General features: G+C 40.4%; 45 protein-coding genes and 1 pseudogene (1 of these 46 running past the window's edge). 19 read left to right on the top strand and 27 right to left on the bottom strand.

From position 1 onward, the window contains the following. The 3 genes in view from FTV14_RS05790 to FTV14_RS05780 are tightly spaced (at most 10 nt apart) and all read left to right on the top strand, a layout consistent with a single transcriptional unit that may run on beyond the window. Window positions 1-422: the end of a MacA family efflux pump subunit gene (locus FTV14_RS05790; protein ID WP_180053519.1), read on the top strand. Its footprint begins 952 nt before the window's first position; only the last 422 of its 1,374 coding nucleotides appear in the window; its start codon lies beyond the left edge, outside the window; it ends in the stop codon at window positions 420-422. Window positions 423-424: 2 nt separating this feature from the next. Continuing rightward, window positions 425-2,401: a MacB family efflux pump subunit gene (locus FTV14_RS05785; protein ID WP_180053518.1), complete on the top strand. Its 1,977-nt coding sequence runs from the start codon at window positions 425-427 to the stop codon at window positions 2,399-2,401. 10 nt (window positions 2,402-2,411) lie between these two features. Then, complete coding sequence (locus FTV14_RS05780) at window positions 2,412-3,824, top strand: efflux transporter outer membrane subunit (RefSeq protein WP_180053517.1); 1,413 nt, start codon at window positions 2,412-2,414, stop codon at window positions 3,822-3,824. Window positions 3,825-3,880: 56 nt separating this feature from the next. Here the strand turns inward: FTV14_RS05780 and FTV14_RS05775 are convergent, their stop codons facing one another. Together FTV14_RS05775 and FTV14_RS05770 are read right to left on the bottom strand one after the other, a co-directional pair. Further along, on the bottom strand, window positions 3,881-5,695 hold the full coding sequence (locus tag FTV14_RS05775; RefSeq protein WP_180053516.1) for a tetratricopeptide repeat protein: 1,815 nt from the start codon (window positions 5,693-5,695) through the stop codon (window positions 3,881-3,883). 102 nt (window positions 5,696-5,797) lie between these two features. Next, a complete protein-coding gene (locus tag FTV14_RS05770) occupies window positions 5,798-6,568 on the bottom strand; it encodes a ThiF family adenylyltransferase (protein WP_004782076.1) in 771 nt (256 codons plus the stop codon). 198 nt (window positions 6,569-6,766) lie between these two features. Between FTV14_RS05770 and FTV14_RS05765 the strand changes: the two genes are divergently transcribed. Then, the gene (locus FTV14_RS05765; RefSeq protein ID WP_004782075.1) at window positions 6,767-7,015 is read left to right on the top strand and encodes a hypothetical protein; all 249 of its coding nucleotides are present in this window, start codon (window positions 6,767-6,769) and stop codon (window positions 7,013-7,015) included. A gap of 35 nt (window positions 7,016-7,050) precedes the next feature. Here FTV14_RS05765 and orn read toward each other — a convergent pair whose 3' ends face one another. Continuing rightward, window positions 7,051-7,605, bottom strand: coding sequence for an oligoribonuclease (gene orn, locus FTV14_RS05760; RefSeq protein ID WP_004782074.1), 555 nt, complete (start codon window positions 7,603-7,605; stop codon window positions 7,051-7,053). A gap of 124 nt (window positions 7,606-7,729) precedes the next feature. On the opposite strand from orn, the gene rsgA reads away from it, so the two are divergent. From rsgA to secB, 4 genes are all read left to right on the top strand, one after another. Beyond that, entirely contained in the window at window positions 7,730-8,788 is a 1,059-nt protein-coding gene (gene rsgA, locus FTV14_RS05755) for a ribosome small subunit-dependent GTPase A (protein WP_179992385.1), read from the top strand. A 93-nt stretch (window positions 8,789-8,881) separates the two neighbouring features. Continuing rightward, entirely contained in the window at window positions 8,882-9,289 is a 408-nt protein-coding gene (locus tag FTV14_RS05750; protein WP_005232169.1) for a rhodanese-like domain-containing protein, read from the top strand. A gap of 21 nt (window positions 9,290-9,310) precedes the next feature. Then, the gene (gene grxC / locus FTV14_RS05745) at window positions 9,311-9,565 is read left to right on the top strand and encodes a glutaredoxin 3 (protein ID WP_004782071.1); all 255 of its coding nucleotides are present in this window, start codon (window positions 9,311-9,313) and stop codon (window positions 9,563-9,565) included. Window positions 9,566-9,600: 35 nt separating this feature from the next. Then, complete coding sequence (secB, locus tag FTV14_RS05740; RefSeq protein ID WP_004782070.1) at window positions 9,601-10,059, top strand: protein-export chaperone SecB; 459 nt, start codon at window positions 9,601-9,603, stop codon at window positions 10,057-10,059. 51 nt (window positions 10,060-10,110) lie between these two features. On the opposite strand, the gene FTV14_RS05735 is transcribed toward secB, so the two are convergent. The 10 genes from FTV14_RS05735 to FTV14_RS05690 all read right to left on the bottom strand — a co-directional run bounded on the left by FTV14_RS05735 (window position 10,111) and on the right by FTV14_RS05690 (window position 23,670). Continuing rightward, window positions 10,111-10,509, bottom strand: a complete 399-nt coding sequence (locus tag FTV14_RS05735; protein WP_180053515.1) for a cytochrome b562 — start codon at window positions 10,507-10,509, stop codon at window positions 10,111-10,113. A gap of 189 nt (window positions 10,510-10,698) precedes the next feature. Next, a complete protein-coding gene (locus FTV14_RS05730; RefSeq protein ID WP_004782067.1) occupies window positions 10,699-11,505 on the bottom strand; it encodes an enoyl-ACP reductase in 807 nt (268 codons plus the stop codon). A gap of 128 nt (window positions 11,506-11,633) precedes the next feature. Continuing rightward, entirely contained in the window at window positions 11,634-12,455 is an 822-nt protein-coding gene (locus FTV14_RS05725; RefSeq protein ID WP_180053538.1) for a TatD family hydrolase, read from the bottom strand. Further along, window positions 12,452-13,414, bottom strand: a complete 963-nt coding sequence (locus tag FTV14_RS05720; RefSeq protein WP_180053514.1) for an RsiV family protein — start codon at window positions 13,412-13,414, stop codon at window positions 12,452-12,454. The genes FTV14_RS05725 and FTV14_RS05720 overlap by 4 nt, the downstream gene beginning before the upstream one ends. Before the next feature lie 49 nt (window positions 13,415-13,463). Next, a complete protein-coding gene (locus tag FTV14_RS05715; RefSeq protein WP_180031500.1) occupies window positions 13,464-14,291 on the bottom strand; it encodes a hypothetical protein in 828 nt (275 codons plus the stop codon). Between the two features lie 95 nt (window positions 14,292-14,386). Beyond that, complete coding sequence (locus FTV14_RS05710) at window positions 14,387-15,976, bottom strand: peptide chain release factor 3 (RefSeq protein WP_180053513.1); 1,590 nt, start codon at window positions 15,974-15,976, stop codon at window positions 14,387-14,389. 158 nt (window positions 15,977-16,134) lie between these two features. After that, window positions 16,135-17,139, bottom strand: a complete 1,005-nt coding sequence (locus FTV14_RS05705; RefSeq protein ID WP_180053512.1) for a Fic family protein — start codon at window positions 17,137-17,139, stop codon at window positions 16,135-16,137. A 7-nt stretch (window positions 17,140-17,146) separates the two neighbouring features. Next, window positions 17,147-18,646, bottom strand: coding sequence for a DUF6035 family protein (locus FTV14_RS05700; protein WP_026444247.1), 1,500 nt, complete (start codon window positions 18,644-18,646; stop codon window positions 17,147-17,149). A 48-nt stretch (window positions 18,647-18,694) separates the two neighbouring features. Beyond that, window positions 18,695-21,682 carry a type III restriction-modification system endonuclease gene (locus FTV14_RS05695; RefSeq protein WP_180053511.1) on the bottom strand — a complete coding sequence of 996 codons (2,988 nt, stop codon included), beginning with the start codon at window positions 21,680-21,682 and terminating at the stop codon, window positions 18,695-18,697. A gap of 2 nt (window positions 21,683-21,684) precedes the next feature. Continuing rightward, window positions 21,685-23,670, bottom strand: coding sequence for a site-specific DNA-methyltransferase (locus tag FTV14_RS05690; RefSeq protein WP_180053510.1), 1,986 nt, complete (start codon window positions 23,668-23,670; stop codon window positions 21,685-21,687). Window positions 23,671-23,835: 165 nt separating this feature from the next. On the opposite strand from FTV14_RS05690, the gene FTV14_RS05685 reads away from it, so the two are divergent. Next, on the top strand, window positions 23,836-24,933 hold the full coding sequence (locus FTV14_RS05685; protein WP_171494226.1) for a DUF4297 domain-containing protein: 1,098 nt from the start codon (window positions 23,836-23,838) through the stop codon (window positions 24,931-24,933). Between the two features lie 86 nt (window positions 24,934-25,019). After that, window positions 25,020-26,720, top strand: a complete 1,701-nt coding sequence (locus tag FTV14_RS05680; protein WP_373688478.1) for a hypothetical protein — start codon at window positions 25,020-25,022, stop codon at window positions 26,718-26,720. A 66-nt stretch (window positions 26,721-26,786) separates the two neighbouring features. Here the strand turns inward: FTV14_RS05680 and FTV14_RS05675 are convergent, their stop codons facing one another. The 4 genes from FTV14_RS05675 to FTV14_RS05660 all read right to left on the bottom strand — a co-directional run bounded on the left by FTV14_RS05675 (window position 26,787) and on the right by FTV14_RS05660 (window position 30,484). Then, window positions 26,787-27,728 (bottom strand): hydrolase or metal-binding protein, encoded by a 942-nt coding sequence (locus FTV14_RS05675; protein ID WP_180053509.1) that lies wholly within the window; start codon window positions 27,726-27,728, stop codon window positions 26,787-26,789. A gap of 184 nt (window positions 27,729-27,912) precedes the next feature. Continuing rightward, the gene (locus FTV14_RS05670) at window positions 27,913-28,953 is read right to left on the bottom strand and encodes a YqaJ viral recombinase family protein (RefSeq protein WP_180053508.1); all 1,041 of its coding nucleotides are present in this window, start codon (window positions 28,951-28,953) and stop codon (window positions 27,913-27,915) included. Window positions 28,954-29,107: 154 nt separating this feature from the next. Next, window positions 29,108-30,151 carry a DUF932 domain-containing protein gene (locus FTV14_RS05665; protein WP_180053507.1) on the bottom strand — a complete coding sequence of 348 codons (1,044 nt, stop codon included), beginning with the start codon at window positions 30,149-30,151 and terminating at the stop codon, window positions 29,108-29,110. A gap of 45 nt (window positions 30,152-30,196) precedes the next feature. Beyond that, window positions 30,197-30,484: a hypothetical protein gene (locus tag FTV14_RS05660; protein ID WP_180053506.1), complete on the bottom strand. Its 288-nt coding sequence runs from the start codon at window positions 30,482-30,484 to the stop codon at window positions 30,197-30,199. Window positions 30,485-30,687: 203 nt separating this feature from the next. Here FTV14_RS05660 and FTV14_RS05655 point away from each other — a divergent pair, with 203 nt between their 5' ends. Beyond that, entirely contained in the window at window positions 30,688-31,011 is a 324-nt protein-coding gene (locus tag FTV14_RS05655; RefSeq protein WP_257219760.1) for a hypothetical protein, read from the top strand. Window positions 31,012-31,126: 115 nt separating this feature from the next. Here FTV14_RS05655 and FTV14_RS05650 read toward each other — a convergent pair whose 3' ends face one another. Continuing rightward, window positions 31,127-32,338: a hypothetical protein gene (locus tag FTV14_RS05650; RefSeq protein WP_180053505.1), complete on the bottom strand. Its 1,212-nt coding sequence runs from the start codon at window positions 32,336-32,338 to the stop codon at window positions 31,127-31,129. Window positions 32,339-33,045: 707 nt separating this feature from the next. Between FTV14_RS05650 and FTV14_RS05645 the strand changes: the two genes are divergently transcribed. Next, window positions 33,046-33,696: a hypothetical protein gene (locus FTV14_RS05645; protein WP_373688479.1), complete on the top strand. Its 651-nt coding sequence runs from the start codon at window positions 33,046-33,048 to the stop codon at window positions 33,694-33,696. A 63-nt stretch (window positions 33,697-33,759) separates the two neighbouring features. Here the strand turns inward: FTV14_RS05645 and FTV14_RS05640 are convergent, their stop codons facing one another. From FTV14_RS05640 to FTV14_RS05630, 3 genes are all read right to left on the bottom strand, one after another. Beyond that, window positions 33,760-34,704, bottom strand: a complete 945-nt coding sequence (locus tag FTV14_RS05640; RefSeq protein ID WP_180053503.1) for an inovirus-type Gp2 protein — start codon at window positions 34,702-34,704, stop codon at window positions 33,760-33,762. Window positions 34,705-35,102: 398 nt separating this feature from the next. Continuing rightward, window positions 35,103-37,559, bottom strand: coding sequence for a hypothetical protein (locus FTV14_RS05635; RefSeq protein WP_180053502.1), 2,457 nt, complete (start codon window positions 37,557-37,559; stop codon window positions 35,103-35,105). 343 nt (window positions 37,560-37,902) lie between these two features. Beyond that, on the bottom strand, window positions 37,903-38,793 hold the full coding sequence (locus tag FTV14_RS05630; RefSeq protein ID WP_067666701.1) for a hypothetical protein: 891 nt from the start codon (window positions 38,791-38,793) through the stop codon (window positions 37,903-37,905). 214 nt (window positions 38,794-39,007) lie between these two features. Between FTV14_RS05630 and FTV14_RS05625 the strand changes: the two genes are divergently transcribed. After that, complete coding sequence (locus FTV14_RS05625; RefSeq protein ID WP_000541018.1) at window positions 39,008-39,229, top strand: hypothetical protein; 222 nt, start codon at window positions 39,008-39,010, stop codon at window positions 39,227-39,229. Here FTV14_RS05625 and FTV14_RS05620 read toward each other — a convergent pair. The 4 genes and pseudogenes from FTV14_RS05620 to FTV14_RS05610 form a co-directional block, all read right to left on the bottom strand. Further along, entirely contained in the window at window positions 39,222-40,421 is a 1,200-nt protein-coding gene (locus FTV14_RS05620) for an integrase arm-type DNA-binding domain-containing protein (protein WP_004890115.1), read from the bottom strand. The two genes, FTV14_RS05625 and FTV14_RS05620, sit on opposite strands and share 8 nt — an antisense overlap. A 219-nt stretch (window positions 40,422-40,640) precedes the next feature. Next, window positions 40,641-40,712 (bottom strand): annotated as a pseudogene (locus FTV14_RS16185) (hypothetical protein); the annotation flags it as partial. 287 nt (window positions 40,713-40,999) lie between these two features. Continuing rightward, window positions 41,000-43,057, bottom strand: a complete 2,058-nt coding sequence (locus FTV14_RS05615; protein WP_180053501.1) for an EAL domain-containing protein — start codon at window positions 43,055-43,057, stop codon at window positions 41,000-41,002. Window positions 43,058-43,483: 426 nt separating this feature from the next. Next, window positions 43,484-45,673 (bottom strand): carboxy terminal-processing peptidase, encoded by a 2,190-nt coding sequence (locus FTV14_RS05610; protein WP_166136328.1) that lies wholly within the window; start codon window positions 45,671-45,673, stop codon window positions 43,484-43,486. 199 nt (window positions 45,674-45,872) lie between these two features. Between FTV14_RS05610 and nagZ the strand changes: the two genes are divergently transcribed. Both nagZ and FTV14_RS05600 read left to right on the top strand, forming a co-directional pair. Beyond that, window positions 45,873-46,895 carry a beta-N-acetylhexosaminidase gene (gene nagZ / locus FTV14_RS05605; RefSeq protein ID WP_180053500.1) on the top strand — a complete coding sequence of 341 codons (1,023 nt, stop codon included), beginning with the start codon at window positions 45,873-45,875 and terminating at the stop codon, window positions 46,893-46,895. 123 nt (window positions 46,896-47,018) lie between these two features. Further along, window positions 47,019-47,882 carry a class I SAM-dependent methyltransferase gene (locus tag FTV14_RS05600; RefSeq protein WP_180053499.1) on the top strand — a complete coding sequence of 288 codons (864 nt, stop codon included), beginning with the start codon at window positions 47,019-47,021 and terminating at the stop codon, window positions 47,880-47,882. 30 nt (window positions 47,883-47,912) lie between these two features. Here FTV14_RS05600 and FTV14_RS05595 read toward each other — a convergent pair whose 3' ends face one another. Continuing rightward, on the bottom strand, window positions 47,913-49,250 hold the full coding sequence (locus FTV14_RS05595) for an alpha/beta fold hydrolase (protein ID WP_034703230.1): 1,338 nt from the start codon (window positions 49,248-49,250) through the stop codon (window positions 47,913-47,915). A gap of 324 nt (window positions 49,251-49,574) precedes the next feature. Between FTV14_RS05595 and FTV14_RS05590 the strand changes: the two genes are divergently transcribed. The 3 genes from FTV14_RS05590 to pta all read left to right on the top strand — a co-directional run bounded on the left by FTV14_RS05590 (window position 49,575) and on the right by pta (window position 54,663). Further along, a complete protein-coding gene (locus FTV14_RS05590) occupies window positions 49,575-50,840 on the top strand; it encodes a glutamate-5-semialdehyde dehydrogenase (protein ID WP_180053498.1) in 1,266 nt (421 codons plus the stop codon). A 406-nt stretch (window positions 50,841-51,246) separates the two neighbouring features. Then, window positions 51,247-52,470 (top strand): acetate kinase, encoded by a 1,224-nt coding sequence (locus FTV14_RS05585; RefSeq protein WP_180053497.1) that lies wholly within the window; start codon window positions 51,247-51,249, stop codon window positions 52,468-52,470. A gap of 54 nt (window positions 52,471-52,524) precedes the next feature. After that, complete coding sequence (gene pta, locus FTV14_RS05580) at window positions 52,525-54,663, top strand: phosphate acetyltransferase (RefSeq protein WP_180053496.1); 2,139 nt, start codon at window positions 52,525-52,527, stop codon at window positions 54,661-54,663. Between the two features lie 307 nt (window positions 54,664-54,970). On the opposite strand, the gene FTV14_RS05575 is transcribed toward pta, so the two are convergent. Next, window positions 54,971-55,210: a DUF2171 domain-containing protein gene (locus FTV14_RS05575; protein WP_166136309.1), complete on the bottom strand. Its 240-nt coding sequence runs from the start codon at window positions 55,208-55,210 to the stop codon at window positions 54,971-54,973. Between the two features lie 777 nt (window positions 55,211-55,987). Between FTV14_RS05575 and FTV14_RS05570 the strand changes: the two genes are divergently transcribed. Then, the gene (locus FTV14_RS05570; RefSeq protein WP_005232211.1) at window positions 55,988-57,514 is read left to right on the top strand and encodes a fumarate hydratase; all 1,527 of its coding nucleotides are present in this window, start codon (window positions 55,988-55,990) and stop codon (window positions 57,512-57,514) included. The last annotated feature ends 157 nt before the right edge of the window (window positions 57,515-57,671 follow it).

The following is a 57,671-nucleotide window of genomic DNA, read 5'->3' as shown; positions in this document are numbered from 1 at the left end:
TGACTGTTCCAGCGGCTGCCATTCAAGGTTCAAACCGTCCACAACGTCCGAATCGTGGTGAAGGCTCTCGCGGCGCCGGTGACCCATCTGCACGTGGCGAAGGTCAGGATCAAGCCCGTGGCGATAGTAAACGTCCGGCAGGTGACCGTCCTCCTCGCTTAGAACTTTCTGATGCTGAACGTGCCCTGATTGAACAAGGCAAAGCTCAGCGTGCCATGGTTCGTGTATTGCAGGCAGACGGTACAGCAAAACCAACCCCTGTCCTGATTGGTCTGAATAACCGTGTTACTGCACAAGTGATCAAAGGCTTGAAACGTGGTGATCAAGTTGTGATTGCAGATGGCTCTGATACTTCTAATGACGGTGCTAAACGTGGCGGCAGTGGCCGCGGTCCTGGTGGCGCCGGCCCAATGAGAATGTAAGCATGAATCAACAACAGCAACCTCTACTCGAGGTCAAAAATCTGGTTCGTGAATTCCCTGCGGGTGAAAGCACGGTCCAGATTCTCAAAGGGGTCAATCTGGAGATTTATCCGGGCGAACTGGTCGCTATTGTCGGTCAGTCCGGTTCCGGTAAATCCACCCTGATGAATATTCTCGGCTGTCTGGATAAGCCGACCAAGGGCAGCTATAAAGTTAAAGGCCGTGAAACCCGCGAACTTGAAGCTGATGAACTAGCGCAGTTACGTCGTGAATATTTCGGCTTTATTTTCCAGCGTTATCATCTGCTCAGTGATTTAAGTGCGGCAGGTAACGTCGAAGTTCCTGCAATTTATGCCGGTGCAGATTCAGATACCCGTCACGAACGTGCTGTCAAATTACTGACTGATTTGGGCTTGGGTGAAAAAACCCAGAACCGTCCGAGTCAATTGTCTGGTGGTCAGCAGCAGCGTGTTTCGATTGCCCGTGCCCTGATGAATGGCGGTGACGTGATTCTTGCCGACGAACCAACCGGTGCACTCGACAAGAATAGCGGTATTGAAGTGATGCGGATTCTGCGTGAGCTGAATGCCAAAGGTCATACCATTATTCTGGTCACACATGATCATAACGTGGCAAAAAATGCGACGCGTATTATCGAGATTTCAGACGGGAATATTATTTCAGATAAACCGAATGTGCCTGAAGTTGATGATGGTTTCGAGAAAGAAAATCTGGTTCGAAATGAACAGAAGAAAATCTCGAGCTGGCGTTCCGCGGTAGACCGTCTCGGTGAAGCTTTCCGTATGGCTTTATTGGCCATGAATGCACACCGGATGCGGACCTTCCTGACCATGCTCGGCATCATTATCGGGATCGCGTCGGTGGTCTCGGTCGTTGCGCTCGGTAACGGTTCACAAAAGCAGATTCTGGAGAATATCAGCAGTCTTGGTACTAATACCATTACCGTGTTCCAGGGCCGGGGCTTCGGGGATAATTCACGTTCCTCCCAATCCAAGACGCTAATTCCCGCTGATGCCGATGCACTGGCAGAACAGCCTTATGTGGATGGGGTCAGCCCATCAGTTAACAGCAGTGTCACCGGACGCTTCAAAGAGATTGAAGCATCAACTACCGTCAACGGCGTCAGTGAAGACTTCTTCTATGTCAAAGGTATGACCTTTAAATCAGGTCAGCCATTTGATAAGGAAAGTATCACTGAGCAGGCACAGGATGTGGTGATTGATACCAACACCCAAAATACTTTCTTTGCGGATGGCACCAATCCTGTCGGTCAGGTACTGCTCTTAGGCAGTGTACCGAGCCGGGTGATTGGCGTCATTGATGCGCAAAAAGGCATGATGGGAAATAATGATAGCCTGAATGTCTATCTGCCCTACTCTACGGTCATGAGCCGTATGCTGGGTCAACCGAATGTACGTCAGATCATTGTGCGTATTAAGGATGAATATCCGAGTGCAGCTGCTGAAAATGCCATTTTGAATTTACTGGTCCAACGTCACGGCGCGCAGGATGTATTTACGCAAAACTCCGACAGTATTCGTGAAACCATTCAAGAAACTACTCAGACCATGACGCTTCTGGTTTCGGCTATCGCCGTCATTTCCCTAGTGGTCGGTGGTATTGGTGTGATGAACATTATGCTGGTTTCCGTGACTGAACGTACTCAGGAAATCGGGGTACGGATGGCGGTCGGTGCGCGCCAAAGTGACATTCTGCAGCAATTCCTGATTGAAGCTGTTCTGGTTTGTATTCTGGGCGGTATTTTAGGCGTATTGCTGTCACTCGGTATCGGTCAGCTGATTACCCATTTTGCTGGAGGAACCTTCCAGATGGCATACTCGACCACATCAATTGTCGCGGCCTTTGTCTGCTCAAGCCTGATCGGTATTGTGTTCGGCTTTATCCCGGCACGTAATGCAGCCCGTTTGAATCCAGTCGATGCACTTTCTCGAGAATAAGGAATCTGATATGCATACTCTTACCAAACTTGCCAGTGCCCTGATTCTAGGGAGTTCATTGGTTGGCTGTGCGGCCGTAGTGAAAACGCCGTATGAACAGCCTGCTGTACAGGTGCCTAACAACTTTCAAAACAGTACAGCTGTAAGCCAGCAAATCTATGCTGATATTCTGGCAGATCAATGGTGGACTCTATTTAAAGATCCCCAATTGAATAGTCTGGTAAATGACGTACTGGCAGCCAATAGTGATCTGGCCGTGGCCGGGATTAATTTGCAGCAAGCCCGTATTCAGGCCAGACAAACACAAAGCCAGCAAGGTGTACGTATCAGTGATGCGGGGTTAACCACGCGTAGAAGCTTTGATCTGGAAGATGGCAGCAGTTCATCCGGCTTTGGGGTTAATTTCCCTGGCTTAAGCTATGAACTGGATCTGTTCGGTAAACTGGCCAACCAGACTGAAGCAGCGCGTTGGGAAGCGCTGGCATCTGAAGAAGATCTACAGGCGACTGCACAAAGTCTGATTGGTACGACTGCTCAACTGTACTGGCAGCTGGGTTATCTAAATGAACGTTATAGCGTGGTTCAACAAAACCTGGCGACTGCACAGCGTACCTATGATCTGGTCAATGTCCAGTATCGTGCCGGTGCTGTGTCTGGTTTGGATTTAACTCAGGCTGAACAGGCGATCCAAAGCCAGCAAGCGACCTTAAGTCAGATTGAGCAGCAACGTGTGGAAACACGTACGGCGCTGGCAGTACTCATGAATATGCCTGTGCAACAGCTTTCGATTCAGGAACCGAAACGTTTACCGAATATTGCTTTACCGTCGATTGAAGCTGGCTTGCCTGCTAGCCTTCTCTCCCGCCGTCCTGACTTGAGAGCTACTGAATTGCGTTTGCGTAAAGCCTTGGCCAACAAGGATGCCAATAAAGCCAGTTATTATCCTTCGATCAGCCTGACTGGCAGCCTAAGTACCGGCGTGGGCACCAGTTCATCATTGTCAGATGCACTTAAAAATCCGGTGGCGACCTTAGGTGCTGGACTCAGCCTGCCATTCCTGCAATGGAATGACATGAAGCGTGATTTGCAGGTGAATGAACTGGAATATGAAAAAGCGATTATCCAGTATCGTCAGACCATGTATGAAGCTTTTGCCGATGTAGAGAATGCCTTGTCTAATCGTACTGAACTCACCAAACAGGTTGCGTTACAACAGCGTAACGTTGAACTGGCTGAACGTACTGAACGTTTGACCGAAGTGCGTTATCGTAATGGTGCAGTAGCATTGAAAAATCTGCTGGATGCACAGGAAACTACGCGGAATGCCCGTCTGTCTTTGGTGCAAACCCGACAAAGCCAATACAATGCTTATGTGACCCTGATGCAAGCTTTGGGTGGTAGCCCGATCAAACAACTACCTTAAGCAATATATTTGACTCAAAAAAGACCGCTGTTAGTCAGCGGTTTTTTTATTGAAGTTTACATATGCAGATAAGCATTTACATTGTTGAGCTGTTCAATAGAAGGCTCATGTCCTAACAGACTGCCTTTTTCTAGCCATTGACGGGCAATTGCAATATCACGTTCTACACCAATGCCTTTGGTATATAAGCGCCCCAGATGACTATAAGCATCAGCATTCACCTGCGCAGCCGCTTTACGGTAGCACTGGATTGCCTGATCCAAATTAGCTTCAATACCAATGCCGTGTTCCAAAGCCTTACCTAAAGCATTCAATGCGAGACCATTATGCTGGCTCGCGGCCTGTTGCAGATATTTCAGTCCTAAAGCCGTATCCTGCTCTACCTTCTTGCCCTTTAAATACATCAAGCCTAATTCGGCCTGTGCTTGTGCATCTTCCAATTGAGCTGCCTGATGCAGATAACGTTTGGCCTGTTCCTCATTCACTTCAAAGACTGGATAAAGACCACTATAAGCCTGATACAAATACCAGGCAGCCTTACTTGATCCTTTCGCCACAGCCTGATTCAAATATTGAATTGCCTTTTCTCGAGTCGGCAGCGGATATTCAGGCAAGCTATAAAAACGTCCGACTATATAAATCAGATCAGCTTCAGACTGTGCTACAAGTTGCTCTTGCTGTGCAATTCCCTGAATCATTTGGGTAGCTTTAGCCGTATCTTTGGCTACACCTACTCCGTTTAAATAGCAGAGCGCCAGACCCATCTGACTAAAGCCATGATCAGGATCGCTTTGCAAGGCATGTCGATAGAGTTCAAATGCTTTCTCCGGTTCATGTGCGACCAGATAGGATTCAAAATATAGTGCGGCAATCAGACTCAAGGCCTGAGGATGCTGGGTTTGTGCTGCTTCAGACCAGTAGCGAAATGCCATGGTTTCATTTTTTTGTACATACCAGCCATGAAAATAAGCCAGACCGATCAGGGTTTTGGCCTGTGCATCTTTATGTTCTTTGGACTGCTGTAATAGATGCTTAAACACCCGTTGACGTTGATCAGGATTAATAGTGCCGAGTAACACGCCGGCATAGTAATCATATAAACCACTCTGATCACCCAGATGAATACAGCGTTTAATGAAACTCAAAGCCTGCTGTTGATTTTTGGGCAAGACTTTGCCATTTGCATAGGCTTCGGCAATATCCTGATTGGCCGCCAAGTGATCCTGCTGTGCTGCCAGAAACAGATAATGGATACCCAAACTTAAATCTTGCGCTGCACCATCCGCCAAATAATATTGGGCTAGCTGATACTGTGAATTGGCATGCCCCTGCCCGGCATTTTGAATTAACAATTGCAGACGTTGCTGTTCTGCAGTGTCATGATCAGATTCAGCCAGCTCAGTGATGCGATACTGCGCATCCAGATGACCGCGCGCGACCGCATGCCGATACCAGTACAAGGCTTTTTCAGGATCATTTAATTGGTATTGATGACCATCATAGATCTGGCCTAAATGATAGGCTGCATCCTCACCACCTAAACTATAAGCTTTTTCAAGAAAGCTAATCGCTTTTTCCGTGCTCTGCTCACGGCCCTGTCCGTTTAAGTGCATTAGGGCCATGCCCACATAAGCCTGCGGCAATTCCTGCTGCTGGGCCAGCCCCTGATAAATTTGATAGGCACGTCCATAGTCCGGGTGATGCGGATCCGTACTTAGACGGGTTGCATACTTCAATTGAGCATCAATCTGTTCAATCCATAGATCATGATGCACGGCTTTGGCCTGATCACGTTTCACCGGATCAGGACGTTTCCACATCCAAATTGCTAAAGCCCCAATCCCCAAAACCAGCACTAGCAAAAACCACATAGCTGCTCCAAAACCAAAAGATTGTTTTTGTTATATGTATAAAAATTCATTTTAAACTTAGCATAAAAAAAAGCACAGATCGTGTGCTTTTTTTTGACTCAATCAGGCTTTAAGTCTTTTACTATCGAGCTTTTTCAATACTTCCGATACCGCAACCATGGCGAAGCTAGAGGTCACTACCACTGCAGACCCATAACCACCACAGCGTAAGCCTGCGCTTGCACAAACATCTGCACTCGAGAATGGGTTATCGATAGAGTAGACACAAGTGATGCCAAATTTTTCTTTTGGCTTTTTACAGATGCCTTTAGCACGTAATTGCGCACGTAATTTTGCCAGCATTGGATCCTGTTCGGTTCTGGATAAATCGGCAACACGGATTTTTAAGGGATCCAGTTTACCGCCTGCTCCACCGGATACAATCAATGGAACCTTGTTAAAACGGCAATGCAGCATCAAGGCAAATTTCGCTTTGACGTCATCAATGCAGTCCAGAATGATGTCAGGATTTCCTGACAGAATTTCTTTCACATTTTCTGGCGTCAGATAATCGTCAATCAGATTGATCTTGATGCGTGGATTAATCGAACGGCAGCGTTCTGCCATGATTTCGATTTTTTCACATCCTAGTGTCGCCGTCATAGCTGGTAACTGACGGTTAATATTCGATGCTGCGACCACATCCATATCGACCAGTGTGAGCTCACCAATCCCGGTACGTGCCAATGCTTCGACTGCCCATGAACCAACACCGCCAATTCCGATCACCATCACGTGACTGTTTTCATAATGATGAAAGCTATCGTCACCATAAATTTTGGCTACACCCGCAAAACGGCGGTCATACTCATCATCTTGAAGCAGATCAGTCATAGGTCATCAATAGCAAGAAAAACACCAGAGCATTTTAGCAAAATCATGGACACTTTACTGCCACTAAAATCCAGATACAAAATCAGTTAAAAAAGCATTCTTGTGCCATCGCTAAAACACGTAAAATTGATCAAATTACCATCATAATAATCTTCAAAATATTTCAATTATTATTGTCCTAAAGGGAGCCAGATCAGCATGCTATTTAACGCCCTTTTTGCCCTGCTGGTTTTGCTGTTCCTGCTCTATCTTTACGGTTTAACCTTTAAAAAGCAGAAAAATTATTATCTCAGTATCATGATCCGTATCCTGACTTTAGGATTATTTGCTTTGATTATCTTGGATCAATATGAAACCCAGACCCATCTTGCTCTGGTGCTTCTGACCTGGGTACTGTTTGAAAGCAGTGAAAACTTTTATCACAAGAAACTTTCTGCCAAGCAATAAAAAAGAAGCTTTCGCCTCTTTTTTATTTGCTCGGATTATTTATTCATAATGAAGAAATATTCACGATAATATTTCAGTTCAGCAATCGAATCACGGATATCATCCATCGCTAGATGCGAAGCATTTTTCTTCAGACCACTCATGATTTCAGGGCGCCAGCGTTTTGCCAGCTCTTTTACTGAAGATACGTCTAGATTACGGTAATGGAAATACTGTTCCAGTTCAGGCATTAAACGGTGCAGAAAGCGACGGTCCTGACAGATCGAGTTACCACACATCGGCGATACTTTTGGATTGACCCATTTTTTCAGGAATTCAATCGTTTCACGTTCTGCATCCTGAGCAGTCAATTTACTGCGGCGTACACGCTCAATCAGGCCAGACTGACCATGCTGGCGAGTATTCCACTCGTCCATCGCATTCAGGATACGGTCAGATTGATGCACAGCTAGCACGGGCCCTTCGGCAAGAATATTTAGGTTATCGTCCGTTACAATCGTGGCAACTTCAATAATCTGGTCATTATCTGTATCCAGACCTGTCATTTCCAGGTCAATCCAAATCAGGCGGCTATCCGGGGTGCTGCTCATAAATGTGCAATCTTATTAGGCTATAAAACATTTATAGTAGCAAATTTATTACGTCGATGCTGTAACTGACACCCCGCTTCATGCTATTTTTGCCATCTCGCTCCCATGGTTTTTTAGGATTTGAATGGCTTTAATACGTAAACGTCGTTTAACTGAACAACAACAACGTCGTATTCAAAAACAGCACAAAACGCGTCAGGAAGAGATCGATACCTCTCAAGACCTGGAAGGACTGGTCGTGCAGCATTATGGCCGCCAGCTTGAAGTCCAGGCCTTGTCTGTACCTGAACAGCATCCTGAAAAACCGGTCGTGGCTGAAGGTGAACCTGAGCCATTCTGGAAACCGATTGAACTAGGGAGTGTCTGGCGCTGCCATACCCGAACTAACCTGGAATTGCTGGTAACAGGTGACCGGGTCAAATGGCAGGCTGATCCCAATACCGGACTCGGCATTATTACAGCGATTCATCCGCGCACTTCTTTGCTGACCCGTCCTGACCGTTACCACAAGGTTAAACCGGTTGCCGCCAATATTTCCCTGATTGTGATTGTGTTCGCGCCATTGCCTGAACCAGCACCAGGTTTGATTGACCGTTATCTGGTGGCTTGTGCAGATGCAGAGATTCCAGCACTTTTAGTGCTCAATAAATCAGATTTGCTCAAGGAAAATGATCCGATTCTTGATCTGCTTAAAGAATATAAAGATTTGGGTTATGAAGTCATGCAAACCCAGTCCGATGGCGATCTGACAGAACTATCCGCTCGTCTGAATGAGGAAACTGTAGCGTTTGTCGGTCAGTCTGGTGTAGGTAAAAGCACGCTGATTAATGCGATCGTCCCGGATGCTGCACAGAAAACTAATGTCATTTCTGAAAACTCGGCACTGGGTCAGCATACGACGACCTCCACACGTCTGATTTCCTTTGGCGATGGCGCTGCTCTCATCGACTCACCAGGGATTCGTGAATTTGGTCTCTGGCATCTGACCTTGGATAAAGTCCAAAGTGGTTTTCCGGAAATTGAAAACTTGCTCGGTCACTGCCAGTTCCGTAACTGCACACATAAGCATGAAAAGCAGTGTGCCTTACGTCAGGCAGCATCAACAGGGGAAATTTTGCCGCGCCGACTGGAAAGCTATTTACGTTTAATCGGCGAAATTAACGAAGCGCAGCAAAAAAATTAATTTTCTTAAGGCTTAGCCCTTGAAGCGGTGATTTTGATCACCATATTTATGAGCTATACTCTTGGCAATTTTAAAATTGTAATTAGGTGAATTGTGGAACGTTGGTTCGAGTTTATGGGGAATCACCCCTTCTTGTTTGGAACACTCGCGGTACTCGTGGTTGTCTTCTTCATTATCGAAGGTCAACGTAATGGTCGCAAAATCTCTCCGCAATCGCTGGGAATTTTAGTTAAAGCAAAAAATGCCATGCTGATTGATTTACGTGATGCCAAAGACTTCCGTGAAGGTCACATCAGTGGTAGCCGTAACATTCCATATAGCCAAATTACAAAACACGTTGATGAGTTAAAAGCATCTGATCGCCCGTTGGTGTTCATTTGTAATCTTGGGCAAGTTGCAGGTTCTGCGCTTCAACAGGTAGGTCATGCAGATGCCTACCGTCTGGATGGCGGCATTACAAACTGGAAAGCTCAAGGTTTACCTTTGGTGAAAAGCAAATAATCTGCGAACAGGAGATTGATCATGGCTGAAGTTACTATTTATTCGACGACAGTATGTCCGTATTGTATCCGTGCAAAACAGCTCCTTGAGCGCAAAGGTGTTGCATTCAAAGAAATTAATTTATCGAATGAAGCCCCTGAAGTGCGTCTTGAATTGATGCAACGCACCAATCATCGTACCGTGCCACAGATTTTTATTAATGAACAATTTATCGGCGGTTTTGATCAACTTTATGCCCTAGAGCGTGAAGGCAAACTAGACGAATTATTGGCTTAATTTACTAAAACCTACCTCATATCAAGGATTAAAGAATGAGTGAAGAACAACAAGCTCAACCACAATTGGCATTAGAGCGTATTTACACTAAAGATATTTCTTTTGAAGTTCCTGGGGCACAAGTTTTTACCAAGCAATGGCAACCTGAGTTAAACATCAACCTTTCTTCTTCTGCAGAAAAAATTGATCCGACTCATTTTGAAGTGGCTTTAAAAGTTGTGGTTCAAGCAACCAATGAAGGTGATACAGCGTTTATCGTTGACGTGACTCAAGCAGGGATTTTCCTGATTGATGGCGTGGAAGAAGAGCGTCTGCCATACATTCTTGGTGCTTACTGCCCGAACATTCTGTTCCCGTTCCTTCGTGAAGCGGTGAATGATATGGTCACTAAAGGTAGCTTCCCGCAATTGCTGCTTACTCCAATCAACTTCGATGCTGAATTTGAAGCGAACATGCAACGTGCGCAAGCTGCTGCTGTTGAAGGTCAAGCTTAATCACTTGATCTTGAAGTTAAAAAAGACCGCAATTGCGGTCTTTTTCATGGCTTATTTAAAGGTTTGATGCCCCTGCTTTTTAATCTGATCCATTTTCTCTGTCAATGTTTGTGCTTTGGCTAGCTGATTGGCTGCAACAAGTTGCTCAGCTTGTTTAATCTCTTTCAATAAGTCAGTTAACAATCCCTGATAAGCCGTAATTTTTGCATCTTTGGATTTTAGCTTTTGTAGACCTGAGGGTAAATTTTTCTGGCAGACTTCCACAGATTTTTGCATGCCTTGCAATGCTGCCCGCGCCTCTTTGCTATCCTTGGCAGATTTGAAATTTTTTAAATGATGGTCAAGTTCATGCATATTGTCATGATAGTGATTGTCTGCTGCCATGCCCGACGTGGTGATCCCCACAGTTCCCATCACAAAAATCATGCTGATTAAAAAATTTTTAAACATCCTTAATTGTCCTGTATTGTTTTTATATTAAGCATCTTAGTGGGAAAGTCCTGAAAGATAAATTATTTTGATCCAAATTCTTGTATCCCTTGTCATCAGACTTACATCATTAACAATTAGAGTTAAAAATAAAAAACCCTCAAAAACTTGAGGGTTTTTCTCTGCTGAGAATTAATCTTTTAAAGCGACTTATTCTGCATCCAGCATCAGTTCAGCACTCATACCTACTGTGTTATAACCCGCATCGACATACATGATTTCACCAGTAATCCCATTCGCCCATGGTGAGCACAGGAACAATGCTGCATTACCGACATCTTCAATGGTCACATTGCGTTTTAGTGGAGCCACTTTTTCATTTAGGTCCAGCATTTTACGGAACGATTTAATACCAGACGCTGCTAATGTACGGATTGGACCGGCTGAGATCGCATTGACACGAATACCTTCTGCGCCCAAGCTAGATGCCAGGTAACGTACACCTGCCTCTAAAGAAGCTTTCGCCAGACCCATCACATTGTAGTTTGGCATCACACGCTCAGAACCTTGATAAGTCAGCGTTAACAGGCAGCCTTGACGTGCAGCCAGTAATGGCTTCGCAGCGCGTGCCATCGCGATAAAGCTGTAAGCACTGATGTCATGGGCAATCTTAAAGCCTTCGCGATCCGTCACGTCAGTGAAATCACCATCTAAAGTATGTGCTGGTGCAAAACCGATTGAATGTACGACACCATCCAGACCATCCCAGTGTTTTGCCAGTTCTGCAAATGCATTGTCAATTTCTGCATCTACGGCCACATCACAAGGAAAAACCAATTCAGAACCGAATTGTGCAGCAAAATCATCTACACGTTTTTTCAGCTTTTCATTTGGATAAGTAAAAGCGAGTTCTGCACCTTCACGATGTAATGCCTGAGCAATACCAAAAGCAATTGATAATTTACTTGCAATACCTGCGATCAAGAAGCGCTTACCCGCCAATAGTCCTTGTGCCATGTGAATCTCACTCAAAATAATTTATATGCATGATGCCAAGTCTCAAGCATTTTAGAAATTGCATAATGCACCTTTTTTCACTGGATCATACATTGAAATACGCTTTCCGACCGATGTAGGGTTTTATCTTAGATCGCCAGATGTAAAGCCTGATGGGTGTTTTTCCAGAGCTGCTGTGCCAGTTCATCCTGATCCATATGCAGACTCTTGGCCAAGCCTTGCAAAACATAAGGCAGATTGGCAGGCGTATTGCGAGTCCGCTGTTCTGTCGAATGCTGGCAACATAAGGGCGTCATGTCCGGACAATCGGTTTCAAGTACCAGATGTTCCGGTCCTACCTGCTGTACCACCTGATGCAGTTTTTTGGCATTCGGATTGGTAATTTGCCCTGTTATTCCAAGCTTAAAGCCCAGTTTAATAAAGGCTTTCGCCTCTTCAATCCCGCCACCAAAGGCATGGGCAATACCACCTTGCTTAAACCGATGCTGTTTTAGAATCTGTAAAACATCGGCATGGGATTTACGGATATGCAGTAACACAGGTTTATCAAACTGCTGCGCCAGTTCCAGCTGTGCAGCAAAAAAATCCTTCTGTTTCTGAAAAAGTTCCGGCTGTTTATGCCGCTTATCAAAAGTATCCAAGCCAATTTCACCAATCGCAATACAAGGCTCTGTGTTTAATAACTGCTCCAGATCCTGTAAATGCTCTAGTTGATGCTGCTCAAGATAGAATGGATGCAGGCCGGGTGCCAGATGGCTTTGTGGTGCATTGGCCAACTCATTAATAAAATGATGCGTCTGCAATAAATCCTTAAACCGGCTCTGTAAAAAACCGATTAAGACCAGATGCTCCACCCCTGCTGCTTTGGATGCATAAGCCAGCTGTTCCCGATCATGATCAAAATCGGGAACATCAAAATGGGTATGGGTATCAAATAACGAAACCATCAGCGTGCTTTGGCAGGAGTTGCAGGCTCGGCTTCTGAAGCAGCGTTCTCTGTTTGAGGCAGATTTTCAGGTTTCAAAATGCCATTCAACTGTTCATAAGGAATGACTAGACGTGGCAAACCGACCACATAAGGACCAATCTCATATTCAGCATATTGCAGCGCCAGTCCCTGTTTAGACAGATAGAAATTATCCGTCAGTTTGAATTTCCAGGCCTGTTCATATTCGGCTACATCATTGGCCAGTTTGGATTCCATCACCCAGGTTTTAAAAGCCTCATAAGCTTTGGCTTCGAGCTGAGCCTTTTGTTTAGGCAGAATGATATCGTCCAGCTTAATCAGCTTTTTCTGCTCAAGATCAAAATTGTAGTAGGTTTGAGCAGAAGCGCCATGCGCACCACCCAGATAATGGGTACTGTTTAAGACCACAGTCGCGAGTGGATCACCAGACTGCAGAATTCTCGGTTTGATCATCAGGCTGATACTATGGCTGGCACTGAGTGCTTTCAACTCCTTATCCAGATTCAGGAAAGTCTGCATATGCGGCTGAATCTGCTGTTCAAGCTGCTGTTTTGGAGTTTTGACATTGGCTAATGCGGTTTGCGGTTCGGAAGCAGCGGCTTCTGCTTCACTGGCAGCCGATGCTTTCGCCGGTTCGATTGCATCAATAGACAAAATACCCTGTAGCTGCTGCAGAATCTGCTGATCTATCCATTCATCAATAAATGGCTGATTACTTTTCAATCTCTCGATAGAAATCTCAGGACAGTTTTTTCCTTCACATTCAGGCAAGGCCAGTTTCAGCTTCTCAGTATCACCGCTCAGCTTCAGCACTTCAGGCTGAGCCTGTACCACTTCAGGTGCAGCAGGTTCTTTCGGCTCTCTTTCCTTAGGCTGGCAGGCACTCAGCAAAACTGCTGATGCCAATACTGACAGACATAAAACATTCTTATAATTTGACATGCATTAACCTTTATTCAACATCATCATTTATCCTTGCAGGACCTACCTGTTAGAACATATTCTGATAAATATCCACTTTCAAGACTTGTTGTGTTTGTTCTTTGGTTAAATAGATGTCCAGTTGTTTGGCATCTTTGCTAATTTCCTGACTCCGATAATGTAGACCAATTCCTTCCTGATCAAAGAACCAGTCCGCCTGCCCCCAATACAGTTTTTTTGGAGCTTTCTGCTGGACTTCCGCATTATTGTCCTTTAACCATTTTTGGTAAGCCTGCTGCACAATTTGGTCCATCTGCAACTGCTGTTCAGGATTGATAATATCCAGAGGACTGAGTATTTTTTGCTGCAGCCGGTCAGCCACAAAAAAATAATAGCGTTCATTAACGCGGATATTTTCCTGAGTGCTGTCTACCCCAATTTGCATTAACACAAATTGATTACGCTGATAAGGAATGCGAGTATACAGCGATAACTCATAGGCCTTGTTCAGTTTGAGCTGGGCTTGCCAGGCATCTGATTTTTTTACATAGGCATTAACCGCCTGCTGCAGGCTCATATCCTGCTTTAGGCCAATTTGATCCTGAATCACTTTCGCCTGCTGCTTTTCAATAGACTGGTTTAGCCAGGAATCGGCTGTCTTTAAGGTCTGAATATCCAGATTAATACAGTTTTTGGTCTCACAAAATGGCAAGGCAATATCGGCCGATTTCTCCTGAATATTCAGGTAAGGCAAAAATTTGGCTTTTTCTTCAGGGGTGACTGCTGCAGATTTTTTTTGTTCTGTCGCTGGCTGTTTTTTTTCATTTTTATCACATGCTCCAAGTAACAAACTACAGCCAATGACTGAACCGAGCAGGATTTCCTTACTAAACTTCATGATTTTTTAGAGATATAAGTAATGAGTGGTTTAAATGTAGCACAAAATAAAACAGCTTCCGGAGAAGCTGTTTAACATTTTCCAAGCCTGAAGGCTTAGTGTTCGCGTGTATTACGGAATACGATATCTGGATAACGTTCTTGCATCAGCTGTAAATTCACCCGGCTTGGTGCAAGATAAGTCAAGTGACCACCACCATCTACAGATAACTGGTCATGGGCTTTTTTCTTGAATTCGTTGAATTTCTTCTCATCTGCACAAGACACCCAACGTACTGTATTGATGCTCACTGGCTCATAAATACAGTCCACCTTGTACTCTTCTTTCAGACGATACGCTACCACTTCGAACTGTAGCACACCCACAGCACCAACAATCAGGTCATTGCTGTTTTGTGGCATAAAGACCTGAGTTGCACCTTCTTCAGACAGCTCTTTCAGACCTTTTTGCAGCTGTTTTGACTTCAATGGATCTTTCAGACGGACACGGCGGAACATTTCCGGTGCAAAGTGCGGAATACCAGTAAATTGCAGTTTTTCACCTGAAGTGAAGGTATCACCGATCTGGATGGTACCGTGGTTATGCAGACCAATAATATCGCCCGGCCATGCTTCTTCCAGATGCTGACGGTCACCGGCCAGGAAGGTCAAGGCATCACTAATGCGGATATCTTTATCGATACGCACATGCTTCATTTTCATGCCTTTTTCATACTTACCTGAACAGATTCGCATGAAAGCAATACGGTCACGGTGTTTCGGGTCCATATTGGCCTGAATCTTGAAGATAAAGCCTGTGAAACCTTCTTCATCCGCCTCTACTTTACGGTCTTGAGTTGGATGCGCTTTTGGAGGCGGTGCATATTCGCTAAATGTATCCAGAACATGGTCGACACCGAAGTTCCCCAAAGCAGTACCGAACAGCACTGGAGTTTGACGGCCTGCCAGGAATTCTTCGCGATCTAATGGCTCATTGGCCATTTGTACCAGTTCCAACGATTCTTCAAATGCCGCCCAAGCCAGCTCACCGACTTTTTCACGTAAGTCTGCATGGTCATAGCCATCACGAACTTCGATATCAGTAATCACTGAACCAAAACCGGCTTTATAGACATAGAACTTTTCTTCAAGCAGATTATAGACGCCAGCGAAGTCACGTCCTGTACCGAGTGGCCAGGTAATCGGCACACATTTAATTTTCAGGACATTTTCAATTTCATCCAGCAGCTCTAAAGGCTCACGGATTTCACGGTCCATTTTGTTGACGAAAGAAATGATCGGTGTGTCACGCATACGACACACTTCCATCAATTTAATGGTACGTTCCTCGACACCTTTTGCACCATCAATCACCATCAGCGCCGAGTCTACCGCGGTTAGGGTACGGTAAGTATCTTCCGAGAAATCTTCATGCCCCGGGGTATCCAGCAGGTTAATCATCTTGTCCTTGAACGGGAACTGCATGACGGACGTGGTGATCGAAATCCCACGCTCTTTTTCCATTTCCATCCAGTCAGAAGTGGCTGCACGATCCGATTTACGGCTTTTCACCATACCTGCAACCTGAATGGCCTGACCCCATAACAGCAGTTTTTCTGTCATGGTGGTTTTACCGGCATCGGGGTGGGAAATAATAGCAAAGGTTCTACGAGCCTTTACCTCTCTAGCTAATTGATCTTTAAACATGAGAAAAATCTACAATATGTACACAGTTATGTACACATTTCTAAATATGTACTAAAACTGAAAAAGTGGGAATTCAAAATTGGCGTAATTGTAGCAGATTTGAATAGGATTTTACTGATTGCGGATATGTCTTGATTTATCCACAATTGAAAGTATTGTTATCTTTTTAATCTATATCTTTGCTTCGGACTTTTCGGCTTATCAGGAATGGTGCGTTTAATCAGACCAGCTTCTATTGCAGGATTTAAGTAATTCCTTTGGAATGTTGCTCGATGAGTTAATCCAACCAATTGCATCAATTCAGCTAAAGTATAATCTTCTTGCTTCATTGCCGAAAGTAAACGCTGAACTTGGTCGCTCACTTGTACGTTAACTTGAGCGGTAACATGATCGCTATCTTGAGCGGTATCAGTTGAACTAAGAATGGCATCTAAAATCATGTGTAAGATGAATTCTATAAACGGGGCTGAATCAGTACGATCTGTACTTGCTTGCAAAGCCTCATAGTAGGCTTTTTGATTTTGATAGATCAAACTCTCAACAGGAATATTAGCAAAGATTGGATTCCATCTGCTTAATATTAAAGTTTGCCATAGCCTTCCCATGCGACCATTGCCATCCGCAAATGGATGAATGAATTCAAACTCATAGTGAAATACTGAACTTTGGATAAGAGGATGCACTTCGCTATCATTTAACCAATCAAGTAAGTCAACCATCAGTCGATTAATTTGATTCGCAGGTGGAGCCATATGCACTACTCGATCACCTGACATTACACCGACACCACCATGACGATACTGACCGACTTCATCAATTAAGCCTGTCATTAAAATTTGGTGCGCTTGTAATAGGTCTTTTTCTTGGCTTGGTTGCCACTGCTGAAATGCTTCATAGGCTTTAATGGCATTACGTACTTCCTGAACTTCTTTCGGAGGTGCAATCACAGTCTTACCATTTAGAATCGCCGTGATTTGTTCTGTACTTAACGTATTCCCTTCTATTGCAAGAGAACCTTGAATAGTACGGATACGATTGGCTTTTCTGAGTTTTAAGCTGTCCTGAATTTCCTCTAAAACAGTCAAACGCCCTATATTTTCACTGATCTGAGCAATCAGATGAATGATTTTTGAGGTGATGGTATAAGGCGGTTGGTATTTCATAATAGACCTACTTTGGTAAATTTATTTTTGAATGAAGTTCACAGCTTTCACCCCAAGCAATTAAGCGTCCTTCAAACTCAGGAACTAAAAATTCAATAAATTGATTTAAATCATGTTTATAAATTTTAAACTCTTCTGGCTGTTGAACATATTTTTTATAACGCTCTTTCCATTTACCCGAACTATCTCTCTCGTTTAATAAATCGGGTTTGCCTGTTACTTTTAAAGTAAGCATCAAATGCTTAATGTAAGCTGGATGATGTTCCATCAAGTTATGAGCTACACTCACCATATCATTAATATTGTTACCTACAACGTAACCAAATTTTGCACTTAAAATTGAGTTGACCACTGTTTTATAGGGTGCATGTAAAATGTATTTAGGTGTACTAATACCCATTAGCTCAAGCTCTTTACGGATGGAAAACCACTGAAAGTTGAATTGACTATCGGTAAGGTAATGAGTTTTTATCCATAGTTTAGTAAACTCGACCAATAATTCAGATTTAGTTTTTGATGGAACTTTTGTATCAAGATCAACCTGTTCTAGTGATTCGATATATTTCTGAACTTTTAGTTTATCTTTTTGATTCTTACTCTCTTGTAAATAACTATGACGTAAGCCTAATTTTTGCTTTAGCTTTTGATATTCAGCTTCATAATCAAAAAAGTATATTTGCTTTGTAGCTTCGTTCTGGACTAAGTTTTGGAATTCGACGAACTCAGTATTCCACTGATTAATGATTTGATTATTCTTTATTTCAGGCTTTAAATAATGACACTCTAAAGTAAAAACTTTTGTTTTAATTGATTGAGCGACTGTAGAATCATTCACTACAAAGGCATTTGCATTATTGTTGTAGTAAATATCTTGCATTGACTGCTTCTTCGCTTTTTCTGTTGGTTCAAAATGATTAAAAATCCACAGTAAGCAAGCATTGTTATCTTGATAAAAAATCTTACGATCAATAATCACATTCAAAAAAGTTGTAGAAAGTTGTCCTTCAAAAACAACTAATTGCTTTTTATATAATGAAGATACATCTGGTCTACGCCATTGCTTTAGATCAATACTTTTACGAACTTGCTCAATATGAATATCACTAAAAGCTTCATCTACTTGAAGGCTTTTATATATGTTCTCTTTCAGCAATTTATGTTGTTGAGTTTCTTTCGCAATTTGATACTTTAGAGCAGTTTTTTCTTGCTCTGATAACTGTTTGATATGCTTTACAGGACATTGGAAGTTTGGATTATTTTCCAACTCAGGAATATGTTTAAAAAAAAATGTTGCCGAGGAATTGATCTCCATGTGATCTGTACGTCTGGCAAGGGTCACTGGGGATTGGCACCAAGCGCAAGTAAAATGAGGCTTGTTTTTATCCCGTTTATATCGCTCCCTTATTTGACTACGCCATTGAGTCAGCTCCATTTCAGACTGTTGAAAGAATACATTCACATCAATCCACATATTTTGATCTTTATCAACAATATGAACCAACTTCATGTATCCCCTCAACTTGCTTATTAAGCCAACATTAATATTGCCTTTAATCTAACCTTTACTAGCCTTTTTACCAATAACATTTTTAATAATTTCAACGACTTTCTCACTCTCAAATTGAGTTTTAAAAACAACCTCTACATCATCTCTTACATTTTTAAATAAAAGCTCAGCATGTTTTATCTTACGCTGTTCTTCTTCAGATAGCGTATAACTAGCCTTATCCTTGGTTTCAATTAATAAATTCAAAGTTTTCTTACCACTTTCATACTCAACAATATAGGCAAAGTCTGGAGAATAGGTTCCACCACCTGCTATAGGAATACGAATTGAGTTTTTAGGAATCTTTGTGAATACAGACACTTCAGAAACTTTTTCACAGATATTTTCTTTTTCAAGAGGTGAATCATAAAAGAGTTCATTGAATAAATAATTATCTGCAATATTTAAAGCCTCAGTCATTCGACCTAAATTGGCACTTTCTATCTCAACTAATGGCTCGCCTGTTTCATTGGTGAATACAGTAGGGTGAACCGTATTAGATACATCCGTTAAACCAATCTGATAGCTTTGAAATGACTGTTTAAGTAAATAATCATTAAAACCACTTCGAATAGAGCGAATTGTACTTTGGCTTAGATATTGATTTATATCCAAATGCTTATCTGTACTTTGCAATAACTCAATAAAAACCTGATGTAATGTATTACGATTCACTTTTAAAGAGATAGCTAACTCATGTAAGAATTCACCATAGGTCATGGTTTGAATCGGTAAAACCTCTTCATGAATCGAATGCTCAACCTGCTGTGATGCCAAATTATTTTCAATAATTAAAGTATGCTTTTTGGTGAAACTTCCTGTCTTTTTAAAGCTATCTAAATTCGCCGCAAAATAACCTTTGAGCAAAGCATGAAATTGCTCTTCAGAGTCGATTTTGTATTCCAAAATCACTTTACGGTTAAGAGTTTCCCACATTTCTTTAAGCTCAGCATACTTAGCAAGACGCATAGTTGCTTTCTGCTTTGTATCTCCAGCATTACGTACTTTATTTGCTTTTAGACCTTGAGCAAAGACTAGAGGGAACTCTTGCTTTAACTTCGCCAAACCGCCTTCTTTAAAGTCATTATTACGCTTAATTGCATCAAGACCATCTAGGTGCTCTAGTAAAGCCTCTTCATCGTTGAACTGATTTGAATATTTATCAAGAATTTGAGCAATTAGTTCATTAGTCAGTTTAGTTTCATCAAACTCAACTAATGATTTGCTGTTGATATCTTCCACTAACTCTTTTACAAAATCTTTTTCTGTAAAATCAACATAGTAATGCAACTGAAAGTTTTCTTTTTTAACGCGTTGCATAAACTCATTTACTGGCAAACGTAAGCCACGGCCAACTTCTTGCAGCTTACTAGTTTTACCACCACTAGAGCGCAATTTACAAATCTGGAATACATTCGGATTGTCCCAACCTTCGCGTAATGTCCATTTTGAAAAAATGAAACGACGAGGGTTATCTAAACTGAGTAAGCTTTCTTTATCATGCAGAATTTCTTCAATCTCTTTCTCGATTTTGTCATCTTTTTCAGAGTTATCTTGAGAAAAATAACCCCCATGCGAATGAGAAATAACTTTCAAGGTTTTCTCTAAATATTCTCGATACGCTTCGTGCTTTTCAGTTTTTAAAAGTCGAGTGACATGCTGCTTAATTTCAGCTTCAACAAATAAAGCTAATGTACCTTTTTCTCCTTCTTTACCACGATAACTTTCAATATTATCAATGAAAAAAAGGCTTAACGGTTTAATCCTAGCAGATGGGCGAGTCATTAAACCCTTTTCCATTTCGAAATGATTTGTAATGGCTTTACGTATCATCTTCTCCTGTAATGTTTCATTGTAGGAATATGGATCAATGACATCATTTTTTTTAATCTCTAAACCGTTAGATAACACCACTGTGGTTTTATTTAAGTTATCAATGGTTAAGCTACCAAAATTCTGATCCACCTTACTCAAAGATTCATTTTTAAGTAAATGAACTTTTTCGGTAACTTTCCCTCGTTTGACTTGGAAAATAGCCTCTTCTTTCTTTTTGTTGCTCGTATCAATTTCTACAAGTTTAATTGATGTGTCTTTCGCACCTTCAAATTCTTCAATATAAGCCACCACGCCTTTAACTAAATCTTGGTTAAAAGCATCGACAGCGGTTAATTGATAGATGAGGTTAGAGTAATCTTCATTAAAGGTTGCTCCATAACGAACAATAAACTGCCCACCTAGTTTTTGAATGTTACCCCAAGTCTTTTGCACGGTTGAAAAGCGATGTGGCTCATCAATAATAATCATTGGGGCAATTGAAGCAATTGCGTCAAAAGGCGTGTTAAATTGATCAAATACAGCACGATCATATTTTTTACTAAGTGTATCTGAGTTAATCATACCTGCATTAATTACAAGTACATGGATCGTCTGACCATCATTGGGAGCTTGAACAAAATCTAAAATACTTTGAGGCATCAAATCTTTTTTAGATTTCTTGCTTGACTGACTTTCGACAATATGACACCGAATTGACTTATTCTGGTAATTCGTTTCGAAATGTTCTTGTGACGCTTGAGACTTTAGAAAATTAACTGTACCTGCCTTAATCGGCAGAGTAGGTACAACGACGATAAATTTGAACAGTTTCAGTCGTGCATTTAGTTCAAACATCATCTTGGTATAGGTATAAGTTTTACCTGTACCTGTTTCCATTGAAATATCGAGTACATTGCTTTCAGGTTTAGCTATATGTCCTAAAATTTCATTGTGTTTTTGCACCGCTTCAATAGATTTCGCATAGGCTGATAATCCCAGTTGCTTATCTTTGGGTGCTAATGGATTACTTAGTAAAGCCATTTGCTGATTAGGTTTAGTAAATGTTACCGTTTCCAGCACAGCAAGAATACTATCTACCGCACGTTGTTGATGTGGCAAGTTCCCTTCAAAATGAAACTGTTTTGTTTGCTGTGTTGCAAATAAAGGTAATGTTGCATTCATTATTAGTATCTCACCACAACATCAACAGGAATCGACTTTTTATTATTGTAGTTTTTCATCGCTTCATCGATTTCGCGTTGAGATTTACTATCGAAGTGATGACCCAGAATGACCAATTTAGAAACTTGAAATTCATGTTCATCATCAAGCTTTTGAATCAAGCCTTTTAAGGCATCTGTGTTAAAGCCTTTATTGACCAAATACAAGACATGACCAAAACTATAGGCTAGATAATCGCCAAGACTTACAGTATTGAGATTTTCAGACAATAAAATTTTATCCAAACCTTTCCATGTCGTTAAAATATCTTGCAATTGTGCTTCATCAAAGCCTGTCATAGCAGATGGTATATCTAACTGAGATAGAATGAGTTGCTTTAACTCTCTATAACTAGATGATGGTAAAAAGTTCTCACAGGTTTTAAAGATTTTAAATCCACTTTTGAAATCTTTATTAGGATAATTTTCAGTTAACTTCTTAGATGCCCTAATAATACGTTCTTTAGTTATCTCAAAAATTGATGCAAAATCATTTTTAACTTTTTTATCTTCAATTGAAATAGATTCATTTAATTGCACACAAATAAAGTTCACTGGATTTTGGCTTTTGACATTGTATTCAAGTGTGGCTTGGGCCGATGTTCCACTACCAGCAAAAAAATCTAGAATGTATCCATCTTGATCATCACTAAAATTAAATGCTATCAGTTCCTCTAAAATCTTTATTGTTTTAGGGTTTGTAAATACCTTTTTATACTCAGGGAAGAGATGCTTCAGTTCATTTGCTCCAGCACGACCATCAACTTTCAATACTGAACTAAATTTTTGACGATAATCTTTTACATATACTTTTATCTCAACTAATTTATCCTCAGTGTCACCAAAGATAATTCTTTCCTCTTCGATCATTTTTTTCATTGAAGCTTCAGGAAAGCGGTAACCCATTAATGGTTCTTTACAAGGTTTACCAGTCTTAGGATGAATAATATCATATCTATAGCCTTCTTTACCTGGGTTATGTACGCCTCTTTCTCCAGAGAATATTCCTTTAAAATCTATGAATTTATAGTTTTCTAATGGCCAAAGTTGAAATTTATTTTCCTTAAACCAAGATGAATATTCTTTCTGTAATGCTTTAATATCTTTGTGTTTAGAAATCAACTCTTTTTCTATTTCTAAGAGAACGTCTTTAACATCGGAAATTTTTGATTTCCATTGGTTTGCTATATTTGTTTTATTCTTTGCATAACAAAGTATATATTCATGCTCAATTGCAATATTTGTCGGGTTATTATCCGTAACATTATTCCAAATAATATTTCCTACTAAATTTGCTTCACCAAAAACTTCATCACATAAGATTTTAAGTTGTGCTTGCTCATTATCATCAATCGATATAAAAATAACGCCATCATCTTTTAATAACTGTTTTGCAATGTAAAGACGAGGGTAAATAAAAGTTAGCCAAGCACTATGACTATTTGCATTGCTTTGTGTGAAGTCTAAAATTCGTTTAGCCTCTTCCAAGTCTACACCTGCAAGCTCAGCAAATTGTTCAGGTGTGAAACTACGATCATCTTGATATACAAAACCATCTGACCCTGTGTTATATGGTGGATCGATATAAATCATTTTAATTTTATCTGTATATGCACCTTTCAGATGCTTCAAAACCTCAAGGTTATCGCCCTGAATCAATAAGTTATGACTGTTTTTATTTTGTTCTTGTTGATTATGCTCAATATCTTCCGACAGCATAGTTCTGATCGGTTCATTAGCTAAAACACGTGCATAAGACTTGCCTAACCAATTTAGACTATAGCTTTCACGGCTAACATCAACCCCATCAGCTTGCAACATTTCCTGCAACTTTGAAACAAGAAATTTACCCTGTTTATCAAAGCATTGAGGAAAGTTATTTTTTAAAACAGCCAGTTGCTCACTATTCGCTGTGATTTTTTCAGTGGGTAAGGTCTGTTCGGTTTTCATATAAAATGACAAGGTTCTTAACACAAATTTGCAAATATTCTAACATTTAAGAAGAGAAAATATTTGACTAATTTACAAGCAAAATATTTGAAAATTTTGTAAGATAATTTAAATATATCAATATACTAATGCTTTCCGCACTTATAGAGTAGAGGAAAATTTATTTTGGCAGAAATTAAAACTATAAAAACCGCAAACCCTTTAGCTGTTGTTCAACGAGAAACAGCAGGTGCTAGCACTTATGGGAAATACGAATATCAATATCATTGGGCTTTAGGTCGAGTTTTAGATGAGCATTCAAATTCAACTGACTACGTTGTTTTTATCGAACTGCATGAAGATGTTGTTTATTGTTCATCAATAGATGGATCTAAAGTGCAATTTGAATTCAATCAGGTTAAAAATAAATCTTCTTCAAAATATACAAATAAGAGTCTAACTAAACGTACAAAAAAAGATTCTAATTCAGTATTAGGAAAAATGTTATTAGGTATTAAAGATAAACCTTATCGCGATAAATTAATCAGTTTAAATTTAGTGGCAACTTGTGGATTCTCACTTCAACTTAATGGTGAACCTTTAAATCTTGAGGTCATCAAAATCGGTGATTTACATGAAGAATGTATTAATGACATTCAAGTTGCTATTGATACAGAAATCGGCGATAAAAACTTACCTGATACACTTTCATTTATTACCCCTACTTTACCAGCAAAAGGATTTCAACAATACACAATTGGGCAAATCACAAGTTTAGTTAATAAAATTAAGGCTGGAGCAAATCATAACGCCGAATCTATCTATCGCTTATTAATGGATGAATTACGTATTAAAGGTGCTGTTACATATGACTATAAACTCTGGGATGATCTAATCCAAAAAAAAGGCTTAACAGGCATCACCGTCGAAAACACTATTTCTCAATTTACACAAAGTAATGACCTTCAAGTTCGCGAGAATGAGCTTACTGAAATCCTTAATGAGCTAAATTTCAAACATCATGAAAAAGCAAAAATTAGAAAAGAATTTCATCGTTATCATTCCTCTTCCTTACAAAGAAACCTTGCCGTACTCCAAGACCATGAAATAATGAAAAATATTGTAAATATCAATTATTCAGTTTATGAGGATGAAGGATTAGAAACTTTCATAGACAAAACAATGGAACAACTGCTTAAAAATGACAAGATTACATCAAGTCATGATAATGTAATCAAAGCTGGGCTTTTTTATGAGTTGATTTGTAAAAATGAAGAACACTAAGCCAAACAACGAAAATTTCAAACTTTTGATTAGGAACTTAAGAATTGGACAACATAATAAACTTATCGTTCAAACAACTGACAATCGTGTCAAATTCCCAAAAGTCCGCAAATCAGTTCAACTTCCACCCAAAATTTAATTTGATTACAGGGGATGATAATAGTATTGGCAAATCCACTCTTGCTAAACTACTCCTTTGGACTTTAGGTTGCTCAACCCATCATGATCCCACATGGAAGTCTTTCGATATAAGATCCTTATTAGTTTTTGATATCGGTAATAGTGAATATGCAGTTGGTCGGTATAATGATATTATTTTTATAAAACAACCAAGTAAAGGTTGGCAAAAATTTGAAAAGATCACTGGTGAATATTCAAAATTATTTGCTGAAATTGTTGGCTTTAAAGTTTTATTGCCAAACAAAAAAGATACAACAAAACTTGAAACACCTCCTCCAGCATATTACTTTCTCCCTTTCTACATTGATCAAGAATCAAGCTGGACTCAAACATGGAGCGGCTTTACTAATCTTCAGCAATATCGTAATTGGAAGCCCACGGTGATTAAATATCACACAGGTTATATAAACTCTGAGTACTTTAAAATTCTTGAAGAAATTTCTAAAAACCAATTTGAAAAAAAATCTGTTGAAGAAAAAGTTAGGACTATTGAAACAAGTATTAATATTATTACTGAATACCTACCAACTAGCCCTAAAGTTATTGCATTAACATCTAGCCAGCTAGAAGATCTATATCAAACAGTAAATGAAGACCTTAACGCATTACAGCAACAACAAGAAGATTTTTTCAAAAAAATAAGTGAATTAAATGCTGATAAAATCTATTTCCAAAATCAACTAGATTTAGCTTTAATTGCTTCTCAAGAACTTGAAAAAGATTACCAATTTTCTATTGAAAATATAGAGTTCGAGAATATTTCTTGTCCAATTTGCGGTACAAAACACGATAACTCATTAGTTAATAGGGCATCTATTCTAGCCGATAAAGTTGAAGCTGAACGTCAAATCGAAACTATTAAAAATAAACTGGGCGTACTTAATAAAAATTTATTGAAAAATAATGGAACTTTAAAAGAAATTGAAACTCAAATTCAGTTAATTCATGAAAAATATGATAGCTCACTTTCTGCAAATGAAATTTCTCAACCCAATAAACCAAATATCCTCGAAGAAATTGCTACCAGTACAATACATAATAGAGTTCAAAAAACAATTGAAGATAGTTATATCCAAATAAAAAAATACGACAGCGAAATTCGCTCCTCTAAAAAAGAGCAAACCAAATTATTAACAAAAGAAGAAAAAGATAAACTAAATTCAAATTTCAAATTAAGTTTAAGCAGTTATATTGAAAAACTTGATGCTACAGCGGTAAACCTTTCCAATATATCCTCATCTAGTGATTATAGTAAAATGCATGGGAATGGTGGAGCAGCAGAAAGTACTCGTGGTCTTTTAGCATACTACTATGCTGTTTTAAAACAAATTCATAATGCAGAAAATGAAGTTTTCGCCCCAATCATAATCGACACTCCAAATCAACAAGAACAGGCTGACTTCAACTACTCCAAAATTATTAATTTTATTATTCAGCATACACCTAATTCCGCTCAGCTCTTCATCTGTGCAATGAATCGAGAGGAAATTAAAACTTATAAAAAGCAAGCGAATACTATTTTCCTAACTGAAAACAAGTTGCTTGATACTAAAAAATATAAGGAACTAAAAGACTTATTAAATTTCGAAAGTTATGACTTTGCATAAGGGGAGTAATCCCCCCTTATATTCTATTGAAGTTAATATGAATATTTTTATCGTACTCAAGACACATCAGTTAATTGCCCTCACACTCCCCTGCAATCCTTTCTGTATATCCTGCACAAATCCATCCTCATGATTCGACTTATCTTTTACTTTAGCTCTCGTCATTGTTAAAGGCTGCGCTTGTTCAATATTAGTCTCTTGATTTTCATCCATATAAAACTCCTCTACTAAATCCAAGCCCTCCTCTGCATTGACTTCAAACTGTGCATTGGCAAAACCCTGCCTTGCAGTCTGATCTAACGCCGTTTGATTAAAACCTGCTTGTTTACTTTGCTGGTCAATCTCTTGCGCCATTTGAATAGCTTGTTGCAGATTAACCCCATCTTTCAATGTTAAATCCACATAGTACACAGGCGTACGATAGCTTTGTGTGGTGGACTTGCCTCGTAGTATAATTTGCAGTGGTAGGCATGAAAGTAAACCATTCGATGCAGCGTGGTAGTAACTCAGTCGTGCTGCCAAAGTCCGAATGCTGTTAAAGCCAGTGGTTCTAAAAATAAATGTACCGAGTTCATCCGATTCATCTAAGTTCACATGCAAACGCCCATAAGGCTTACAGTTGCCTCCTTGAGCTAAAGGACATAAATCAGGGGATGGGCAGGAATGTTGTTCTACGCCTTGATTGGTGAGTCGCTGACAGGTTTCACCATTGCCTACACAGACAGGCCGTCCTGTTTGACGGTCAAACAAGGTGTACTCAGCCCTTAGATTCAGCTCAGGATCATTGAAGATCATCCTTACTGGAATGGTACGGAGTTTTTGATTCGGTGCTTTACTGCGTAATTGCTCATCAAGCGGATGTTTGATCCACCCCTCTTTGCTTTGGATTTGACTGGTAATGGTAAATTGGTCGTCCTTTTCAGGCAGTCGTTTACCGTTCTTTTCAACAACTTTACCAATACTGATACGTCCAAGGATCGGTGGTGTGATTGCTAAACCTTTAATCATGATAATTTTCCTCTAAATAAAATTTTACTGTTGACCCTTTGTTATGTAAGCAAATACAAAACCGTTTAAAGATCAGATGAAATGCAAAGACCGCCATTGTTGGCCTACCGCTCCTTCGGGAGTCGGTAGGTCGGGGGTGGTTTTTTGCGCTTTTTTGAAGACTGGAAATATCGACGTGATGAATTCAGTCATTGGTATAGATCTGAAAGCGTCGTGTTCCTGCTTTGTTTTGCGGAAACTGCTCAAGCATTTCTGGGTGAAGTTTGAGTAAGGCTTTGCTGTCTAAACTGATTGAATCTTTGGATTTCTTCCACGTCACCGAACCATTGGCAAAGGTTGCTCGTTCAGCATCCTTCATCAACATCTGGATTTGATGCTTAGTTTCATCAAAGTTATTTTGATGCTGCTCAATGTGATGCTTTTCTTTAATCAGTTGAGCAAACAATTGATTGGCATGTTCGTTATGACTCAAGTCTTCAACAGTCAACGGAATATGTTGTGGATAAAGCTGCTGTATGGCTTTGGCTGCCGACTCACTGGCATCTGCATCAGGTGGTATATCTTTTTCCACACAATCCCAGAAGTAATGTTCCGCATTGATGATATGTTTGATCACGGATTCGGAACGCGTCACTTTGAAGATTTTGGTTTCATGACCACAAATCAGCACACAAACATGTGCTGCTCGTTTGCCTGTCACTGCTAATTGATGTTGTACCTGACACAAGACATATAAAGGCACACCCTCTCGCCAAAGTTTTGCGCCGTACTCTCCTGCTGTTTTGCATTCCAGAATTTGAACTTCATCACTACCCACAACGGAGTAATCCAGATTGGCAAGCATAAAATGCTTATCAGGATCTGGATGCTGAAGCACTGCATTGATTCTGCGTACCTTGTTATTGGTATGCATGCTGTAGTACTCAGCCACCAATGGCTCTAGTTGCTTGCCCCAATAGAGTGGAGAGACACCTGAACTTTCATCTTCAATCGATTGTTTGACTCGCCCTGTCTTGATCATCCAAAGTTCGAGCATCGACATATAGGGATTCAATCCACAGGCTGCTGCACAATCACTACTGCCAATGCCTTGTCGTCTGACTTCAAGCCAGTCAGATTGAGTCATGTTTTTAGTATTGACCAAGCGTTTCGCTGTAAATAATTTTGGGGCATTAAAGGGTTTGCTGGCTTGTTGAGTGGATGGGTTTAATATTGCTGTATTCATAGCTTGCTTCCTCATTTTATATGGATGGTGGCAAATAAAGGGCATAAAAAAACCACACCCGAAGATGTGGTTTAATTTTTTGAAATGTAAATTTATATTTAAAATATAAATAGATAGGTCTAACTTTCCATTGCAAGAAACTCAAATTTCTACGCTATGACACCATACGTAAAGCCTGTTCAAGTCCACGTTGCTTGATCGCTGCTCCTGCACCGAACCAAGCTGAATCGAGTCGATGATCTGTACTCATGGCACGTCGTTCATGATCAATAAATTCTGTAATTGAACACAGTAATCCATAAGCCGTTCCTTTAGCTGAACTCAACTCTGCACCACGTCCCTGACCATTAAACATGTCCATTGCTTTAGTCATCGCCTTGGCATTAGGTTCAGCTTTTTCCTTGGTATTTGCATGTGCTGCCTGAGTTGCAACATCACGGTAGAACTGAATAATATTGTCCTCCTGATCTGCCACACTCATGCTGGTGTTGTTGAACACCGCATCAAAGAAAGCAGCTGCTTCTCCTTGGGTGACTTTACGCTGACTGAGCTGCTTCATCTCATACATGTGTTCATCCCATGCACGTACTGAAATGCCCAATTGCTGTTTGACTTTATCTGCATCAAACTTGGTGCTATGCGGAACTTTCACTACACCTGCATTACTGTTCTGACCACGTAAAGCAATCGCCAAGGTGTTGTTGCAGACAACACGAATGGAAGTGAATTGTGCCGTAGTTGCCAAGGTGCCATCACAAGCGGTTGCCAACAGAATGTAGCCATTACTGACATCCTTGCCTTTAAGTGCAGTAGATTGACCTGTACGTGCTAACGCCCAGAATTTCTTGCCACCTTTAAGCACGCCTGCGGTTTCCAATTCAAAGCCTGATTGTTCAGTTAGATCACGATAGAACTCTAAGATCTCACGAGGTTGGACTTCCTGAAAACGTTGACTGACCACTGACAAGGGTGCATGGGTATCAGAACGGTAAAGTACACGCTGTTCTTCATACGGCATAATGATGCTTTGCCCACGTTCATTCCGTGCCATATAACTGACATTAGATGACTCGATACGCCAATCCATGCCTGCCTGCTGTGCCCAGACCTCAATCGGTTGGTTTTGACTTAGTTGATTCCCTAGCCCATGCCAAGGGGTTTCACCGACATAAGCCATTTGTTCAAGTTGATGTGCCATAGTTTTATTCCTTTTTAAAATCATATTGAAAAATTGGATCTGTTCTTAATTCAGATATTGAATGGGGAACTTTTGGTAACAGTTATGGCAGAAGCACAAACTTTGCTGCGGAGGTGTGCTTTGTTCTGTAAAAGAATTAAACAAACCACCGAGTACAGTTCCTGCAATTCCTCCAACGATGGGAGGCAAATTCAAAGACTTCGCAACGGTTGTACCTAAGGCCCCTAAAGCTGCGGGTGATGCAAGATTTGATAATGTTAAATTTGCTTGTTGCGCATTCGCTTCAACAATCATGATGTCGGTTGAATGACAAAAGGGACAATTCAAGCTCATGACTTGACTCCTAAATTTTGGGCATAAAAAAGCCTGCACGATGGCAGGCTTAATATTCATTTTTCATGTGTACTCTAAAGAGCTTCATGATTCTCATTAGGATGTTATGTATCTGAAATAATTTGGAATATGATTCAATTTAATGATTGATTTGTTATATAAAATCAGTACGATAAAAAAAAATACAAAATGGTTTTAAAATTATGACACACATTCGAATTGCAGATTTTTGTGCAAAGTATGGCTATACGAAGCATCAAATCCAACATGCAACACGTACAGGAAAATTAGATAAAGTTGCCAAAGGTATTGTGGACGAGCAACATGCGATTCAAGCAATGTCTTACACAAAACCGTTAAAGTCCCCAAAGCAAACAAAGGTCACAACTGATGCTATCACTCAGCCAGATCAATTTGTATCATCAAATCCAACCTCAGAAAAACCTAAATTTTTATCCCAGGAATGGGTAAAATCTATGCTTGCCCCTGCAAGTAAAGGGGGAAAAGTTCTACCTCCAGAAGAATAACTTCTATCAACATAGCTGTGAAGGGATGTAGCAACATCCCTCCTTCCACCCTTAGCATTCAGCTAAACATCGAATTTATTTTATATTCATGCCATCTCTTGACGCTTTCAACACATCATTCAGTTGCTTTAATTCCAACTAATTCTGGCAATTGATAATCATCAAAATTCTTGTGCTTCAAGTAATGGCGATACATTTGACTATAAATAGACAAAGCTTTCTGTTCAAGTTGATGCTGACGCCCTCTCTCATTCAGCAAAGGAAAACGCTGCTTCAACTCATCCTCAAACTCATCAGAAAACAAATATTGGTATGTATTGATAATAACAAAATCCATACCTGTATCATCTCTGCCAAGCGCATCTTTTCTAAAATGTCGTTGCAAAAGAATCAGGATGATACTTTCTTTATCTGTTACAGCTTCACGTTCCGCCTCATTCATCAGTCGGTAAAATGAATTCCATGTTTCATATTCCCCCTGATGAACATCATCAATTTGATAAAATATATTACTGGTCTTTCTCGACGTAATTAATTGCAATTCATGATTTTGAGCTGGCATAGCAAAGGCATGAGTTTGATCATAACTACTGGTAAACAAAACTGCTTTGAATTGTTCATTAAAGTCCACTGCCTGATCAAAGTTTTGCTCTATACACCAAGCATAGTATTTTTCTAAAGCACCTTGCGCACACTCAAAATATGGCTGATATACCATAAGCAAGGCTTGCTGTTTGGTAAGGATTTTATTATTTGCCAGAATCTCTTTTTTGATCATTATTTCGTGTTTACGCAGTACTGCATAGCACCAATGTAAAATCCAATAGTGAGGTAACTTTAGATTCTTGGATTTCTTATTTTCGACATATTCAAGATTATCAATTAGCTCAACAATGCTATCCAAATGTTCTAACACAGATTTATCCGTGTTATAGAGTTCCCGAAGCATAGCGATCAATTGATCAGGATGTCGAATACACTCTCCCTCCCCCTTAAAACCATGCATTGTCAGTTGAGCAACAAGTCCACCTAAAATATAGAAATGCTCTTTACTGTTTAATCCCGTTTTCTTACAAATGAGCTGTTCAAGTGCTTGATCAAGTCCAATGTGATGATTCCATCCTACTGGCTGATAAGTGGGAACATTCAAAAAAAGACGAGTGGAAACGAAGCCAACTTGCTGAAAATGATATTTATCTAAACCACATAAACAGGCAAGCAAATCATAGCCATGTGAAGACTTTAATGGCTCATATTCACAATTATAAAAAGCGATTTCTGAATTAAGTCTTTCAACTAGAGACTTTATATGTTTAGCGATTGGCATGACTGATCCTTTAAGATTCACTCAATATAAGGTGCACAGCTTTAAACCTCATATTGGGATCTACAAGATCACAGTTATGAATAGATGGTTATCAGAATAAGTTGTAATCGTTTTTTTTACTAATTGCTGTGCTAGTGGGGTCAACGCAACCTGTAGCAGATTATTTACTATCCTTATTTTGAAGTCAACTCAAAGCTACATCATTTGATCTTTCTCATTTTTTATAAGCTTGATTGACTAAGCCCTACCTTAAATTTATCATTCAATTGCTGACCTACATCGTCAGTCGGTTTTAGCAGACCGTTTAGCCATACACTAAAAAGTTTAACTTTTTGGTGGGAATCCCTGCGTGCCCCCTCTGCGGCGGAACGGGAGGGGGACACCTTCGGGTGTGCTGATCCATTGGCTATCAGTCTGCTAACCCTCTTTCGTTTCGCCACCATTATTTGACAGTAATCTGGTGGAACTTCTTTCATAGCCAAAGGAGTCATATCCATGACTAAGCATTTTCTATTTTTATTATTTTCTCTAAAACGATTTTCAACTCCATTGTTGCCCTAGGCATCATCAATAAATTTTATTGCTCATTCAATTGTTCTAAAGGATAACATTCCTTTATAGGCTTTGTTCAGCCTATTGTTCAGTAAATTAAGCAATATTAAAAGCATATCAAATATCACAATAAAAAATCGGGGGAAAATATGAAAATCCAAACTTCACTTTTAGCTATCACGCTTACACTTTTAGCATCAGGCTGTAGTCAGAACCATGAACCATCTTCAGGCAGTGAACAAAGTCAGTCCACTGAAACTGCTGCCACAAGCAAAGCTACTCAGTCTATCTATGCTCCCTATACCGAAGAAGCAGTAATAACCAAACTCCATGATATGCAAATGATTGTGGAAAATGACACAGAGTATCTGCCTGCGGCAGTCAAACAAGCACAGTCATTTCTTGATAGTTGGGATAAATATCCTGAAGCACTTAAATCCATGATGGAATCTGATCTTGACCCAAACAATCCTGAATATAGCAATAATATTCCGATGGAAATGGAGCAACCAGAGTTTTCTGTTCGTGCCAGAATTACATCCCAAGAATCCCAATCTGCATTTAATGTGCCGGGTGCGATGGAATATTTCATTGAAATTCAATCAACCAATGAACAACCTTTTACCTTACAAGGTCTAAATATTAATCGTGGTCGCTGTGGATTTAGTACAGGTGATTTTTATAGCAAAATGCCTGTGACTATGAACTACAGCTCTACAGTGAAATATTTACTGAAATGCCGTGGTGATCAGGTACTTGAAGCTGAAATGATAACCGATCAAGGCAATGTGAATTTGTCATTTTGATATCAGATTACACAACATAGAGAACACAATAAATTAGATGTGTTCTCTACTGAAATTCAATATTTATAAACCTCTTCGATTCTTCGAATCAAGCACCCCTCTGCCAAAGCTACGCGTATAGGCTGGATCTTTCACTCGGGGATGCTGCTGTTCTTTTTCAGCATTCACCAGATAAGGGACAACATAGTTAAGAAAATTATAAACTTGATCAGGATTTTTACTATGAATCATACCAATCCCTAATGTTCCCATTGCTTCGTAACTAGCTTTATAATCGGAATGATTACAGTTAAAAATATAACCACATTCATGCGTAATCTGCTCCCAACACTCTCCTACCCACTGCCCCATTTCAAAATCACCTCGATGTATATTTCCATCGTACATAAGCAAGAGATGACAATGATAGCCTTTGCTTACCCCATGCTCTAAAGCCCATGCATAACCATGTAAACCACTAAAGCACGTATCCTGATCTGCGATTCGACGAAGCAAAGTGTCTAATGCTTTGTTAAATGCCTGAATGTTGTATAAGGCTTGATATTCTTTCTTAATAGATAAATCTACTCGAACAACCAATGTTCTCGCATAATGATGAATGAGTGTGGATGCATATTCAAAAAGGCTCTGTTGATTTTCTAATTCACGTTTTTGAAAATCGATCAGTTGCTGTTTTACCCAGCCTGATAATGACTGGATATAAGTCAAAATATGCCAGACTGTCATATCATCAAAACAGACTATACAATCATGGTCTGCCTGTGGCATTAGACTGAGTGTGTGATCAACGATGTTCACAACATCAATGAATATCTGCACTGTATTGCAATAGAAAAAATTAGCGTTATAGATTGGCTTAAATGACTGAACTAATTTTTGTAGGTCTATCATCAGGTTTTGATGATATAAATCATAACTACCTAAGCAAACTTCTTGAATGAAATGGTCTACTGCTGCCAATACTTCTGCTTCATGGTAAAGCTGATCATATTTAATATTCTGGTACATTTGGATTCTCTCTCGAAACATAAGGTTCATATCTAAGAGAGAGATGTAAAATTTTACTGATCAGGATTCTCTAGCAGGATGTTGTAGTCATCCTGCTCAACTGAATATGTGCTCATAGACGTTGGAACATACTATAGGGTTAGTTCTGAATATTTTAACACTGTGTCATTGATACATGATGTATAGCCCATTTGAGTATGGGCTATACCGAGCTAAGTGAATAACAGCACTCACCTAACTAGATAAGATATTGTTTATGTTTAATATATTATTTACATATTACTCTTGTAGTTAATAATATATATTACCTGTTAAGCAAGTCATTCTGATCTAACCATTGCACCGCAGTCCCATACAGCGAGAACAACAGAAATATGGGAATGTTGCAGAAGCTAAACTTACGCCTTAGGTTTAATTTTAACTTTAGATTTAACTGTCGTTTTAGTCACACTGCCCTTCACTAAAACTTTAGGGACTCGTACAGTAGCTTGTCGCTCATACAGCTCAATAAAACTATAATAATTTACCAATACTTCAAAGACCTGCTTTCGCCTTGACTGATCACCGATTTCAAGTAAAAACGATTGCTGATTCATCTCAGGAACAGATGGCATCAATGGAACAATGTTGAATGACGTTTTGTACCCATCCTGCTGAACAGAATCCATTTGGCTTTTCCACAATTCCCAGAATAAATTATCCATATCTCTTAGTTCCTCATACTTTCTCGCATCAAAAACTAAAATGAGATCAAGATAAGTATGCTGCCCACCATATTCACGCCATGCTCCAAAATATCCTGTCATACTGGATATGGGTTTCCCTCTGCGGTTACGTAAAAACATTTCAGTGATGTTTTTTGAAAAAATCTGCTGATTGACTTCCGCACCATTTGACCCCAGTCCAAAATGAACTCGATAGAGAGTACATTCTCTTTTCAGTAAACTTTTAACGTACGTCTGCAAGCTTTTCAGTCTGAGTTCACACTTCTTATAACAGGCTTCAATATGATCATTTGTAGCAATGTCCTCATCACCCACATCAACAGCTTGGACATAGTCGATATATTTAACGACCCTTTTATTGCTATCTGTTGTTGACTCATCTAAATCTAATGTTACTGAATGCTGCACCTGTTTCCAGATTTTCACATCCAACTTAGACTGTCTGATATTTGAGTGATAATCTAGTCGAAGTTGCTTGACCAGTGCATTGAATCTTTCAGCACCTTGCTTACTGGTTTTATCCACCAGTTGTTGTTGCATCTGCCAAAGATACATATTCTTTAAAAAGAATTGCACATTGATATTCAACTTAGACAAGAAAGGACTCATGCTTAATAGTTGTAAGTCAGATAAGTGACTGCATATCCATAACAACTGATGACCAATACGCGTTATCGAATGCTCGATTTCTTCAGCAGACAACTCAACATTTCCTAGTCGTATTGGCAGATTAAATGCACCGACTGTAGTATCCATCACAGTCGCCATAAATATTTCTATATTCTGAATTAGCCCCATAAAATTTGGAAAATCAACCAGCTGAATTGCCAACTCACGATTAAAAATTTGCGAAATCTTAAGTCTATTTTTTGCGATGGCTGGTAGGTGACGAACACTCCATATTTTATCATCTTCAAAGCGAGCCATGTCCTGAAATGATTTTCGACCCATCATCGTTAGATCGACAGGAAAATTACGTTCATCTAAAAGTTCAGAGGAATACCAAACTTGATTGATATTGTAATTTTGATTGTTGAGGAAATATTGGAATTGAATGACTTCATCTACATGCTGAAAAAAATTCAAAATCCAGTATTTAAAATCCCTTATTTTTCGCTTATCTGTTGATTTTATTACCCCATCAATTTCATCTTTTTTCAAATCCTGAGCGAGCTGTTTCCCCCAGTGGTGAATAGAAAAAGGGCGAGCAATCAGAAGCTTTTTTAACTCAGATTCAAATCTTTTAATAACTCTCTCAGCAACCTTTGCTTTATTGTTATTTAGAACTAATACAATGTGCAGGTTCAATCCAGACACCAAATCATGCTCAATCTTAGTCATCGTAAACAATAGTCCAGCAGCACCCTGAATAATTTGTTGTATCTGAGGAAGAAGCATCACCCGACTTTTTATAAACTCTGCATAATCCTCAATTCGAGCTGGCACAAAAGGAAGCTGAATATTTAAAGACAGGCAATAAAGTGAACCGTATCTGCCCAGCAGAGTATCAAATAGTTGCTCCGTTGTGACTTGAGGGGTTAGGGGTGGAATAACATAATTCTGAGGATAGGTGGCTGTACTTAAATATTGTTTCAACCACAGCAAAACATCTAAATACGTATGTCTCTGAATATGCTGTTGAAGATGCGTACCACTCACTTCTGTTGACAGCCCTGAAGTAATATTCACATTTAAAGGTGAATATAGGTACTGCTGTTGGTCGTTTAAATAAGATTGCGATTGACTCAGAGCTTTCAGCATTTGCTGGACTAAAAAAAGTCCATCACCCATTTTGAGATATGGCAGCATCAGCATATTCAGATCACAACTTAAAGCTTCGATCTCTTGTCTGATACACACCCAAGAAGTTGCCTTATTGTTGCTTAAATTATATCTAAACTGATCGAGTGAAGATGATGAATTTTGCTCAACCACAGACCATAAATACTGCAACTTTTCCAATTCTTCAATCAAATTTTTTGCGTGGTCTACACTACTTCCACTCTTTTCATAGGAAGCAATCATTTTTAATTTTTTTAATCTTAAAATACGGAATATATCTTCATCACTAATTTTTAATTTATTCTCATTTAAAGTGTCTAAAGTGCTTATATATCGATGTTCTTTCATAATTTTTAAATGTATTATTACACGTGATAATTAAATTATATCACTTTATAAAGATATAAAAATAATATTAAAAAATATTATTTGTATTCTACAGATTTAATAATCTTCTTTATTTTTATAAAAAATACGACTTTTAGATTTATTAATTTTCATTCATTATCGACAAAAAAAGCAGAAGCTTGTGCTCCTGCCTTGAAAATTCCACCCTTGATCCATCAGTATTTTTATATTTCCTAGATTAGCTTTCACAAATAAATTACTTGTGCAAGCAACAAACTATGAAGTACAGATACAGTATCGAAATTATTTCTCTCAATCAAAATTCACTTCTAATAAACAAACATCAGGAAATATCCCTGTGCAAAATTTCCCTTAATAATTCCGGCTGGGTTCTTAGTTCATGAATAATAGTTTCAGCAATGTACCCCCCACTATATGGCATTTTATAATCGAATTTTTCCATCTCTTTGGAGGGGTATTTAGCCTTAAGTATCTGATTCAGGATTTTAAGTTCACCTTGTAATTCTTTTATTTTTTTAGTTATTGCTGCTGGCTTTCTTCTCACACCACTAGAATCACCAGAGGCTTGCTTAGCTGACTGCTGCTCCAGCTCCCCAAGCAGGTTTTGCTTAAGCACAAGTTCAGACTGAAGCCATTCAATATCGTAAACCTCAAAAGCTTTGACCAGATCATCAAGCACAAAATGAACAGCTTGATTCAAATTAACCCATTTGCCACGACGCGCCACCTGCTCTCTTAAAGTGCGATATAAAATTTCCCGTCTTGGATATAAATGCTTGTCGTAACGAGCTTTAACAGCAAGGATTGCCTTTGCACTTTTGGCAAGTGTACGGTTCTGAATAAACTCCACCCCACCAAGAATTTGCACATAAGCAATTAAAATATCTGAATATTGCCTTTGGAAAATTTTGGCAGGCAAGTTATTCATCTCAAGTCTTAATGTATTTATCTGCATTAAAAGCTGTGCAATCTGGAATGGCTTGAAAGGGATTGAAACCACATCCCCCATCATTTCTAAATGAAAAGCTGACTGCTCACTCAATTGAAAATCATTCTGCTGCATTCTTTTTATGATTTTTTCTTTTTGATCAATATATGATTGATTCTCCGTTTCTATTAATTCATTATTCAATTCACACTGATAGTAGTAACAAAAGTTTAACCATATATCCTGCTCAAGCTGCTCTAACCTTGATAATTTTTTATCAATCATAATTCATTAAAATACAGATAATTACATAGCATAATACTACTATATTTCTAGATATGCGTACTGCTCTATTTTAAACATTTTCTAAATTTTATAGTTACCCCATCAATGAACTGATCTAATAGTTTTAACATTATAGGTTGATTTCCAGCCAATATTTAAGGTTAAAAAATTAGTTCTTTTATCTAATTGCGATAATCACAAAAGGATCAAAGATATGGGCTACTTAACATCTAAAGAAATTCGCCACAAACTCAAAAATTGCTCTGCATCGACTTTATGGCGTTACCAACAACCTAATCAAAAAATGTTCGAGCAACCAATGCCTCAACCTATTAAGAAATGCGCTGGCTCTACTAGCCTTTGGGATGAAGAAACGTTTAACGAATGGCTAATCAAATATTTCAATAACAACCAAATGAGTAATCTGTCTAGCTAGACAGATTACTTAATTTTTTCCACCATTTTTTATAAGCCTTCGACATCTCTTTTTGATAATCATAATAGTCATATGTCCCCTGTTCCCCAGGCATCACATGACCAACCATCAGTTCCGCAACATCCCTACTTGTAAACGCACTGAAATTTGTCCTTGCTGTACGCCGTAAATCATGCATAGACCAATGATCCATTTCAATTTTATAATTCTTCCTTGCAAATTGCATGAAGTTATAAGGGGTATCTGTTGGCCCACTACGCCCCATTGGCTCTTTGCCATTTTCATGTGGGAAAATGTATTCAGAATTACTCAAATCCATTGCAGACTGAAGCCACGGTTTGATCTCATCAATAATAGGTCGAACAATGTCCCCTTTACTTTCTCCTGTCTTATGATTTTCATACGGTACTGTCCATGTATTTTTACTAAAATCGAAATCTGATTTCCGTGCAAGCCTCAACTCACTATATCGATTACCATAAAACAAACATAACTTGAGAAATAAAACATTCCTTAATGATGTTCTAGACTCATCACAAATTTTAAAAATTAAAGACAACTCATCATCTTGTAATACTCGAACAGTTTTATTTTTCTTAATATTTAAGTCACGCTTTCCAGTGATATGTCTTATGGGATTTTGCTCAATTAATTTTCGATTAATCCCCCAATCCAAACACTGCTTTGTATTCGTAAGAATGCGATCAGTTATCGATGGCGACTGTTTAAATTGCTCTTCTAGTAAATCTAACCACATATGTAATGTGATTTGCTCAGCAGGTATGCTACCTAACTTTGGGAAAACATAAAGTTCAAATGATCTTAAATATTGATCTGCATTCTTTTTATTAGGAATACTATATTTCGCATGCCACTCACGAAATAACGCTTCAAAAGTTATAGCCTCTGTGATCTTGTGAAGCTCTACTTTTTTATGAATACGCGGGTCATGTCCCTTTTCTAAAATTGCTTTCATTTTCTGCAATTCAATACGAGCTTCTTTAAGACTCATATTTGGATAGGTTCCCAAGTCTAAACGAGCTTGCTTATCGTTATATCGAAAACGCATCTGAAAAGTGAGTTTTCCTTTTTGAGAAACACGAACGCTCAATCCATCTTGATCAGACTCTGTATGTATAGCTGAACGTTCACGATCTAGATTCTTCTTAAGCCACGTATCTGTTAAAGGCATTTTACTCCACCTGTGTACATATTTTTTTCAAATAGAAAATTCTAGAAAATGTGTACACACATATGTACACAAACATACTGACTAGACTTGAAATCTATTGAATGGGGTTGAAAGATATACCAGATAAAGAATATCAATATTTTTATATTTTTACAGCACTTACAATGCTTTTATTATCATATTTGAAATAGGTTGAATGGGCTTGAATAGATATCAAATATTTGGGTGGGAAATAATGGCGAATGTACGTCGCTGAGCGACCTGTGCCGCTAACTCATCTTTAAAACTCATGGAAAATACCTACTGCAGAACCGCAGTGCTCAAGATCAAATACGATCAATATGAAAAATTGACGATATTGTAGCAGATTTCTAGAGCCAATAAGCAGCCCTATAAACTGGAGAAATCACAGTTTCCCATTCTCTTTTCTGGTTGAACTGATATTTTTTTGGCTCGTCGATTTAACGGATTTAATTCACTACCCAATCTAGAAATTATAAATCGATAACCACATAAATTTTATAATTTACAATTGATTAGTTTAATCATAAAAAATTCTAAATAGTGATTTACCGGGTTCAAGAAACAAAGGCCCTAGCTTCAAGTTGCTCGACATCCATCGGTTTACCCAGCAGATAGCCCTGCATCTGCTGACAGCCCAAACGGGTTAAAATTTCTGCCTGCTGCACAGTTTCAATTCCTTCAGCTGTCACTTTTAAACCGAGTTTAATGGCCAGCTGGATAATACTTTCCAGAATCATTTCTTCCTTGGAACCTGCACTCAGACCCTGAATAAATTCCTTGTCAATTTTTAACTCATCGACAGGCAGGTTTTTTAAATACAGGAAGCTAGAATGCCCGGTACCAAAATCATCAATCGCCAACTGGATGCCCATTTGACGCAACTGCTGCAAAGTCCGGATACTCGAATCAATATGATGCATGGCAGTCGATTCGGTAATCTCGATCATCAAATGTTGAGGATCAATTTTATATTGATTCAGAAGTTGTTCCAGTGTGCTGATCAGATGCTTATGCTCAAACTGAACCGCAGATAAATTGACGCCGATTGGGAAAAAATCAGCATGATCAGCTTCCCAGAGCTGAATCTGTTTGCAGGCCTGCTCTAGAGCCCAGTAGCCCATCGGAATAATCAAACCGGTTTTTTCTGCTCCGGGAATAAACATATTCGGACCCAGCAAACCATGCAATGGGTGCTTCCAGCGGATTAGCGCTTCTACACCACAGATCTGCTCATCATGGGTAAATTTTGGCTGATAAACCAAGATAAATTGCTGTTCTTCTACTGCCTTATACAGATCATTGATCAGTTTACTCTGGCTTTTGCTTTCATGCTGATCGGTCGAGAAATTAAAAACAGAATAGGTATTCCGTCCCTGATACTTGGAAGTCAACATGGCGGCATCTGCATTGATCAGCAGATCCTGCAGATTCTGGCCATGCTTCGGATACATGGCGATCCCGATACTGCCCGAGATATTGATGGTCTTGCCACTGATCTGGAAACTTTCCTGAATCAGTTCCAGAATCTTTTCTGATATTTTCGAGGCCTGCTCTACTGTAGTATTTTCCAGCACCAGCAGAAATTCATCGCCACCGATACGCAGCAGTTTGGAATCATCTCCCAGAATTTGATGAATACGATAAGCCAGCTGAATCAGTAGCTGATCCCCAACGTGATGGCCAAACACATCATTCACGGCTTTAAAGCGATCCAAATCAATATATAAAAAAGCGATTTCATGCTGAGCATCTTGCTGCCGGCCAGAAAACAGCAATTGTGCATATTTGACCAGATATAAACGGTTTGGCAGTTTGGTGAGATTATCCTGAATCGCCTGATTCGCCAGCTCTTTATTGGCCAGCATCAGCTGACGGTTACGTGATTCAAAGCGTAACTCCAGCATGGCTACGCCAAATGCAGTCACCAGTACCAGACAACTAATCAGGATGACTGAAAATAGCAAGTCATAGTGGGAATGACTGATCTGGCTCAATGGATGGGCATTTTCATAAAAACTGAGTGCCGCCATTCCCGTATAATGCATCCCGACAATGGTCAACGTGAGCATACTTGCGACCACGAGCTTCATCCGGATCGTACTTTGCACTGCCTGTCGATATTTGAATGCCACCCAGGAACTGAGTCCCGCCCCACTTGTCGCAATCAGAATCGAACAGATCATTAATAAAGGGTGATAGGCAGTCACATGATTTTTAACATTCAGGCCCAGCATGCCCACATAGTGCATTCCTGACATACCCAGCCCCATCAGGACAGCCCCTAGAATCAGACGGGCACAAGGCAAAGTTTTACGGGTGGTGAGCCAGATGGCAAAGGTTGCTCCCACAAAGCCAATCACATAAGAACTTAAGGTGAGTGCAGTATCTATATCATAAGCATCAGGAAAATGAGCTGCCGTCATGCCGACATAATGCATTCCCCAGATTGCTAGCCCCAGCAAGCCACCGCTGAACAGTAAAATAAGGGTTTTCAACCTTAGCGATACATTACGAAATAGCATCTGCTCAAGCGTAAGCGTCAAATAGCAGGCAATAAATGCTACAGCCATCGATCCAATGAGCAGACTGACATCATGATGAGCATGAATCATATAAAATGTTCCATCTGGGCGATCATTTTTATTTTATTGCGCAGCTGTATTCGCACGATTCCCCGCTAAATTTACGCCCTATAAAAAATAAAATACTCTTTTCAGAGTTCATCCCGACTGCTTCAAACTTGAAGCTATATACAAAATTTATTGCAATATTTTTATCTCTTCAGTAGCTGGAGTGAAGTTTAAAATTGCCCTGAATCGATAAAATAAAAATTCAGCTTATATATTAGAAGTCTTTGAGATTTTATCAATTGATTAAATTTAATATTCCAGCTTTTTTATTCGACATAAATCACAAATTTTTCTTTTTTATTTAGTTACATAGCACTTTATATTTAATTGATATTGCATTTTATTTGCACAAAAAAACAGCCTATCGAAATAGGCTGTTTTTAGAACTTATATTACTTTATGTTAAAGTTACTGTTTTGACTGTACTTGAGCATAGTCAGCCAAGACATGTGCGGCTTCCAGCACAAAAGCTTCTTCTTCCGGTAATGCCGGACGTTCTTTGGCTTTCATTTTCGCCCGGGCTTCAACCATGGCATCCAGAGATGCCTGATAACTTTCCCAGTTTGGATAAGGTTTTAAGCCGGTTGCAGCACGGCGGGCATTTTCAGCTTCTAAAGCTTTACGCTCGATATCCAGCAACTCAGCTTTACGCTGTTCCAGATCCAGAACTACACGTTTTTGGTCTTCGACTTTTTTCATAGCCGCTGTACGCTGTTCCAGATACTTGAATTGAGGATTCTGAGCGACACGCTGTTGAGATAACTTGGCCAGTTCCGGTACATATTTTTGTACCACACCTTCACGTTTAAATGGTGCAGTTGGAATCGTATCCCACTCTAGGGCATTTTTAGCCTTACGTTCACCAAACTCTTCGTTATAGATATCGACCAGCTTGATATCCGGAATCACGCCCTTGTTTTGGGTACTACCCCCCGTCACACGGTAGAACTTACGCTGAGTCAGTGTTGCCTGACCATGTGCCAAGCTATCCAGCTGAACCTGCGCAGTTCCTTTACCTGTTGTGGTACTACCAATCACGATGCCACGTTCATAATCCTGAATTGCTGCTGAATAAATTTCACTTGCAGATGCAGAAGCCAGGTTCACCATTACTGCCAATGGACCGGCATAGGTTTGTGCACCACCATCATCATCTTCAAAGACGCTGACATTACCGTTACCATCACGAATCTGAACCACAGGACCTGACTTGATCACCTGTCCCAGCATACGTGCCACTTCTTCAAGTGAACCACCCGGGTTATTGCGCAAGTCTACAATAATTCCGGCAACATTCTTCGCAGCCAGCTCTTTCAGGGCCTTATTGGTATCTTCTGATACGGAACGGTAGTCGGTACCCGCACGACGGGCACGATAGTTCAGATAGAAAGATGGAATTTCAATCACACCATATTGATATTTTTTACCATCACGCTGGATTTCCACGGTACGGGTTCTAACCCCGGCATCTTCTTCCTGAATCACATCACGTACCAGACTGACATTACGCGCCTGTCCCATGGTCGCACCCGGGCCTAGTAACTTCAGTGTTACTTTGGTGCCGCGCTTACCACGAATCAGACCAACAATTTCATTGCTTGGCCAGCCAATTACATCAACCATCTGTTCGCCGTCTTGAGCAACGCCAACAATACGGTCACCTGATTTTACCTGTCCTGATTTGCTGGCAGGCCCACCTTCTACAATGGTTTCAATCTTGGTGTAATCTTCATTACCACGTTCTGGGCGAATCGACACTCCAATCCCTTCCAGCTGCAATGTAGTCTGACGGTTCAGCTCCATCGCATCTACAGGCGGGAAATAATTACTGTGCGGATCATAAGTCAGCATCATCGCATTCAGGGTTTTGTCCAGCACATCATCACTCTTGATCCGGCTGAGACGCTCTAACTGACGGGTATAACGCTTAGTCAGGGTTTGAGCAGGCGTTAAATCTTCCGGCCCAGTTAGGTCCTGACCATTCGCCAGTTCAGGATTGGCTTTAAGTGCATTTTGCTTGGCCTGCTCTTCTTCCTTACTGATCGTCAGGTTAATCAGCTGAGAGACCAGCATTTTTGACCAGTGAGCACGTTGTTCAGCCTGAGTTTTAAAGAACGGCGCCTTTTCGCGATCCGTTTCAATATATACATTCTTCTGGTTCAGATTTTGTGGTTTTTTCAGTTCTTCCAGCATAAAGGTATAGAACTGGGCTAAACGCTCACGATACTGCGCATGAATTTCATAAGGGCCAGACAAATTACCAGCTTTCAGATTGGCACCGAAAGTAGCGCCATAGCGTTTTTTATAATCTTCTATTTCAGATGCCAGAAAAAGACTGTGATCTGCATCCAGACTATCAATATAAAAATCAAAGATACGCTGTGAAGTCTGAGCATCCAGACGCATATTCAAATAATGTTGGCGATCAACGAGAGTTGCCAGTTGTCGGGATACCAATGCCTGTTCTTGAGAAGGTTGAAGCACTGCTTTGCTGACTACTTCTTTACCATCAGCTGCAATTGCATCATTCACCACATGGGTAAAAAATAATCCGCCTGTCGCAATCGCAACTGCACAAGCTATTGTTTGAAATTTCATAAATAATTCGTACTTCCTTGGCCTCAAGACCAATTTGACCGTGTCGCTTTTCGAGCAGAACTTAAAGTATTCAGCATCTTAAACAACTTAATATGTTTATGTCGTGTAGTTTTATCATATTCTGTGCTGACAAAGTGTAGCAAATCATTGCAGAATTCAGGTATTGTTTTCCCCGAAAATTCTAAAATGGATTCCGCATATGATTGGCGCATTGATGCTCGACATCGCAGGCACTACCCTTACTCAAGAAGATATTGAACTCTTGGGTGCACCACAAGTCGGTGGTGTGATTTTATTCGGTCGCAATATTGAATCTCCTGCCCAAGTCCGCGCTTTGACTGATCATATGCGTCAGGTCCGTCCAGATATTCTGATTGCGGTGGATCAGGAAGGTGGCCGGGTACAGCGCCTGAAACAGGGCTTTACCCTGCTGCCTGCCATGGGCAAATTTGGTGAGCTTTATCAGACGGATCGTGAAAAAGCGCTGGAACTGGCCGAGAAATGTGGCTGGTTGATGGCGACTGAAGTACTGGCTGTCGGAATTGACTTCAGTTTTGCGCCTGTACTAGATCTGAATGATATTAGTGATGTGATTGGCGACCGTAGCTTTGCCAGAAATATTCAGGATATTATTCCACTAGCTAGTGCTTTTCTGAAAGGTATGAAACGTGCTGGCATGGCTTCGACCGGTAAGCATTTCCCGGGACATGGTTCGGTTAAAGCAGATTCGCATGTGGCCGCTGCCATTGATATGCGCAGCTATGAAGAAATCCAGCAAAAGGATATGCAGACTTTTATCCAGTTAAAATCACAACTCGATGCGCTTATGCCTGCCCATGTTATCTATAGTCAGGTTGATCCAAATCCAGCCGGTTTCTCAGAATTCTGGATTCAGAAAGTGTTACGTCAAGAACTTGGCTTCGACGGCGTACTGTTCTCGGATGATTTAAGCATGCAGGCTGCCTGTGTGGCTGGCGGTGCCGATGCCCGTATTCAGGCGGCATTAAAAGCAGGTTGTGATATGGGATTAGTCTGTAATGATCGCGCAGCACAGTGTATTGCACTTGAGGGCATTCAGGATCTGCCATTGCCCAATCAGCAGCGCCTGGAACGCATGCGCGGAAAAATTCCAGAGATTCAGATCGGCACTGAACTGGATCTTGGAGATGAATGGCGCCAGATCCGTGATGAAATCAGCCAGTTTAAAGATCAGGTTCTGTAATTTTTTAATGATCTGAATACGACAAAGGAACACGACAAGGTGTTCCTTTTTTATTATCATGTTGAAAAGACTGCTATATTGATGAGCAGCATTGAATTAAAACAACAATAAGGTCAGGACGACATGACAGAATCTCTTTCACAACATCGCCATATTTCTTTTACTGCACACTATACTGGCTATATCTGGTACAAAATGGGGATTTCACATCCGGTATTTGCTACCTCTAAAGGTAAATTCCTTGCCAAACTGGTTCATCCACTGGAGTCATGGGCTGAGCGTCATGTAGGCGGCAGTATGCGCACCACCCTGAAACAGCGTCATCAAATGATTGACGAACACCTAGGTCAGTTAATTAGTGAATATCCTCAATTACAGGTACTGGAAATTGCCAGTGGCTTATCCCCACGCAGCTGGAATTTTAGACAGAAATTTCCCGGGATTAATTATCGGGAGCTAGATCTGCCCGATATGGCCAGGATCAAAACCAATGCTTTGCAGCAGATTGATCAGGATGCCCCGGAAGTATTGAGTGCCGATATTTTTAGTGCAGAACTGGCGAATATTTTTAAAGTCTTTGACCCGCAGCAACCTCTCGTTATTATTAGTGAAGGCCTGATCAATTACTTTGATCAAAAAATGCTGTTTACCTTACTCAAAGGCATTACCGAATATGGTCAAGGCTTTAGTGAAGTGCATTATCTCAGTGATATTTATCCTGAACCAGTCAAAAATAAACTGGCAAGCTTTATCTGGGCTTGTAGCCGTCTGCTAAAATTCATGTCACGCAGTGCATTCACCTTTCATTTTAAATCACCCCAAGAACTACAGCAGTTTTTTCAGCAAGCTGGGTTTATGCAGGTGGAGGTCGAACAACCACAACGTTATTTTGCAGAACCTCGACAGCAGAGTCTTCATTATGAACAGGATGAACATTTGGGCGATTTAGTCTGGATGATTCATGCGGTGAAAAAAAACAGCGTTTAATTACGCTGTTTTTTTATGAATTCTATTGTTTTAGATGACTGCATCGAATACTTCAGCCTGTTGAATTGCTTTCTCTTTCTGGACAAAGCGTAATAAACGCTCTGCTACATCAAAACTGCCATGCTTGAACAAGGCACGTAACTGAGTGTCATCATGTTCGAAGATCAGACATTCGATCTTGAACTCACCTTCTTCATCTTCCAGATGTAAAGCCAAATCTCGTGGATAAGCTGCTGCTTGATCGGTTAATCCAGGTTCTAATTCAAGCAACACCCCAAAGAAGTTCATATCGACAATTTCTGCCTTGAGCACCAGATCAGAATGGCGATGACTTAAATAACGCTGTGGATCCTGAACCGTAATCCGCTCTTCACCACGTCGTTCGATCTGCTGCATCTGTTCACGGGTGAACGGGATAATACCTTCGAGCTGATCAACCGGTTCATCACGCAGGAAAGTTGCAAATAGATGCATGGTTTCTTTACGGCGCTGTAACTGAGGCACATGATCTGCAGAAGCGATCTGCACATACTGCATGTTTGGACATTGCAGGGCAAAATTGGCATTTTCATGCGGCAAAGTAAAGCTGTCATACTGCCCGCAAGCCACCAAAACTTTGCATTGAGGAATCGGTACATTGGTCAGTCTTAAAAGACGGTTACAGTTGATGTCATAGCGGTCCTGTTCTGTCGCTGTAAATTCTGACATCTGCTTAAAGAACAACCGTTTTGCTGTTGGCGACATGCGAGTTTCCTTTAAACGTGCATGATTGACCAGATACAGAATCACCGCTTGGCCGAATTCATCCATGCGCTGTTCTTTCATTAAATGCAAAGATTCTTCCAGCAGCATGCGCCAGCTTTTGCGGGTTTTCTGCATTACACCCATCAAAATCATACGGTCTACCAGTTCAGGACGCTGATCTGCCAGGCAGGAAGCCACCACTGAACCTAAAGACATCCCTAGAATAGCCACCTTAGGCAGTTGCATCTGCTCCAGCCATTGGCCTAGCATCGCTGCCAGATCTTCCAGTTCAAGTGTTCCTGCAGATAAGCCGGTATCAACGTTAGTAATTTGCTGGTTGGCCCCCATGGAAGGTAAATCAATTAAAATAATAGGTCCCGCATCAAATAACTGTTCTACACAATATTTGTAAGAATTAAAGTTCTGAAAAGCTCCCCCAATAATCACCATTGGGCGCATATGCAAAGTATCAGGACGCGCAATGGCCATATACTCGATTTTCCAGCCATCGATCCATGTCGTACGTGCTGGTTGCTTGAAACTGTGCTTATCATAAAGATCAAAAAAACCGTAATGGCTATGTTGGTCCAATGCCTGGGCATCCATCTGGATAATGGAATTCATATTCCTTTCCTCCGTCCTTGCCTTATTTTTATTGTGCAAGTCATTATTTACAGATCTTATGCTTCAGGATTATTCCGATTATCCTGAACACGCATCCTGCGCTGTAGTAATTATATCAATGACATCTATGTCGCTACATTTCATTCTATACAGAGCGGCTTTTCACAAGCAACTGATTCGACAACCACTTATCTGCTTTTAAAGATAAAACAATTTCAAAATGTTTAGAAACAGTGAAAAGCTTATGATTTTTAAGTGATGGGCTTCATTGTCCGGCATCAGACTGTTAATATCAAAGTGAAATTTCTAAGTGATTGAACCGCTATGCAAGAGTCTATTGAACAATACATGCAAACGGTAGGACAGCAGGCACGCCAGGCTTCTCGCATTTTGGCTCGTGCGTCTACCCAAACTAAAAACAGCGCATTGTCAGCAATTTATACCGCTTTAGAAAACAGCCAGGCAGCTATTCTGGCTGCTAACCAGATTGATATGAATAAAGCTCACCAGAACAATCTGGATAGTGCCCTGCTTGATCGCTTAGAACTCAACCCCGCACGCTTTAAAGGTATGTTACAGGGCCTGAAAGATGTGATCAACCTGAAAGATCCAATTGGTGAAATCACTGATATGGCTTACCGTCCTACAGGGATTCAGCTTGGCAAGATGCGTGTGCCTTTGGGCGTAGTGGGTATGATTTATGAATCGCGTCCCAATGTAACTCTGGAGGCTGCTTCACTGGCATTGAAATCTGGAAATGCGATTATTCTGCGTGGCGGTTCAGAAGCTCTGGAATCTAACCAGGCCATTGCAACTGCCATCCAGCATGGCTTAAAAGTGGCAGGTTTACCTGAAGCATCAGTTCAGGTGATTAATACGACTGACCGTGCTGCAGTTGGCCAGCTGATTACCCTGACTGAATATGTCGATGTGATCGTACCGCGTGGTGGTAAAGGCTTAATTGAACGCATTACTGAAGAGGCACGTGTGCCTGTGATTAAACATCTGGACGGGAATTGCCATGTCTATGTCGAAGCACAGGCTGATCTGCTCAAAGCCCTGCCAATTGCTTTAAATGCCAAAACCCATCGTTATGGCGTATGTAATGCCATGGAAACTTTGCTGGTTGATGAGAAAGTGGCTGAAGATTTCCTGCCTCGAATTGCTGAGCTGTATCAGGAAAAACAGGTGGAACTTCGTGGTTGTCGTGAAACCCAGCGTATCTTGGGCAATCAGGTAGTTGCCGCAACAGAAGAAGACTGGTACACCGAATATCTGGGTCCGATTCTGGCAGTTAAAATCGTATCGGGTGTTGAGGAAGCCATTGAACATATCAATAAATATGGCTCGCATCATACTGATTCAATTATTACTGAGAATTACAGCATCGCTCGTGAATTTTTAGCTGGTGTAGATTCGAGTTCAGTCATGATCAATGCCTCTACCCGCTTTGCCGATGGTTTTGAATATGGCTTAGGGGCGGAAATCGGTATTTCGACGGATAAGATTCATGCCCGTGGCCCGGTTGGTTTAGAAGGCCTGACTTCCCAGAAATGGGTAGTCTTCGGCGATGGTCAGATTCGCCAGTAAATAGATAATAAAATCAGCCTTGTTCGCAAGGCTGATTTTTTATGCATTAGATGAATAAAAGACATGTTCAAGTAAATATGCAGCCTTTATAAAATTGCATATAATTTCTTCATATCCATACCTAAAAGGTAGAATAAATAAACATTATTTTTAAGAAATATAAGTTACAGTTTAATAGATCATTTTTTAGCAGTATTTTATTTATAAATGAAAACTATGAACTGATAAATTTTAATTATTATTGTCGCTATGGTCGATAATGCTTAAGTCTAATCGGCTAAAGTCTATCTAGGACAGTAAAAAAACCCATGTTAAAACATGATCACAGACCTATCTTGTGTCGCTTTTGCCAGCAGACAGGTCAACGAAATGGATGAGAATTTTAATTAGAATCGGGTAAACAATCGTGTCTAAATCAGTATTAGTTATTAATTGTGGCTCTTCTTCAATCAAGTTTGCCCTATTGCTTGAAGAACAGAATTTCCGTATTCACGGCTTAGCTGAGAACTTAGGCACAGAAAATGCCCGTATTAAAGGTGTGACTGTCGGTAATGAACCCGTCGATATTCATATTCCTTTTGCAGATCATAAAAAAGCGTTAGAAGTAGGTTTAGAGCGTCTGGCAAACTATAAGCCGGATGCGATCGGTCACCGTGTGGTACATGGCGGCAGTCTGACCAAAGCTGAACTGATTACTGACGAAATTATTGAAAAAATTCGCGAAGCAACTCCACTTGCGCCTTTACACAATCCGGCTCACCTGATCGGGATCGAAGCGACTAAACGTTTATTCCCAGATTTGCCACAAGTCGCAGTATTCGATACAGCTTTCCATCAAACCATGCCGGCACATGCTTACCGTTATGCGCTGCCTAAATTCCTTTATACCGAATATGGCGTACGTCGTTATGGTTTCCATGGTACCAGCCATGCTTATGTATCAGATCGCGGTTCTGAACTGGCGGGCAGCTTTAAGCAAGGTGGCTGGTTAACAGCTCATCTCGGTAATGGTAGTTCGACCTGTGCCGTATGGAATGGCCAAAGTGTAGATACCTCAATGGGTCTGACGCCACTTGAAGGTGTGGTGATGGGGACCCGTAGTGGTGATGTCGATCCAAGTTTGCATAGCTTCCTGGCTGCAAACCTAGGCTGGGATGTATATAAAATTGACAAGATGCTCAACAAAGAAAGTGGCTTGCTTGGTTTGTCTGACAACCTGTCTAATGACATGCGTACCCTGATTGAAGCCTCAGAACAAGGTAGTGAAGATGCGACTCTTGCGATTGAAGTATTCTGCTACCGTCTGGCGAAATCTTTAGCTGCTTTAAGCTGTGGTCTGCCACGTATTGATGGTCTGTTCTTTACCGGTGGTATTGGTGAAAACTCGGCGTATATCCGTGAAAAAACCATGGTTTATTTACCACATTTCGGTTTCAACCTGGATAAAGACGCTAATAGCAGTTTGAAACGCGGTACTGAAGGCCGGATCGATAACGGTACAGGCCCACAAATCTGGGTAGTCCCGACTGATGAAGAAGGCCGAATCGCGAAAGAAACTCATTATGTGGTAGAGCATGAAGTGGAGCAAGCCACTGCAAAAAAGTCTGAACCTGAAGCTGCGCTTGCATAAGCAAGCCCGGTTCCCTTTTACCTAATTTCTATTATTGCGCGACTGATATTACTTATGAAAACGATTTTATTGGTGCCGACCGGGGAAGGCGTCGGCTTGACTTCAGCCTGTTTAGGTTTGGTATATGCTTTAGAATGCCAAGGGGTAAAAGCAGGTTTTGTGAAACCTTTTTCACAGGAAAAAAGTCAGGAAACAGATCGCACTACAGCACTCTATCGTCATTTATCCCAAAGTGAAACCGTTGAACCGATTGCTTATGAAAGTCTGATTCAGCGCTTTAATCTGGGTGAAACAGATGAATTGCTTGAAGATGCAGTACGCCTGCATCGTGAGATTGCCAAAAATCACGACCTGATTATTGTTGAAGGTTTGGTACCAAATAGCCGCGATACCTTTGCGCCAAGCTTTAATGCAGCCTTGGCACAGGCACTAGATGCCAAAGTCATCATTGTCAGCAATGCTGATATCAACCAGCCTGAAGTGGCAGCTGAAAAAGTTGAAAGCCAATTACGTTATCTGGGTGGGTCCTCTTCTACCCGTATGGCTGGCGTATTATTTATGCGCACCAAAGGCTTACCAGAAGATTCTGCACAAATCCCGGTGACCATTGATCCTGGATTACGCCTGATTAGTGATACCAATAAATTTATAGCAGCTATTCAAAAAAACCATGCCCATATTGGTTCTGAAAAGCTTCCAGTGATTGGTCTAGTTCCATTCAGCAATACTTTAAGTGTGCCACGTATTTCTGACCTGGCAGCGCATATTTCAGCAGACTGGGTGAACTTGGGTGAAGCAAAGCAGCGCCGTGTCTTACACAGCAGTTTAATTGCGTCCAATATTGAGCATGAATTACATAAATTTTTGGCTGGCGAGCTGATTATCAGTGCATCAGACCGTATTGATGTCTTGCTGGCAAGTAGCCTGGCGAGCAGCAATGGCATTCCATTGGCAGGACTGGTGCTGACTGAACACTATGAGCCAAATGCAGCGGTACTGGAATTCTGCCAGACAGCAATCAAACATGGTCTGCCTATTTTGCATACGCCACTCAGCACTTTTGAAACTGCCCAAAGTCTGGCCAATTTAAGCAATGAAATTCCATGTGATGATACTGAACGCGCTGAACAGGTGACCCGTTTTGTATCCAGTCACTTAAATGAAGAGTGGATCGCACAGCTAATCAATGGTTCTTACAAGCCACGTCTGTCTCCTTCTGCATTCCGTCATGAACTGGTACAAAAATCGATTGCTGCGAAAAAGCGTATTGTGCTGCCGGAAGGTGATGAGCCACGTACCATTCAGGCAGCTGCGATCTGTCAATCTCGCGGGATTGCGCACTGTATCTTATTGGCAAAACCGGAAGAAGTGGTTGAAGTTGCTAAAGCACGCAATATTGAATTACCGCACGATCTTGAAATTATTGATCCAGACCTGATTCGCGAGAATTATATCGAGAAAATGGTTGAACTGCGTAAAGGCAAAATCAATGAATTGCAGGCGCGTGAACAGTTACAGGATACTGTGGTACTCGGCACCATGATGCTGGCACTTGATCAGGTGGATGGTCTAGTTTCTGGTGCAGTACATACGACTGCTAATACCGTTCGTCCTGCTTTCCAGTTGATCAAGACAGCTCCTGAATATTCACTGGTTTCTTCTGTGTTCTTTATGCTGCTGCCAGATGAGGTCTATGTTTATGGTGACTGTGCGATTAATCCAGATCCAGATGCCGAACAACTGGCTGAAATTGCAATTCAGTCTGCTGACTCCGCAAAAGCCTTTGGCATTGATCCACGTATTGCCATGATTTCTTACTCTACTGGTACTTCGGGTACAGGTGCAGACGTAGAAAAAGTGGCGAAAGCGACAGAGATTGCTAAACAGCGTCGTCCTGATCTGCTGATTGATGGTCCACTTCAATATGATGCCGCTTCAGTTGAAAGTGTAGGCCGTCAAAAAGCACCAGACTCACAAGTGGCTGGTCGTGCCAATGTGTTTATCTTCCCTGACCTAAATACCGGTAATACCACTTATAAAGCGGTACAACGTGCAGCAAATGTCGTGAGTGTCGGTCCAATGCTGCAAGGCTTGAATAAGCCGGTGAATGACCTGTCACGTGGTGCGCTGGTCGATGACATTGTATTTACCATTGCTTTAACTGCGATTCAGGCTGATCAGCAAGCTAGTTAATTTTCTTTAATCACTCCACAACCATCTGGTCAAAAGATCGGGTGGTTTTTTATTGATCTATTTTACAAACTTTCTCAATAATCATTGGAGTATTTATCATCTACAGATCGTCTAGCTCAAAAAATTATGCAGGTTCTTAATCCGCGCTATGAGTAAATAAAACTAAAATAAAAAGATTGATGATACAAAATAAATGCCAGCCGAACAGGCTGGCATTTACCACTTTAACAGATCAGAGTGCCTATTTAAGCTTGCATCCAGTTTGACTATTTAAGCCAAACCAGAACAAGTCAGGCAACGATCATGCTTATACCGTGGTCCATTCTTTGTGCACATCTTCTGCTGTTTTATTCAAGATCACGCTGTCATCTTTCACTTCGCTTACCCAGCTGACCGGAATCAGATGATGCTCATTATTCTCGTCATCACTTCTTGTCAATTTAATCTTGTCCTGACCTTCTAAATGATCCACTTTACCAACTTGAGTACCATCTGAAGCAATTACTGAAGCATGTTCTTTGATGTCATTTGTATTAAAGTTACTCATTCCAATTGCCCTATTTATAGAAGTTGAGAGACCTCAGTCTAAGCCCTAAAAAATTGGTTGTGTGTAAGGGTTTTCAGGCTTTGGGTTTTTCTGGGTTAATAATGTAATGAAGAAAAATAACTGTGTCACAGGCGTGTTGTGGCAAGGCCAAGATGATTGAAATATTGTTTTTTTATTAAGGTAATTTGAAGATTTGAAGATTTGAAGATTTGAAGATTTGAAGATTTGAAGATTTGAAGATTTGAAGATTTGAAGATTTGAAGATTTGAAGATTTGAAGATTTGAAGATTTGAAGATTTGAAGATTTGAAGATAGGCTAATTTTTTAGCTCTTAAAATGTAAAAAAGAAGATAAAGCTTAAGCTTGATCTTCTTTCTGGCCGTAGAACCAAGTAGCAGCGATATAAAGACTAAAAGCAATTACCATCAATACACTAGTCAGGGTCATAAAGAAAACTCATCATTCATTTGATAAGCGCATTATGTAAAAGTTTTATGACAGTTATATGACAATGATGAAATTTTCATAATTTTAATTAATTAATAAAAATCATATATTTAGAATATATTTAATTATATTCCAATAAATTTTAAGCTGAAATATGACAGTAAATATGACAAAAACCTGTCATTTTTAACCAATCTTTCAGCCAAAGTCATATGCCTTATTGCTTAAACTATAAACTTTTGGCCAATGTCCCTGCAAAACGCCCACAACCGGATTCATTTGTCTTATAATTTAGCCCGCTAGCTAACAGCCCGCTCAAGAGATATTTGTATGACAACTATTATCAAGCAAGATGACTTGATCACATCGGTTAAAGATGCGCTTCAGTTCATTTCTTACTATCATCCACAAGACTTCATCCAAGCGATGAGCCGTGCGTACGACCGTGAAGAGAACAAAGCTGCGAAAGATGCGATCGCGCAAATCTTAATTAACTCACGCATGTGTGCAGAAGGCCACCGCCCTATCTGCCAGGATACTGGTATCGTCAACGTATTTGTTGAAGTGGGTATGGACGTTAAATTTGATTTAACCATGAGCCTGGACGATGCGATCAACGAAGGTGTACGCCAAGGTTATCTTGAAAACTCTAACGTACTTCGTGCCTCTGTACTGGCTGACCCTGCTTTTGGCCGTAAGAATACCAAAGACAACACGCCTGCTGTGATCTATCACAAACTTGTTCCAGGTAACAAAGTAGACATCACTGTTGCTGCTAAGGGTGGCGGTTCAGAAAACAAATCTAAACTGGCAATGTTGAACCCGTCTGACTCAATCGTGGACTGGGTATTAAAAACTGTTCCAACTATGGGTGCAGGCTGGTGTCCTCCTGGTATGCTGGGTATCGGTATTGGTGGTACTGCTGAAAAAGCCATGATGCTTGCAAAAGAAGCATTGATGGAAGAGATCAACATGGACGAATTGCTTCGTCGTGGCCCACAAAACAAACTTGAAGAACTTCGTATCGAAATCTTCGAGAAAGTAAACGCATTGGGCATTGGTGCTCAAGGTCTTGGTGGTTTAACCACTGTTCTAGACATCAAGATCAAAGATTACCCTTGTCACGCTGCGGGCAAACCAGTCGGCATGATCCCGAACTGTGCTGCAACCCGTCACGCACACTTCACACTTGATGGTTCAGGCGTTGCGCATATTCAAGCACCAAGCCTTGAAGACTACCCATCAGTCACTTGGGATTCTTCATCTTCTAAACGTGTTGACCTAGACAACATCACTCAAGAAGAAATGAACTCTTGGAAACCAGGTGATACGCTGCTTCTAAACGGTACAATCTATACTGGCCGTGATGCTGCACACAAACGTATGGTAGACATGCTGAACAACGGTGAAGAACTCCCTGTTGATCTAAAAGGCAAATTCATCTACTACGTAGGTCCTGTTGATCCAGTGGGTGACGAAGTTGTAGGTCCTGCAGGTCCAACAACTGCAACTCGTATGGATAAATTCACTCGTCAGGTATTAGAAGCAACTGGTCTTTATGGCATGATCGGTAAAGCGGACCGTGGTCCTGCTGCTGTTGAAGCAATTAAAGACAACAAAGCGACTTACCTCATGGCGGTTGGTGGTGCTGCATACCTCGTATCTAAAGCAATCCGTGAAGCTGAAGTGGTTGCATTTGCTGATCTGGGTATGGAAGCGATCTACAAGTTTGTAGTGAAAGATATGCCTGTATCTGTAGCAGTTGACGTAAATGGTACATCTGTACACGCGACTGCTCCAAAAATCTGGCAAGCGAAAATTGGCAAAATTCCAGTAGTTGACGCTGCTGCGGGTTAATTTAAGCTATATAAAAAAGCACCCTTAATGGGTAATGCCAGTCAGTTAAGAGATTGACTGGCATTTTTTTGGGTATTTCTGTGGTTTCCCTTTCACAACTCGTGGGTAGTTTCTACTTCTTTTTTTCGGTAAAACATACCTTTTAGATTTTTCCATT

Source organism: Acinetobacter sp. YH12236 (assembly GCF_013417645.1).
Lineage (GTDB): Bacteria > Pseudomonadota > Gammaproteobacteria > Pseudomonadales > Moraxellaceae > Acinetobacter.
This window is presented reverse-complemented; position numbering and strand designations above follow the sequence as displayed.

Excerpts from the sequence above, each read along its gene's own strand:
- FTV14_RS05785 (WP_180053518.1), top strand. The coding sequence starts at position 425 with ATGAATCAACAACAGCAACCTCTACTCGAGGTCAAAAATCTGGTTCGT.
- FTV14_RS05780 (WP_180053517.1), top strand. The coding sequence starts at position 2,412 with ATGCATACTCTTACCAAACTTGCCAGTGCCCTGATTCTAGGGAGTTCA.
- FTV14_RS05775 (WP_180053516.1), bottom strand. The coding sequence starts at position 5,695 with ATGTGGTTTTTGCTAGTGCTGGTTTTGGGGATTGGGGCTTTAGCAATT.
- FTV14_RS05770 (WP_004782076.1), bottom strand. The coding sequence starts at position 6,568 with ATGACTGATCTGCTTCAAGATGATGAGTATGACCGCCGTTTTGCGGGT.
- FTV14_RS05765 (WP_004782075.1), top strand. The coding sequence starts at position 6,767 with ATGCTATTTAACGCCCTTTTTGCCCTGCTGGTTTTGCTGTTCCTGCTC.
- orn (WP_004782074.1), bottom strand. The coding sequence starts at position 7,605 with ATGAGCAGCACCCCGGATAGCCGCCTGATTTGGATTGACCTGGAAATG.
- rsgA (WP_179992385.1), top strand. The coding sequence starts at position 7,730 with ATGGCTTTAATACGTAAACGTCGTTTAACTGAACAACAACAACGTCGT.
- grxC (WP_004782071.1), top strand. The coding sequence starts at position 9,311 with ATGGCTGAAGTTACTATTTATTCGACGACAGTATGTCCGTATTGTATC.
- secB (WP_004782070.1), top strand. The coding sequence starts at position 9,601 with ATGAGTGAAGAACAACAAGCTCAACCACAATTGGCATTAGAGCGTATT.
- FTV14_RS05735 (WP_180053515.1), bottom strand. The coding sequence starts at position 10,509 with ATGTTTAAAAATTTTTTAATCAGCATGATTTTTGTGATGGGAACTGTG.
- FTV14_RS05730 (WP_004782067.1), bottom strand. The coding sequence starts at position 11,505 with ATGGCACAAGGACTATTGGCGGGTAAGCGCTTCTTGATCGCAGGTATT.
- FTV14_RS05720 (WP_180053514.1), bottom strand. The coding sequence starts at position 13,414 with ATGTCAAATTATAAGAATGTTTTATGTCTGTCAGTATTGGCATCAGCA.
- FTV14_RS05715 (WP_180031500.1), bottom strand. The coding sequence starts at position 14,291 with ATGAAGTTTAGTAAGGAAATCCTGCTCGGTTCAGTCATTGGCTGTAGT.
- FTV14_RS05710 (WP_180053513.1), bottom strand. The coding sequence starts at position 15,976 with ATGTTTAAAGATCAATTAGCTAGAGAGGTAAAGGCTCGTAGAACCTTT.
- FTV14_RS05705 (WP_180053512.1), bottom strand. The coding sequence starts at position 17,139 with ATGAAATACCAACCGCCTTATACCATCACCTCAAAAATCATTCATCTG.
- FTV14_RS05700 (WP_026444247.1), bottom strand. The coding sequence starts at position 18,646 with ATGAAGTTGGTTCATATTGTTGATAAAGATCAAAATATGTGGATTGAT.
- FTV14_RS05695 (WP_180053511.1), bottom strand. The coding sequence starts at position 21,682 with ATGAATGCAACATTACCTTTATTTGCAACACAGCAAACAAAACAGTTT.
- FTV14_RS05690 (WP_180053510.1), bottom strand. The coding sequence starts at position 23,670 with ATGAAAACCGAACAGACCTTACCCACTGAAAAAATCACAGCGAATAGT.
- FTV14_RS05675 (WP_180053509.1), bottom strand. The coding sequence starts at position 27,728 with ATGATTAAAGGTTTAGCAATCACACCACCGATCCTTGGACGTATCAGT.
- FTV14_RS05670 (WP_180053508.1), bottom strand. The coding sequence starts at position 28,953 with ATGAATACAGCAATATTAAACCCATCCACTCAACAAGCCAGCAAACCC.
- FTV14_RS05665 (WP_180053507.1), bottom strand. The coding sequence starts at position 30,151 with ATGGCACATCAACTTGAACAAATGGCTTATGTCGGTGAAACCCCTTGG.
- FTV14_RS05660 (WP_180053506.1), bottom strand. The coding sequence starts at position 30,484 with ATGAGCTTGAATTGTCCCTTTTGTCATTCAACCGACATCATGATTGTT.
- FTV14_RS05655 (WP_257219760.1), top strand. The coding sequence starts at position 30,688 with ATGACACACATTCGAATTGCAGATTTTTGTGCAAAGTATGGCTATACG.
- FTV14_RS05650 (WP_180053505.1), bottom strand. The coding sequence starts at position 32,338 with ATGCCAATCGCTAAACATATAAAGTCTCTAGTTGAAAGACTTAATTCA.
- FTV14_RS05640 (WP_180053503.1), bottom strand. The coding sequence starts at position 34,704 with ATGTACCAGAATATTAAATATGATCAGCTTTACCATGAAGCAGAAGTA.
- FTV14_RS05635 (WP_180053502.1), bottom strand. The coding sequence starts at position 37,559 with ATGAAAGAACATCGATATATAAGCACTTTAGACACTTTAAATGAGAAT.
- FTV14_RS05630 (WP_067666701.1), bottom strand. The coding sequence starts at position 38,793 with ATGATTGATAAAAAATTATCAAGGTTAGAGCAGCTTGAGCAGGATATA.
- FTV14_RS05625 (WP_000541018.1), top strand. The coding sequence starts at position 39,008 with ATGGGCTACTTAACATCTAAAGAAATTCGCCACAAACTCAAAAATTGC.
- FTV14_RS05620 (WP_004890115.1), bottom strand. The coding sequence starts at position 40,421 with ATGCCTTTAACAGATACGTGGCTTAAGAAGAATCTAGATCGTGAACGT.
- FTV14_RS05615 (WP_180053501.1), bottom strand. The coding sequence starts at position 43,057 with ATGATTCATGCTCATCATGATGTCAGTCTGCTCATTGGATCGATGGCT.
- FTV14_RS05610 (WP_166136328.1), bottom strand. The coding sequence starts at position 45,673 with ATGAAATTTCAAACAATAGCTTGTGCAGTTGCGATTGCGACAGGCGGA.
- nagZ (WP_180053500.1), top strand. The coding sequence starts at position 45,873 with ATGATTGGCGCATTGATGCTCGACATCGCAGGCACTACCCTTACTCAA.
- FTV14_RS05600 (WP_180053499.1), top strand. The coding sequence starts at position 47,019 with ATGACAGAATCTCTTTCACAACATCGCCATATTTCTTTTACTGCACAC.
- FTV14_RS05595 (WP_034703230.1), bottom strand. The coding sequence starts at position 49,250 with ATGAATTCCATTATCCAGATGGATGCCCAGGCATTGGACCAACATAGC.
- FTV14_RS05590 (WP_180053498.1), top strand. The coding sequence starts at position 49,575 with ATGCAAGAGTCTATTGAACAATACATGCAAACGGTAGGACAGCAGGCA.
- pta (WP_180053496.1), top strand. The coding sequence starts at position 52,525 with ATGAAAACGATTTTATTGGTGCCGACCGGGGAAGGCGTCGGCTTGACT.
- FTV14_RS05575 (WP_166136309.1), bottom strand. The coding sequence starts at position 55,210 with ATGAGTAACTTTAATACAAATGACATCAAAGAACATGCTTCAGTAATT.
- FTV14_RS05570 (WP_005232211.1), top strand. The coding sequence starts at position 55,988 with ATGACAACTATTATCAAGCAAGATGACTTGATCACATCGGTTAAAGAT.